General features: G+C 35.4%; 64 protein-coding genes, 1 pseudogene and 1 riboswitch (2 of these 66 only partly in view). Of the genes and pseudogenes, 41 read left to right on the top strand and 24 right to left on the bottom strand.

The genetic code is table 11. The features are described from left to right. The 3 genes from MY533_RS20765 to MY533_RS20755 form a co-directional block, all read left to right on the top strand. On the top strand, positions 1-239 hold the 3' end of the coding sequence (locus MY533_RS20765) for an NADPH-dependent FMN reductase (RefSeq protein ID WP_132361257.1). It extends 355 nt beyond the left edge of the window; only the last 239 of its 594 coding nucleotides appear in the window; the start codon falls outside the window, past its left edge; the stop codon is at positions 237-239. A 225-nt stretch (positions 240-464) separates the two neighbouring features. Next, the gene (locus MY533_RS20760) at positions 465-1,403 is read left to right on the top strand and encodes a ring-cleaving dioxygenase (RefSeq protein ID WP_248717425.1); all 939 of its coding nucleotides are present in this window, start codon (positions 465-467) and stop codon (positions 1,401-1,403) included. Positions 1,404-1,417: 14 nt separating this feature from the next. Further along, positions 1,418-2,026 (top strand): flavin reductase family protein, encoded by a 609-nt coding sequence (locus MY533_RS20755; RefSeq protein ID WP_248717424.1) that lies wholly within the window; start codon positions 1,418-1,420, stop codon positions 2,024-2,026. A gap of 45 nt (positions 2,027-2,071) precedes the next feature. On the opposite strand, the gene MY533_RS20750 is transcribed toward MY533_RS20755, so the two are convergent. Beyond that, complete coding sequence (locus tag MY533_RS20750) at positions 2,072-3,007, bottom strand: aldo/keto reductase (RefSeq protein ID WP_132361261.1); 936 nt, start codon at positions 3,005-3,007, stop codon at positions 2,072-2,074. Positions 3,008-3,322: 315 nt separating this feature from the next. Beyond that, entirely contained in the window at positions 3,323-4,075 is a 753-nt protein-coding gene (locus MY533_RS20745) for an IclR family transcriptional regulator (RefSeq protein ID WP_248717423.1), read from the bottom strand. Between the two features lie 477 nt (positions 4,076-4,552). On the opposite strand from MY533_RS20745, the gene MY533_RS20740 reads away from it, so the two are divergent. After that, on the top strand, positions 4,553-5,953 hold the full coding sequence (locus MY533_RS20740; protein ID WP_132361265.1) for an amino acid permease: 1,401 nt from the start codon (positions 4,553-4,555) through the stop codon (positions 5,951-5,953). 168 nt (positions 5,954-6,121) lie between these two features. Here MY533_RS20740 and MY533_RS20735 read toward each other — a convergent pair whose 3' ends face one another. After that, complete coding sequence (locus MY533_RS20735; protein WP_248717422.1) at positions 6,122-6,511, bottom strand: RidA family protein; 390 nt, start codon at positions 6,509-6,511, stop codon at positions 6,122-6,124. Between the two features lie 438 nt (positions 6,512-6,949). On the opposite strand from MY533_RS20735, the gene MY533_RS20730 reads away from it, so the two are divergent. Beyond that, on the top strand, positions 6,950-7,993 hold the full coding sequence (locus MY533_RS20730) for an AI-2E family transporter (RefSeq protein ID WP_132361269.1): 1,044 nt from the start codon (positions 6,950-6,952) through the stop codon (positions 7,991-7,993). Positions 7,994-8,146: 153 nt separating this feature from the next. Here MY533_RS20730 and MY533_RS20725 read toward each other — a convergent pair whose 3' ends face one another. Together MY533_RS20725 and MY533_RS20720 are read right to left on the bottom strand one after the other, a co-directional pair. Next, a complete protein-coding gene (locus MY533_RS20725) occupies positions 8,147-9,502 on the bottom strand; it encodes an MATE family efflux transporter (protein WP_248717421.1) in 1,356 nt (451 codons plus the stop codon). After that, positions 9,489-9,956, bottom strand: a complete 468-nt coding sequence (locus MY533_RS20720; RefSeq protein ID WP_248717420.1) for a GNAT family N-acetyltransferase — start codon at positions 9,954-9,956, stop codon at positions 9,489-9,491. The genes MY533_RS20725 and MY533_RS20720 overlap by 14 nt, the downstream gene beginning before the upstream one ends. A 128-nt stretch (positions 9,957-10,084) precedes the next feature. Here MY533_RS20720 and MY533_RS20715 point away from each other — a divergent pair, with 128 nt between their 5' ends. Both MY533_RS20715 and MY533_RS20710 read left to right on the top strand, forming a co-directional pair. After that, positions 10,085-10,915, top strand: a complete 831-nt coding sequence (locus MY533_RS20715; RefSeq protein ID WP_248717419.1) for a MerR family transcriptional regulator — start codon at positions 10,085-10,087, stop codon at positions 10,913-10,915. Then, a pseudogene (locus tag MY533_RS20710) lies at positions 10,914-11,276 on the top strand (DUF4272 domain-containing protein); the annotation flags it as partial. The gene MY533_RS20715 and the pseudogene MY533_RS20710, both read left to right, overlap by 2 nt. Before the next feature lie 55 nt (positions 11,277-11,331). On the opposite strand, the gene MY533_RS20705 reads toward MY533_RS20710, so the two are convergent. The 3 genes from MY533_RS20705 to MY533_RS20695 all read right to left on the bottom strand — a co-directional run bounded on the left by MY533_RS20705 (position 11,332) and on the right by MY533_RS20695 (position 14,011). Further along, positions 11,332-12,756, bottom strand: coding sequence for an erythromycin esterase family protein (locus MY533_RS20705; RefSeq protein ID WP_248717418.1), 1,425 nt, complete (start codon positions 12,754-12,756; stop codon positions 11,332-11,334). A gap of 181 nt (positions 12,757-12,937) precedes the next feature. After that, positions 12,938-13,291, bottom strand: coding sequence for a hypothetical protein (locus tag MY533_RS20700; protein ID WP_248717417.1), 354 nt, complete (start codon positions 13,289-13,291; stop codon positions 12,938-12,940). 24 nt (positions 13,292-13,315) lie between these two features. Beyond that, entirely contained in the window at positions 13,316-14,011 is a 696-nt protein-coding gene (locus MY533_RS20695) for a DUF2225 domain-containing protein (protein WP_248717416.1), read from the bottom strand. Between the two features lie 565 nt (positions 14,012-14,576). On the opposite strand from MY533_RS20695, the gene MY533_RS20690 reads away from it, so the two are divergent. Together MY533_RS20690 and MY533_RS20685 are read left to right on the top strand one after the other, a co-directional pair. Next, complete coding sequence (locus MY533_RS20690) at positions 14,577-15,350, top strand: Cof-type HAD-IIB family hydrolase (protein ID WP_248717415.1); 774 nt, start codon at positions 14,577-14,579, stop codon at positions 15,348-15,350. Positions 15,351-15,533: 183 nt separating this feature from the next. Further along, a complete protein-coding gene (locus MY533_RS20685) occupies positions 15,534-16,130 on the top strand; it encodes a DedA family protein (protein WP_248717414.1) in 597 nt (198 codons plus the stop codon). A 97-nt stretch (positions 16,131-16,227) separates the two neighbouring features. Here the strand turns inward: MY533_RS20685 and MY533_RS20680 are convergent, their stop codons facing one another. The 3 genes from MY533_RS20680 to MY533_RS20670 all read right to left on the bottom strand — a co-directional run bounded on the left by MY533_RS20680 (position 16,228) and on the right by MY533_RS20670 (position 19,127). Further along, a complete protein-coding gene (locus MY533_RS20680; protein WP_248717413.1) occupies positions 16,228-16,965 on the bottom strand; it encodes a cyclase family protein in 738 nt (245 codons plus the stop codon). 94 nt (positions 16,966-17,059) lie between these two features. Further along, positions 17,060-17,166: riboswitch (SAM riboswitch) on the bottom strand. A gap of 147 nt (positions 17,167-17,313) precedes the next feature. Further along, positions 17,314-17,724 carry a YuzC family spore coat inner layer protein gene (locus MY533_RS20675; RefSeq protein ID WP_248717412.1) on the bottom strand — a complete coding sequence of 137 codons (411 nt, stop codon included), beginning with the start codon at positions 17,722-17,724 and terminating at the stop codon, positions 17,314-17,316. A gap of 218 nt (positions 17,725-17,942) precedes the next feature. Continuing rightward, a complete protein-coding gene (locus MY533_RS20670) occupies positions 17,943-19,127 on the bottom strand; it encodes an MFS transporter (protein ID WP_248717411.1) in 1,185 nt (394 codons plus the stop codon). A gap of 110 nt (positions 19,128-19,237) precedes the next feature. Between MY533_RS20670 and MY533_RS20665 the strand changes: the two genes are divergently transcribed. Beyond that, positions 19,238-19,621, top strand: a complete 384-nt coding sequence (locus tag MY533_RS20665) for a winged helix-turn-helix transcriptional regulator (RefSeq protein WP_132361292.1) — start codon at positions 19,238-19,240, stop codon at positions 19,619-19,621. Between the two features lie 80 nt (positions 19,622-19,701). On the opposite strand, the gene MY533_RS20660 is transcribed toward MY533_RS20665, so the two are convergent. Beyond that, entirely contained in the window at positions 19,702-20,547 is an 846-nt protein-coding gene (locus tag MY533_RS20660) for an aldo/keto reductase (RefSeq protein WP_248717410.1), read from the bottom strand. Between the two features lie 277 nt (positions 20,548-20,824). On the opposite strand from MY533_RS20660, the gene MY533_RS20655 reads away from it, so the two are divergent. From MY533_RS20655 to MY533_RS20620, 8 genes are all read left to right on the top strand, one after another. Then, positions 20,825-21,271 (top strand): VOC family protein, encoded by a 447-nt coding sequence (locus MY533_RS20655; protein ID WP_248717409.1) that lies wholly within the window; start codon positions 20,825-20,827, stop codon positions 21,269-21,271. 243 nt (positions 21,272-21,514) lie between these two features. Further along, positions 21,515-22,183 (top strand): response regulator transcription factor, encoded by a 669-nt coding sequence (locus tag MY533_RS20650; protein WP_248717408.1) that lies wholly within the window; start codon positions 21,515-21,517, stop codon positions 22,181-22,183. Next, a complete protein-coding gene (locus tag MY533_RS20645) occupies positions 22,180-23,532 on the top strand; it encodes a sensor histidine kinase (RefSeq protein ID WP_248717407.1) in 1,353 nt (450 codons plus the stop codon). The genes MY533_RS20650 and MY533_RS20645 overlap by 4 nt, the downstream gene beginning before the upstream one ends. A 287-nt stretch (positions 23,533-23,819) precedes the next feature. Next, positions 23,820-24,731: an ABC transporter ATP-binding protein gene (locus tag MY533_RS20640; RefSeq protein ID WP_132361299.1), complete on the top strand. Its 912-nt coding sequence runs from the start codon at positions 23,820-23,822 to the stop codon at positions 24,729-24,731. Next, positions 24,728-25,438: an ABC transporter permease gene (locus MY533_RS20635; RefSeq protein WP_248717406.1), complete on the top strand. Its 711-nt coding sequence runs from the start codon at positions 24,728-24,730 to the stop codon at positions 25,436-25,438. The genes MY533_RS20640 and MY533_RS20635 overlap by 4 nt, the downstream gene beginning before the upstream one ends. After that, entirely contained in the window at positions 25,438-26,172 is a 735-nt protein-coding gene (locus MY533_RS20630) for an ABC transporter permease (protein ID WP_248717405.1), read from the top strand. The genes MY533_RS20635 and MY533_RS20630 overlap by 1 nt, the downstream gene beginning before the upstream one ends. Positions 26,173-26,252: 80 nt before the next feature. Next, positions 26,253-27,515 (top strand): erythromycin esterase family protein, encoded by a 1,263-nt coding sequence (locus MY533_RS20625; RefSeq protein ID WP_248717404.1) that lies wholly within the window; start codon positions 26,253-26,255, stop codon positions 27,513-27,515. 154 nt (positions 27,516-27,669) lie between these two features. After that, complete coding sequence (locus MY533_RS20620; RefSeq protein WP_132361307.1) at positions 27,670-27,828, top strand: DUF1540 domain-containing protein; 159 nt, start codon at positions 27,670-27,672, stop codon at positions 27,826-27,828. Between the two features lie 44 nt (positions 27,829-27,872). Here the strand turns inward: MY533_RS20620 and MY533_RS20615 are convergent, their stop codons facing one another. From MY533_RS20615 to MY533_RS20605, 3 genes are all read right to left on the bottom strand, one after another. Then, on the bottom strand, positions 27,873-28,118 hold the full coding sequence (locus tag MY533_RS20615) for a group-specific protein (RefSeq protein WP_132361309.1): 246 nt from the start codon (positions 28,116-28,118) through the stop codon (positions 27,873-27,875). A 159-nt stretch (positions 28,119-28,277) separates the two neighbouring features. Further along, positions 28,278-29,372: a sensor histidine kinase gene (locus MY533_RS20610; protein WP_248717403.1), complete on the bottom strand. Its 1,095-nt coding sequence runs from the start codon at positions 29,370-29,372 to the stop codon at positions 28,278-28,280. Continuing rightward, positions 29,363-30,088, bottom strand: a complete 726-nt coding sequence (locus tag MY533_RS20605) for a response regulator transcription factor (RefSeq protein WP_248717402.1) — start codon at positions 30,086-30,088, stop codon at positions 29,363-29,365. Before MY533_RS20605 ends, MY533_RS20610 begins: the two co-directional genes overlap by 10 nt. A gap of 158 nt (positions 30,089-30,246) precedes the next feature. Here MY533_RS20605 and MY533_RS20600 point away from each other — a divergent pair, with 158 nt between their 5' ends. From MY533_RS20600 to MY533_RS20580, 5 genes are all read left to right on the top strand, one after another. Continuing rightward, positions 30,247-31,170, top strand: a complete 924-nt coding sequence (locus MY533_RS20600; RefSeq protein WP_248717401.1) for an ATP-binding cassette domain-containing protein — start codon at positions 30,247-30,249, stop codon at positions 31,168-31,170. Continuing rightward, positions 31,163-31,861: an ABC transporter permease gene (locus MY533_RS20595; RefSeq protein WP_248717400.1), complete on the top strand. Its 699-nt coding sequence runs from the start codon at positions 31,163-31,165 to the stop codon at positions 31,859-31,861. Before MY533_RS20600 ends, MY533_RS20595 begins: the two co-directional genes overlap by 8 nt. Positions 31,862-31,883: 22 nt before the next feature. Beyond that, a complete protein-coding gene (locus tag MY533_RS20590) occupies positions 31,884-32,762 on the top strand; it encodes a DUF4097 family beta strand repeat-containing protein (protein ID WP_248717399.1) in 879 nt (292 codons plus the stop codon). A gap of 281 nt (positions 32,763-33,043) precedes the next feature. After that, positions 33,044-33,586 carry a histidine phosphatase family protein gene (locus MY533_RS20585; RefSeq protein ID WP_248717398.1) on the top strand — a complete coding sequence of 181 codons (543 nt, stop codon included), beginning with the start codon at positions 33,044-33,046 and terminating at the stop codon, positions 33,584-33,586. A 170-nt stretch (positions 33,587-33,756) separates the two neighbouring features. Next, positions 33,757-34,404 carry a uridine kinase family protein gene (locus MY533_RS20580; protein ID WP_132361313.1) on the top strand — a complete coding sequence of 216 codons (648 nt, stop codon included), beginning with the start codon at positions 33,757-33,759 and terminating at the stop codon, positions 34,402-34,404. Between the two features lie 156 nt (positions 34,405-34,560). Here MY533_RS20580 and MY533_RS20575 read toward each other — a convergent pair whose 3' ends face one another. From MY533_RS20575 to MY533_RS22215, 3 genes are all read right to left on the bottom strand, one after another. Then, positions 34,561-35,184 carry a DUF2238 domain-containing protein gene (locus MY533_RS20575; RefSeq protein ID WP_248717397.1) on the bottom strand — a complete coding sequence of 208 codons (624 nt, stop codon included), beginning with the start codon at positions 35,182-35,184 and terminating at the stop codon, positions 34,561-34,563. Between the two features lie 117 nt (positions 35,185-35,301). Further along, positions 35,302-35,604 carry a YunC family protein gene (locus MY533_RS20570; protein ID WP_132361317.1) on the bottom strand — a complete coding sequence of 101 codons (303 nt, stop codon included), beginning with the start codon at positions 35,602-35,604 and terminating at the stop codon, positions 35,302-35,304. Positions 35,605-35,905: 301 nt separating this feature from the next. Continuing rightward, the gene (locus tag MY533_RS22215; RefSeq protein WP_256469487.1) at positions 35,906-36,028 is read right to left on the bottom strand and encodes a hypothetical protein; all 123 of its coding nucleotides are present in this window, start codon (positions 36,026-36,028) and stop codon (positions 35,906-35,908) included. A 664-nt stretch (positions 36,029-36,692) separates the two neighbouring features. On the opposite strand from MY533_RS22215, the gene MY533_RS20565 reads away from it, so the two are divergent. The 5 genes from MY533_RS20565 to MY533_RS20545 all read left to right on the top strand — a co-directional run bounded on the left by MY533_RS20565 (position 36,693) and on the right by MY533_RS20545 (position 41,553). Then, positions 36,693-37,130, top strand: a complete 438-nt coding sequence (locus MY533_RS20565; protein WP_248717396.1) for a hypothetical protein — start codon at positions 36,693-36,695, stop codon at positions 37,128-37,130. A 140-nt stretch (positions 37,131-37,270) separates the two neighbouring features. Continuing rightward, positions 37,271-38,308, top strand: coding sequence for a hypothetical protein (locus MY533_RS20560; protein ID WP_248717395.1), 1,038 nt, complete (start codon positions 37,271-37,273; stop codon positions 38,306-38,308). Continuing rightward, the gene (locus MY533_RS20555; RefSeq protein ID WP_248717394.1) at positions 38,305-39,585 is read left to right on the top strand and encodes an ABC transporter permease family protein; all 1,281 of its coding nucleotides are present in this window, start codon (positions 38,305-38,307) and stop codon (positions 39,583-39,585) included. The genes MY533_RS20560 and MY533_RS20555 overlap by 4 nt, the downstream gene beginning before the upstream one ends. A 4-nt stretch (positions 39,586-39,589) precedes the next feature. Continuing rightward, a complete protein-coding gene (locus tag MY533_RS20550) occupies positions 39,590-40,261 on the top strand; it encodes an ABC transporter ATP-binding protein (RefSeq protein WP_248717393.1) in 672 nt (223 codons plus the stop codon). Between the two features lie 554 nt (positions 40,262-40,815). Further along, positions 40,816-41,553: a polysaccharide deacetylase family protein gene (locus tag MY533_RS20545; protein WP_248717392.1), complete on the top strand. Its 738-nt coding sequence runs from the start codon at positions 40,816-40,818 to the stop codon at positions 41,551-41,553. Positions 41,554-41,639: 86 nt separating this feature from the next. Here MY533_RS20545 and MY533_RS20540 read toward each other — a convergent pair whose 3' ends face one another. Continuing rightward, positions 41,640-41,897 (bottom strand): hypothetical protein, encoded by a 258-nt coding sequence (locus MY533_RS20540; RefSeq protein ID WP_132361321.1) that lies wholly within the window; start codon positions 41,895-41,897, stop codon positions 41,640-41,642. Positions 41,898-42,004: 107 nt separating this feature from the next. On the opposite strand from MY533_RS20540, the gene MY533_RS20535 reads away from it, so the two are divergent. Next, a complete protein-coding gene (locus MY533_RS20535) occupies positions 42,005-42,796 on the top strand; it encodes a DUF2268 domain-containing putative Zn-dependent protease (RefSeq protein WP_248717391.1) in 792 nt (263 codons plus the stop codon). Between the two features lie 220 nt (positions 42,797-43,016). Here MY533_RS20535 and MY533_RS20530 read toward each other — a convergent pair whose 3' ends face one another. The 3 genes from MY533_RS20530 to MY533_RS20520 form a co-directional block, all read right to left on the bottom strand. Next, on the bottom strand, positions 43,017-44,339 hold the full coding sequence (locus MY533_RS20530) for a CitMHS family transporter (protein WP_248717390.1): 1,323 nt from the start codon (positions 44,337-44,339) through the stop codon (positions 43,017-43,019). A gap of 104 nt (positions 44,340-44,443) precedes the next feature. Next, positions 44,444-45,160: a response regulator gene (locus tag MY533_RS20525; RefSeq protein ID WP_248717389.1), complete on the bottom strand. Its 717-nt coding sequence runs from the start codon at positions 45,158-45,160 to the stop codon at positions 44,444-44,446. Next, positions 45,129-46,667 carry an ATP-binding protein gene (locus tag MY533_RS20520; protein ID WP_248717388.1) on the bottom strand — a complete coding sequence of 513 codons (1,539 nt, stop codon included), beginning with the start codon at positions 46,665-46,667 and terminating at the stop codon, positions 45,129-45,131. Before MY533_RS20520 ends, MY533_RS20525 begins: the two co-directional genes overlap by 32 nt. A 327-nt stretch (positions 46,668-46,994) precedes the next feature. On the opposite strand from MY533_RS20520, the gene MY533_RS20515 reads away from it, so the two are divergent. After that, positions 46,995-47,507: a DNA-deoxyinosine glycosylase gene (locus tag MY533_RS20515; RefSeq protein ID WP_248717387.1), complete on the top strand. Its 513-nt coding sequence runs from the start codon at positions 46,995-46,997 to the stop codon at positions 47,505-47,507. A gap of 244 nt (positions 47,508-47,751) precedes the next feature. Next, complete coding sequence (locus MY533_RS20510; protein ID WP_248717386.1) at positions 47,752-48,195, top strand: hypothetical protein; 444 nt, start codon at positions 47,752-47,754, stop codon at positions 48,193-48,195. Positions 48,196-48,295: 100 nt separating this feature from the next. Here MY533_RS20510 and MY533_RS20505 read toward each other — a convergent pair whose 3' ends face one another. After that, positions 48,296-48,787, bottom strand: a complete 492-nt coding sequence (locus MY533_RS20505; protein WP_248717385.1) for an SRPBCC family protein — start codon at positions 48,785-48,787, stop codon at positions 48,296-48,298. Positions 48,788-48,915: 128 nt separating this feature from the next. On the opposite strand from MY533_RS20505, the gene MY533_RS20500 reads away from it, so the two are divergent. Next, entirely contained in the window at positions 48,916-49,275 is a 360-nt protein-coding gene (locus MY533_RS20500; protein WP_248717384.1) for a YybH family protein, read from the top strand. On the opposite strand, the gene MY533_RS20495 is transcribed toward MY533_RS20500, so the two are convergent. Continuing rightward, positions 49,272-50,024, bottom strand: coding sequence for a sulfite exporter TauE/SafE family protein (locus tag MY533_RS20495; protein WP_248719267.1), 753 nt, complete (start codon positions 50,022-50,024; stop codon positions 49,272-49,274). The two genes, MY533_RS20500 and MY533_RS20495, sit on opposite strands and share 4 nt — an antisense overlap. Before the next feature lie 399 nt (positions 50,025-50,423). Here MY533_RS20495 and MY533_RS20490 point away from each other — a divergent pair, with 399 nt between their 5' ends. From MY533_RS20490 to MY533_RS20450, 9 genes are all read left to right on the top strand, one after another. Next, on the top strand, positions 50,424-50,933 hold the full coding sequence (locus MY533_RS20490) for a nucleotidyltransferase family protein (protein ID WP_248717383.1): 510 nt from the start codon (positions 50,424-50,426) through the stop codon (positions 50,931-50,933). Positions 50,934-50,958: 25 nt separating this feature from the next. Then, positions 50,959-51,423, top strand: a complete 465-nt coding sequence (locus MY533_RS20485; RefSeq protein ID WP_248717382.1) for a DinB family protein — start codon at positions 50,959-50,961, stop codon at positions 51,421-51,423. A gap of 10 nt (positions 51,424-51,433) precedes the next feature. Next, positions 51,434-52,264: a helix-turn-helix domain-containing protein gene (locus MY533_RS20480; RefSeq protein ID WP_248717381.1), complete on the top strand. Its 831-nt coding sequence runs from the start codon at positions 51,434-51,436 to the stop codon at positions 52,262-52,264. A gap of 219 nt (positions 52,265-52,483) precedes the next feature. Beyond that, positions 52,484-53,461 carry an ABC transporter substrate-binding protein gene (locus MY533_RS20475; RefSeq protein ID WP_248717380.1) on the top strand — a complete coding sequence of 326 codons (978 nt, stop codon included), beginning with the start codon at positions 52,484-52,486 and terminating at the stop codon, positions 53,459-53,461. A 253-nt stretch (positions 53,462-53,714) separates the two neighbouring features. Continuing rightward, positions 53,715-54,722 carry a FecCD family ABC transporter permease gene (locus MY533_RS20470; RefSeq protein WP_248717379.1) on the top strand — a complete coding sequence of 336 codons (1,008 nt, stop codon included), beginning with the start codon at positions 53,715-53,717 and terminating at the stop codon, positions 54,720-54,722. Beyond that, complete coding sequence (locus tag MY533_RS20465) at positions 54,715-55,746, top strand: FecCD family ABC transporter permease (RefSeq protein ID WP_371873277.1); 1,032 nt, start codon at positions 54,715-54,717, stop codon at positions 55,744-55,746. The genes MY533_RS20470 and MY533_RS20465 overlap by 8 nt, the downstream gene beginning before the upstream one ends. An 11-nt stretch (positions 55,747-55,757) precedes the next feature. After that, complete coding sequence (locus MY533_RS20460; protein ID WP_142508619.1) at positions 55,758-56,558, top strand: ABC transporter ATP-binding protein; 801 nt, start codon at positions 55,758-55,760, stop codon at positions 56,556-56,558. Further along, positions 56,555-57,328: an alpha/beta hydrolase gene (locus tag MY533_RS20455; RefSeq protein ID WP_248717378.1), complete on the top strand. Its 774-nt coding sequence runs from the start codon at positions 56,555-56,557 to the stop codon at positions 57,326-57,328. Before MY533_RS20460 ends, MY533_RS20455 begins: the two co-directional genes overlap by 4 nt. 170 nt (positions 57,329-57,498) lie before the next feature. After that, positions 57,499-57,671 carry the 5' end (the start) of a hypothetical protein gene (locus MY533_RS20450; RefSeq protein ID WP_248717377.1) on the top strand. Its footprint extends 472 nt past the window's final position, so the window shows 173 of its 645 coding nt (coding positions 1-173); it begins with the start codon at positions 57,499-57,501; its stop codon lies beyond the right edge, outside the window.

The raw sequence follows: 57,671 nt of genomic DNA, 5'->3' as shown, positions 1-57,671 counted from the left end.
ACAAAGCTGCAGGTATTGTATCGTATGGTTCTGTAGGTGGTGCACGTGCGGCTGAACATTTACGTGGTATTATGGGTGAGCTTTTAATTGCAGATGTCCGTGTACATCCAGCATTGTCACTATTCACAGACTTTGAAAATGGTACTGATTTTAAACCAAAAGAAGTACAAACAGATTCAGTTAACCAAATGTTAGATCAATTAATTCCTTGGTCAAAAGCTTTATATACAATTCGTTAATCATGTTTAACTTATTTCAGCGGGTGTCAAAACACCCACTGAAATAGAGGAACTCAGCCTAAGAACGCCACGTCCTGTGGCAACGACTGAGTGACCAACTTCGTGCTGTTGCTGACGTTTTGCTTTCGGACGCAATTATGCCGAGGCATATTGATAGATTGAGGTAGAACGTTATTGGATAAAGTATAGGTGAACAATATATTTATCATGAAAGGGACTGTTAACATGAAAAAACATACTGCGGGTATTCACCATATCACAGCGATTGTAGGGCATCCACAAGAAAATATTGATTTTTATGCTGGTGTGTTAGGTTTACGTTTAGTTAAACAAACAGTAAATTTCGATGACCCAGGCACATATCATCTTTACTTCGGGAACAAAGGTGGTAAACCGGGGACAATTATTACATTCTTCCCGTGGGCAGATGCTTATCAAGGCCGCATTGGTGATGGCCAAGTTGGTGTAACTACTTATGTTGTACCAGAGGGAGCACTACCTTTTTGGATTAATCGTCTTGCGAAATTCGCTATTCCATTCCAAAAAGCTGAACGCTTTGGTGAACAAGTCATACAATTTGATGATCCACACGGACTTCATATTGAATTAGTGGCACGTGCGGAAGGTGAATTAAATGAATGGACATTTGGTGAAGTAACTCCTGAGGTTGCGATTAAAGGATTTGGCGGTGCAACATTGTATTCGAGTCACCCTGAGGAAACAGCAAAAGTCTTAACTGAAGTCATGGGTCTTGAGAAAGTAGCAACGGAAGGTGAGTATACTCGTTTCAAATCCAGTGCTGATATTGGCAATACAGTAGACTTAAAAGTAGTTCCTGGTATACGCGGCCAAATGGGAGTTGGAACAGTGCATCATATTGCTTGGAGAGCCCAAGATAATGCGGATCACCTAGAATGGCAAGAGTATGTAATGAATCATGGACAACATGTAACTGAAGTGAAGGATCGAAATTATTTTAATGCGATTTATTTCCGTGAACCTGGTGAGATTTTATTTGAAATTGCGACAGATCCACCTGGATTCGCTCATGATGAAACACCTGAAACAATGGGTAGTCAATTAATGTTACCAGCTCAATACGAACAGCATCGTGAACAATTAGAAAGAACATTAATTCCGATTGAAGTGCGTGTGCTTGATTAAGGAGGATGAGTTGTTTGATTTCGATTGATCCTACAAAAAATACTGAGCGTGAAAACTATAAATTATTAATTGGCAGTATTATTCCGAGACCAATTTCCTTTGTCACGACGAAATCAGAGCAAGGAGTCATCAACGGCGCACCTTTTAGTTTCTTTAACATTATATCATCAAATCCACCGATGATTTCTCTAGCCATTCAAAGACCACAAGGGCGCTTAAAAGATACCGCTCGACATATTCTTTATCAGCAACAATTTGTTGTGCATATTGTAGATGAGGATAATGTTAAGCAGGTGAATGAAACGGCAGCTTCATTACCCGTAAGTGAAAGTGAAATTGATAGAGCTCAATTTACATTAACCGATAGTGAGCTAATATCTGTACCAGGTATTCAAGAGGCAAAGGTTCGGATGGAATGTCGTTTAGTACAAACAATTCCTTTGATGAATGGCGACGAACAGACGGGTGATTTGTTCATTGGTCAGGTTGTTCAATTTCATATAGATGAGACTATTTATAATGAAGGGCGTATTGACCCAAGGAAATTAAAAGCAGTTAGCAGACTAGCTGGCTCGAATTATGCAAAAATTGGAGAAATATTTGCTTTAGAACGTCCTCAATAAAAAAATGCGAAAATGTTGATATAACAGCATTTTCGCATTTTTTCGTTATGCTAAAATTCTTTCTATATTCTCTAAATTTTCTTTAGTTAATAAGATATCGGTTGCTTTCACATTAGTAGCCACTTGGCTTTTATGTTTTCCACCTGGGATAACTGCATCAATACCATCTTGAGCTAATAACCAAGCTAGTGCTAGATTTGGTAAGGTCGTTTGCTTTTCCTCTGCAATTTCTTTTAACTCATCTATTTTTAGTAATGTTTGTTCAAATAATTCACCTTGGAATAAAGGATCCGAAATTCGCCAGTCTCCAGCGCCCAATTTAAAGTCTTTTGTATACTTACCACCAAGTAGGCCATATGCAAGTGGACCGTATGGAATAAAGGAAATATCATTTTTTACACAGTATGGCAATAATTTTTGTTCTGCAGATCGGTTTAACATATTGTACGGTGATTGTAACACTGAAATATCATTATGCACATTAGCTTCTTCAAGTTGATCTAATGTTACGTTTGAAATGCCTATTGCTCCGATTTTTCCTTCTTCTTTTAAGCGTGATAATTCCCCAATCGACTCCGCAAGAGGGGTCTCGTTGTCTGGGAAGTGTAAATAGTAGAGGTCAACATAGTCCATTTGTAGCCGGCTCAAGCTATTTTCAAGTGCACTTCGTAAATATTGTGGATGATTATTTGTTTTTACAGAGCCATCCTCAAACCAATGTCTGCCGCCTTTTGTCGCTAAAACAAAATCTTCCCTAGAATATTTTTTTAATACTTCGCCAACAAGTTCCTCTGAACGCCCTTTTCCATAGATATCTGCTGTATCAAAAAAAGTTATCCCTAGGTCAAGTGCAGCTGTGACTAGCTCCGTCCCGTCTTGTTCATTTAAGTTTTCATATAAGTTATGGCCACCTACAGCATTCGTCCCCAGACCAATTTCGGAAATCTTGATATTTGTTTTTTTTAATGTATGAAATTTCATATTCCTACCTCCTCTGTTTTCTGTAATTAGAATAGAGTAAAAAAAATATTTTACCAACATACATCGGTATAGTTTCATATATAGAAACAAAAGCATTTTAATTGCAAATAGAAGATCGAATCAATTATGCCTAGACATAATTGCGTTCGGAATCCGTGACATCCGCCGGAGGTTTTACTTCTTGCTGCGGATGTTTTTTGTACCGAAAGCGTAGCGACGGATACAGATGTTTGGACACCCGCTGAAAAGTAACGTAAACTGCATTCATCTCATCACCTATATAGGTGGGAGACCTTTTTAGCTTGAAATTTTCCTTTATGCTAACAGGTAATGGATTTCTTCCGTTAATTGCTGGCTTGCCTCTTCTAACTTTTTTGCAAATGACCGAATGGCCGTTTTCTTCATTTGATTTGTCGAACCGTGCAAAGCAATCGCACCGAAGACTTCTTCATTCACATAAATCGGAACTGCGATACAAATTTTACCTACATTTGTTTCTTCATTATCAACAGCATATCCCTGTGCTTTAATGACCTGTAAATGAGGAATTAACAGCCCATAATCATAGAAGGTTTTTGTTGTAAATGTATTAAGTTCAATACTATTTAATATTTCACGTTGTTTTTTAGCTGACAGATGAGCTAATACTACTTTTCCAAGTGCGCTTGAATGCATAGGTGTCCGAGTATCGATTGCTTGATAAGCAGGATGGTCAAAAGGCTCTCTAATCACATTTTTTATCACCATCTCACAATCTTCCAAAATACCAATGTAAGTAGTTATTTCTTCTTGGCGAGCTAATTGATATGGCGCCACGAGAGACGTCCATTGTATATCTTTGTGCCAATATAAGTGCTCATCCCTAAAGATATGCGGATTTAATTGATAGTATTTATTATATTTAATGACATAATTCATTTTTTCGAGCGTATAAAGCATGCGAAAAACGGATGTCTTATTCATTGATAATTCTTCCATAATTTCAGTTAATGTAAGAGAATGCTTTTGACGTAATACATCTAAAATCAAAAGGCCCTTTTTTAATGTCGATACTTCATAGGAATCCATTTTGCCCTCTCCTAACTTTAAATTTCTAGCTTGTACAATACCATCTTTACTATTGATTTACTAGTTTGGATAGTTTCTTATAGAAATAAGTCTCTACAGAGGATTATAATAGGCGGTGCAATTTCAATTTGAGATGCTTATGCTTTTCTTTATTGAAATCATATTTACAACGTCTAATGTATAGTGAAAGAATGGCAAGTGAAGTCATTGAGAAGGAAATAACCGAGCTTTTTATAGAGTCATTACAAGAAGAAAAAGTAAATTAGCCGCCGTTATGATTCTGGTGAAATGGGCATTTTAAGATTGTTAAAAGTTTCATATAAATAGACTCCTATTACCTCATTTTCAAGTAAAAAGATAAATTGTTATAATAATCTAATTGTTGACTCAATTCGAAAATGCGGATAATATACTGTTTATTGATAAAAATACATAAAAATGAAATTTATTTTCCTTTTTGAAAGTGGAGTGGTTATTATGGCGAATTTTTTACGAAAGAAATCAATCGAGCAAGCCAATAAAATAACTGAAGTCGAACGTTTTAAACTAAAGCGTGAACTAGGGTCGTTGCAATTATTGCTGTACGTACTAGGGGCTACAATAGGAGCTGGCATTTTTGTGTTGCCAGGAACTACAGCTGCTCTACATGCGGGTCCGGGTGTTGTTGTTTCATTCTTAATAGGTGGTCTTGTAACAATAGCAGTTGGATTAGCCTATGTTGAATTCGCAGCGATGGCTCCTGTTGCCGGCAGTGCTTACACCTATTCTTATATTGCGTTAGGTGAAATGATTGCTTGGATAATCGGTTGGGATTTATTATTGGAATTTATCGTTATTTCTAGTACAGTCGCAGTTGGCTGGAGTGGCTATGTCAATTCGTTTTTACAATCTGTGGGAATTCATTTGCCAGAAGTTTTAACAAAGGATATTGCTCACGGTGGGATTGTAAATCTACCAGCTGTGGCTGGTTGGCTTATTGTAGCTTGGATTTCAATGAGTGGAATTAAAAATGTAGGTCGATCAAATATGTTATTTACAGCTGCAAAGGTTGGCGCGATTATCTTATTCCTTGCTATTGGGGCTTTTCACGTTAACCCTATAAACTGGACACCGTTTACACCGTTTGGCTGGTCAGGTGTAATGGCGGGAGCGGCACTAGTGTTCTTTGCCTTTACCGGATTTGATGGTGTGACAACAGTTCTTGAGGAAGTAAAAAATCCACAAAAAACAATACCAAAAGCTTTAATTGGTGGTCTAAGTATACTAACGCTTATTTATGCAATTGTTGCACTAGTATTAACAGGTATTGTACCATCTCCTGAGTTGGATGTTCCAAATCCTACTGTATATGCACTAGAATCTGTTGGGATTCAATGGGGAGGCGCTATCATAGCAGTATCAGTTATTTTTGGATTGCTTGCTACGATGATAGCAAATACAACAAGTGCGACACGCGTGCTGTTTGCAATGAGCCGAGATGGACTTTTACCAGAACGTATTGCACAAACAAATAAAAAAACAGGCGTACCTGTATTATCAACGTTAATTGTTGTTGTAACAGGCATTCTCTTATCAGGATTTTTATCGATCGGAGAATTAGCGGAATTTGCTAACATCGGTGGTTTAACTGCTTTTGCTTTAACAACAGTTAGTGTTGTTGTTCTTCGCTATACACGACCAAATCAACCACGTGTATTTAAAGTACCTGCGCTATGGCTTGTAGCAACTGTAGGTGTTGGAGGATGTATTGTATTAATTTTCAGTCTGCCGCCATTTACTATAGTGCGCTTTTTGATTTGGTTAGCGATAGGTTTAGTTATTTATATAGCCTATGGATACAAGCATGCTAAAATAAGCTCTAAAAATGAAGATCTATAAATAAGATGAAGAGTGCGAGAAATCAATTATAGAAACGTTGATTTCTCGCACTTTTTTAATTATGAAACTTTACTTTAAAAATATACTTATGTCCCGGGCACCGTTTTTATCACAAAATTTAATACGAATCTAGACGCACAACCTTGTTAGTCTCAACATATAATAAGTTTACATTTCCTTACAAGCCCAGGCATCAATCTCTACCTTTAGGGAAGGGGCTGCAAGCGCAACTACATACATTAATGTCATACACGGAAGGTGATCACCGAGAAAGTCGTTCATTATTTTTTTCCTTTGATCTACATTCATTTCCCCAACCAAATAAAGGGTTATCTTCGTTAAATCTTGAATGTCCATATTCGCACTTTCAAGATTCTTTCTAATATTTTCGAATGCCAATTTCATTTGAGTTAATGGCTCTTCAGGTATTGTCCCGTCTTCTTCCATGCCTATTTGTCCAGATAGTGTTAACCATCTCTGTGGCCCTGTTACTTCTATTTGATGTACATAAGGAGCAACTGGTTGATGAATGTCCTTCGGGTTTCTAGCAATTTTCACATAATCAATCCTTTCTATATAATTTTAGTTTACAATTTTTATAAAAATATCATACTAAGTCTAAAGATAAAAAAATCTAATTTTAGTACTATCATAAAAGAACTTACATTGGCTATGATGGTGTTCAAAGGGTTATAATAGACTAATAAAATTAAGGCTTATAACGCTGATACAGCTTTCAAAAATATTGTTATTAATTTGATAAGGCATACTATTCTTTTCGCTCCTTGGATGCATTAATTTCTTATGAGACTTATAAAGCGCAAGTATTTAAGTCTTATTCTAAGTTTTAATGGAAATAATAATCCAATGAAGGGGGGCATTTACATAAGAATGATACGTAATGTTTTACATCAATTTATTAATTGTTTTTGTTCACTTGATAGCGAAATCCAGGCAGTAAAGGCCACGAAGCCGTTTTGTAGAAGGAGTGAATACATGAGTAATTTCTTTCGAAGTCATGGATTTAAACGTTTTTTAATCCTGGCTGGGATCGCTATTGCATTATATATGATGCGGAGTATGATCAATCTAATTCTTCTCACGTTCATTATTACTTACTTGATGAATCAACTTACCACGAAGACAACAAAAGAGGTTAGAAAGTACGTACGGATGAACGAGAAGGCTGTAACAGTTACCCTCTATCTTTTGCTCGTTGCAGGTATTGTTGCAATTATCTACAAGTATTTGCCAGTCGTAACCCAACAAATTACACAGCTCTTTGATCTTATTGCTAGCTTTAGTCTTAACCCAAATGATAACGAGATTGCAAGGTATTTAGCGCCAACCTTTGACAAAATTGAACTGGGTAAATATTTAGAGCAAGGTGTAGACCTCACGCTGAAAAACCTAACGAATATTGGTAAAATCATTTTGCATATATTCATTGCACTAATTTTGAGCTTGTTTATTTTACTTGAAAAGAAACGTATTACGGAATTTACAGCAAAATTTAAAGATAGCAAAATGAGCCATCTCTACGATGAATTACATTATTTCTCAAGGATATTCATTCGTTCTTTCGGTAAAGTTATTGAGGCGCAGTTCATTATTGCTGCTGTCAACTGTGTTTTATCTGTTATTGCTTTATACATTATGGGCTTCCCGCATTTAATTGCGCTGGGAATCATGCTCTTTATACTGGGGTTAGTGCCAGTTGCGGGCGTCATCATGTCCTTGATTCCTCTAACTATCATCGCATACAGTATTGGTGGTCCTATGTACATTGTCTATATCTTAGTTATTGTTATGGTACTACATGCTATGGAGGCATACTTCCTAAATCCAAAGCTAATGTCAGCTAAGACAAATCTTCCAATTTTCTATACATTCATGGTCATTCTCTTCTCTGAGCATTTTCTTGGTGTATGGGGATTAATTATTGGTATTCCATTATTCATGTTCCTTCTCGATATTCTCGGAGTTACGTCCTCAGAAGATGAACTGCAACGGGCAATGGAAATACAAGAAGACAAATAAGTGAATAAAGTTTCATTTAAAAAGGAATCAAGTATGTATGATTCCTTTTTTTCTTTGGCTAGTTTGGAAATTTCGAAGTCCATAGTTTGGCAGTATAGCGGATGGCCTAAACAGTTACCCCCCCTTTCGAATTGCATTGAAAGGGGGGTAACATTAATGTGCCTTTAAGGAACTTGCTTCTGAGAAAATAGTAGGTGTTTTTGTCTTCATGAATATAAAAATTAGTAATGCGGTAATACCCTCTGCGGCGGGAAATGTCCACCAAATAGCTTGTGGGCCAAGCAATTTAGGCAATAGTACGAGAGCAGGGATAAATAGTATAATACTGCGAAGTAACATTATAGTTGTTGCAAGACGTATTCTTTCAATTGATTGGAAGAATTCCGCAAAGACCATGTTCACGCCGAGGAATACATACCCAATTGCAAAGTGTACGAAGCCTTGCGCTGCCATATTACGAATTTCAAACGTACTATCACCGAATAATGCTATTAGCTGAGAAGGGAATAACGTAGCAATTATGACAGTAGTTAAACCGAGAATAAATGCAGTGGCTATACCGATTTTCAATAACGCTGTTAATCTCTCGATTAATCTCGCACCGTAGTGATAACTAACGAGGGGCTGTAGTGCCATGCCGATACCTAGGAATACTGTTAATAGTACGGTATGAATATAGTTAATCATCGCGTAGGCGGTCACTCCATCTGAGCCCAAATAGTGTAAAAATGTCACATTATATAAAATAACCATAATAGCGACGGAGGCTTCAACAATAAAGCTTGGTAACCCAATAGCGAATATTTTCTTTAAATCAGCTAGGTTGAAAAACTTGCGCACAAACTTTAATTCGGATTGCTTTCGGAAGAAATGTAGGCAGAGCACCGACATACCGATTATTGTGGAAAGTGCTGTAGCCAGGGCACAGCCAGTTACACCGTAGTGGAGCACGAAAATAAAAATGTAGTTTAAAATAATGTTTAACACAGATGTAGTGATTAAACCCATCATTGCAAGCTTTGGATTGCCATCATTTCGAATAAAAATGCTAAGTAAGTTTTCAATTGTGTAGAACACACCGAAAATCAAAATAACATGTAAGTACTCTTGTACATAAGGAAATGTAGCATCACTTGCGCCGAATATATAGGAGATTTCCTTTAAATTTAATAAAAGTATTAGAATCAGTGTCATTACGACAACGATCATAGTTGTAAATGCTAATGTAAAGAGCTGGTTCGCTCTTTTTTTATTGCCCTCACCGAGAGAAATTGAAAATAGTGTTGCCCCACCCATACCAATCCAAAGGGAAATAGATAGTAAAATCGAAAAAATAGGTACGGCGATATTTACCCCTGCTAAAGCGGTTGGTCCAACTCCGTGACTAACGAAAATACCATCCACTAAAATATTCACTGACATTAGTAACATACCAATCATAGCTGGAAATAAGTATGATAAAAACAAGGGCTTCAGCGGTCTTGTTTCAATTGGATTAATGGTAGTCATGAGCATGTACCTCCTTTACCATCACCTTTTCACCTTTGTCATCTAGCTCACCGTTAAAGACGAACCCAAACTTCTTATATAACTGAATAGCTACTATATTGTTGTCATAAACGCTTAAATATATATTTTGACAGCTGTATTTAGCTACTAAATAATTGATAAGCAGCTGTAAAAAGTATTTTCCTAATCCTTTGTGCTGATAACGTTCATCAATGAAAAAGCGATCTAACCAAACACGCTGTGTATTGTCCTTATGTGGAAACACACCATACATAGCGAAGCCAACTGCATTATTTTCCCTATACAATCCAACAGGAATAAAGCGTTTGTCTGTTTCTGCTTCCGCTAAACATTGCTTTGTACTTTCAATAAAATCTTGCTGATAATCAGCAATACGTAATGCTAATATTTTCTCTTTGTTTAAAGCCGTAATGTCACGAATTTCCGTGAACATAATGTCAAAACCTTTCTGTTTTTAATTTCTTTCAGCCATGCATTGTTTATTGTAGTGGCATAATTAATTGTGAATAGCTACAATTTAATGTATATAGTAACTATATAGTCAAGGAGGGAAATTTAAAAATGTTTAATAAAAATGTAAAATATTTTACAACTGGTGAGTTCGCTAAAATTTGTAAGGTTAATAAACAAACGTTAATTTACTACGATCAAATCGGTTTATTGTCACCCATTATGAAGGATAGTAAGGACTATCGTTATTATTCCATTGCACAATATGAATTTTTTAGTGTGATTGAGCTATTAAAGGCGGTTGGTATGTCTTTAAAGGATATTCAAAAATATATGGCAGAAAAATCACCTGAAAATTTCCTAAATTTAATGTATCAGCAAAAGGAAATTGTAGCGAAAAAACGTCGAGAGCTGGAGATGATTGAAAGCATTATTGATGTAAAAATTGATTTAACAGAAGAGGCCATACACCTTGATTTTGATAGTATTACGATTGAGCATTTGCCAGTGGCCACATTGTATTTAAGTAAAAATATCGAGGATTCGACGGAAGAACAGTTTACGAAGGCTGTATCAGATTTTATAGATGAGTTAGATCGTTCTCAATTAGACACGGGTTATCCCATTGGGGGGATTACAAGAAGAGAGCAAATATTAGCTGGAAACTATGATAATTATAGTTTCTTGTATATAGAGCAGCCACACCCACGAGAAGGTCATCCTTATTTTGAAGCGATTGAAGGGGATTTTATTGTAGGATATCATGTAGGAAATTCCACTACACTTGGTGAATCTTACGAGCGATTATTTAAGGTAATGAGAGAAAAAGGCTTTGAACTAGGGGAATACGTATATGAGGAATACATTTATGACGCCGTGATTAAAAATCGGGAAGAGGATTATGTAACGAAAATTATGATAGAAATTAAAAAAGGTAGTTGAAGCCATTAATATTTCATGGCAATACGAGGCTTATTGGACACTTATTTGGGCACTTGGATTTGTTGAGAAGCTCGTTTTTCCTGATGAAGTATGTGATTGCGAGTATGCCATTCAAGTTGTTTCTAACTGTGAAACGTTTGAACAATTTTTTCTTCAAACTGTTATGCGTAGTCAGGAAGAGATATTGGATGAAGCCGACAAGATTTACAGATACCATTGGGCTTGTGTAGATAGTCGGATAAAAGACCAAGCGGCTCCTGCCGGGATGAATGAAAGCATCGTCATGGAAAGGAGAAGAGGCTTGTTCTGGATGATAGGGCATCGAAGTGAAGAATGGGATAACATGTCGATGGATACTTAAATATAAAAGAAAAATAGCAAACTAGTTTTTCTGCTAGTTTGCTATTTTGATATGCTTATTTTATATAATGAGGTTTACTTACTTTATCAATCAGCAGAAGGCCATCATATTGATCTCGTGGAACAAGACTTTCCTGAATCATTCCCCAGCTATACGATAAACGTGGCTCAAACATCCATGAGTTTCCACGCTCATTTTGACGGTTTCGTAAATCGATAAATGTGTACGGTTTATTTGAAGATGAAGCAATATCCTCGATGGATCCTTTTATTGACGGTAAAACGGCCATAGGCTCACCTATATTGTTGGCTGTTTCCCCACCAGCCATATAAAGACCAAGCACATAACTATATTTCTTGTAAATATCTGGTAGACGTTCGCCCATCAATTTTACTGGATAAGGAGAACCCATTACTTCGGATTGTGCTTTACGAATATGGTCATTATGCGCCCAGACGATGAACTTTTCGGTTGGATAAATGTCCTCTGCTAACCAAAGAAGGTTTTCCATCATTGATTGGTCGCGCCATTCCATTGTCTTTAAAAAAGAATCATATTTATTTTGTCCAAGTTCAATATTTGCTTGAATCGATAGTTCTACATATTCGTCTGCTAAACGGATACGGTCAGCTAATGTACGTTCCATAAGCTTTACAATATGAGACTCTCCCGGATAAGCTGCTTTTAACTCGTTTTCTTTTAGCTGTACTTGTGATTTTACTTGTTTATACACGTCGATAATGCTTGTTTTCGCCTTTTGATAGCCTTTTAAATCCGTACCAGAACTCCAGTCAACAAGTTTCTCCTCTACTTCACTTAACTGTTTAGCAAGCTTGTTATTTTGTAGCCAGTTGCCGTTTGTGAATACACCTTGCTGTTGAATATCAAAGCCCGCTAATTTTAATGGTTTATCGGTATTCTGTGTTTTTTTAGCATACTCAAATAACGGTAGTGTTTCTTTTGACCACCATACACCAAAAATAGCATCCTTCATTGTTTGTTGCGCTGCTTGTTTATCAATTTGTCCTTGAGCATTCATAGCATTCCCCATACCGCTTTCAAAGGCGAGGACATTGTAGCCCATTTCTTGGTGTAAAAATTGAATTAAACGTGTTTTTGCTAAGCTGAATTCTGCTACGCCATGTGAACTTTCCCCTAAAAAAACAATGCGCTTATCATGCAATAAAGGCTTTAGCATCTCTAAATCTTCAAATTTAGTAGATGGGATGTTTTGTTGACCAATTGCTTCAGGTTGAATGGATGTTAAGCTGTAAGCATGATCGTTTGTCCATTTTTTCCAATCTTGAAGAGTTTCACTGGATGTGCGAGCTTGTTTCACTTCTATTTTGTTATCTAAAGCTACACGTTCTTCTACCGCCGGAATTGCTGCAGATGCATTTGAAACTCCGTTGAACGCTGCAAAGCTTGTTAACGCAATACTTAATGATAATAAAACCTTACGTTTCTTACCTTTTGTCACTTTCTATCAGTCCTCCGCTTTATAGTAAGACCAATTATAGGTAGTAAAGTTTAAAGTAAAGGGGGCATTTGTTTAAATTTTGTTTAAATTTGGTCAAATGTCATTATTTTGGATTATTTATGCGGATGCGGATAAAAAAACACCTCCATAGCGTAAGTACACTATAGAGATGTTAGCTATTTTATTTATAGTGATATGTGCTAGCTCTTGGGTGGTTCCGCTGTATTTGATTGAACCATGCACGATTCTTTTCCTCTTCTTTTAAAGTATGAACGATGGTTGATGAGCAGCTCACACAGATTTTTGCCTGAGTAATTTGTCCACAGCGTTCACAGGGGGCGCCTAAGTTAGGAAAAATTGATTTTTTTAATTTTCCTGCTTTTACCCATTTATAGAGTAACTCAGATGAAACCCCAGTTAATGCAACTACCTCATCATTCGTTAAATAGCGATTATTTTTTCTTAGTAAAAAATGATGTAGTTCTGAAAAAATATCTTCTTCTCTTACATCAATCCTTTTAGTAAATAGCTGCATAATTATGACTCTCCTCGTTGTACTTTAATTGATGACTTCTTCTATCATTTTATTCGCGTTGTTCGGTTGCTCATCATATTTATAGTTTTCCCAGCGATTACGTGCTAGTTTTCGATATTTATTGGAAATATTTCGATCTGCTATTAATCGAGAGAATCCTTTTTTCGCCTCGGCAATATCTCCAAGTCGGAGGCTTAATTCGGCATGTAAATATTGAATTCTCTCTCCGCCCTCTTGATTGGATGCAAAAGATTTGCTGTAAAAATCTCTGGCAGCAAAAAGGTAGCGCTTTTCAGATTCTTCATCATTTTTTAAGCGATATAGCCAGGCTATTTTTAAAGCGAAATTGGCCATAAGAAGTGACTCTTCCATTGATGCTCTTGATACAAGATAAGCTAATTTAAAGCTTACAATGGCATCATCAATCGTACGTTCCTTACGGATATCCATTGGTTTTTGTAGCTCTTTTATGTACAGTTCATCAATAAGAAGCATGAAAGGCCCGTATGTTCTCGTCATCGATTTGTGGAAAGCATAGCCACAATGTGGACAAACGGCAACTTCATACAATAACGGGTTTAAGCCTTCGTAAACTGGCATGAAGTCTGTTTGCTCTTCGATAACTTTATAACGATTAGGGCGTACTTTATATGTGGTAAAATGCTTTTTGCAAAACTTGCAATCCACACTACTTTCATAGTAGTAAATGTTAAATGCCATAAGAATCAACTCCTTTACATTCAGATGATTATTATTTCTTTTGTTCTATTTATATGGTGGATGGTATCGTTCAATGTATTTAATTTAGTTATCTTTATTTTAACAATTCTATGCTCTTTGGTATACTCCTTTAGAATTATTGAAATAAAAATGTTCATTACTTTCTCAGTTATTTGAAATTTCGATATGTACCCGTAATAGTGTTTATCGGTGTAGTTGGAGTAAGTTATACGGTTGGCTTAGCTTGTCATAAAACGTACAAATGTTTTATTAACTACTAATTTTTTTAAATCTAGTTGCTGTATAGATAATAATGCCTATTTGGATATTTCTTCATGTGAAATGACAAGTATATTGATTAGGGAAATATAGGATATTATTAAGTGACAAAGCGGAGTCACCTAGGCACTCGTCTGTAGTGGAAAATGACATTTAAATGAGGGTGATCGGAGTGGGGGTGGGCGATTTTTTGGAGATTATCGTCACAGGTATTACCTCAAATTGGGTCATGTTATGGTGAGGTTCCCTGATCGATATACTTAATAAAATCAGCAAGGAGAGAACGATGGATTATAAAATTGCATTCTTTGACGTAGATGGAACGCTTGTAAATTATGAAGATGGTCGTATTGAAGAAAGTACAATGATCGCTATTGAGCAATTAAAATACAATGGAATTCATATTGTTGCAGCTACAGGAAGACCTTTATCAATGTGCCAAGGTTTAAGAAGTATAGGTATAGATACGTTTATTACCGCTAATGGTGCCTATGTTAAGCAGCAAGACCAAGTAATACATAAAATTCCTATTGCCAAGGAAATTGTCCACGCAGTTAAGGCTTTTGCTGAAAACCATAAACAAAGTCTTTCGTTTTTTACAGAACAATTATCGATGAATAACGTCCAAGAACAAGAGACATTAAAAGCCATGCAAGAAACATTATCATTGCAAGATTTCCCCGTTATTAATGAAGATATTTTAACGCAAGAGGTTTACTTAATGTGTTTATATGGCAACGAGGATATTGAGAAAAGGTATACTTTAAAATTCCCGCACTTATTATTTAAGAGGTGGCACCCTTACATTACAAATGTTTTGCAACATGATGTTTCCAAATCAATTGCTGTGCAGGCTGTACTAGATTATTTTGACTTGAGCCCTGAGGAAGCACTTGCTTTTGGTGATGGAGATAATGATATCGACATGCTGGAGCAGGTTGGCTTTGGTATTGCAATGGGCAACGGTAGTGAAGCATTAAAAAGTGTCGCTAATTATGTAACGAAAAAATCAACAGAAGACGGTATTCATTATGCTCTACGTAAGCTGCAAATAATTTAATTATTTGAAAGTAAAATATGAATCAACCAGTCACTAAGAAAAGACTATATTTTTTTAACACACATGGATGGATGTTTTCATGGAGAAAATGTATTTAATCCAATAATACTCATAATGTTGTCTCCTTTGAGTTATTATAAAGCTAACTATTAAAAATTATTACGCTTTAGATGGGGTGGATTTATGGCGCATCACGTACAATCTCTTATTGAACATTATGGATATTTTGGCATTATTCTTATCCTAATTGGGGGAATTGTCGGTCTGCCACTTCCTGATGAAATATTTTTGACATATGTAGGGTATAGCGTATATCGTGAAACTCTTGCACATATTCCAGCTTTAATCAGCGCTATGATAGGCGCTGCAGGGGGAATTACCCTGAGCTACTATATAGGCTATAAATTCGGGCTACCTTTATTACGAAAATACGGTTCGAAAGTCCATATTACAGAACAGAAAATTGATTTTACTAAAAAATTATTTGAAAAAATTGGACCAATATTATTATTAATAGGGTATTTTATCCCTGGTGTACGTCATCTTACTGCATATATTGCAGCTATTAATAATTATCCTTATAAAAAATTTGCTTTCTTTGCTTATATGGGAGCAGCTTTATGGACATTTACTTTTATTACTTTAGGGAAGATACTTGGAGAGAAATGGCATTATGTTGAGTTATATTTATCCCGCTACAGTATTTATGTTATAGTACTGTTTATCATCATTATGTTCATCATTTATGTTGTTTTCAAAAGAAAGAATTTATCTAAATAAATTCAATAGCACAGAGCCGATTCCGGACGAAATTATGCCGATGCATAATAGATAAAAGGTCTAATTCAATATTTATTGAATCAGACCTTTTGCTATATTACGGTAATATTGCAAAGGAACGGACAGGGAATCCAGATGCTTTTTCAGGCTTTGGCACGATATTGAATATAGCAGCGCCCTTTGGAGGTAGCTTATCTAAATTTGTCATAAGCTCAATTTGATAAGTATCTTGCTCTAGCACAAAATATTCGCCGTCTAATTTTCCATTTCTACGGAAATCTGCTGCTGAATCCGTATCAAAAGTTTCGTGGCCAATAGCCCTTACTTGTCGTTCGTTGAATAAAAATTGTAATGCTTCTAATCCCCAGCCAGGAATATGATTATTGCCATCAGCGTCTTTGTTGCTGAAAGATTCTTTATCTGGCCAACGTTTACTCCAATCGGTACGGAACGCAACAAAGGTACCTGCTTCAATTTCCCCATTTTCAGCTTCAAAGTCAAGAATATCTTGAACACTTAACGTGTAGTCGTTATTTACTGCGGCTTCCTTCGATTTATCAATAACGATGAGTGGTAGTACTAGTTCTTTTAGCTCCAATTCCTCTAGATAGCGTGAATCTCGCACAAAATGGATAGGAGGGTCGATATGTGTTCCGTATTGCCCTGGGAAAGTGAATTGTTGTGCAAAGAAGCCATCCTCATGTGTAAATAATGTTTCAAATTTAGCATCAGCAAACATAAAGAAATGTGGAGAATTTGGACCAAATGTATGCGTTAAGTCTACCCATTTTTTTGATTTCAATAGTTGAATTACTTGTAAAAGTTCGTTTGTCATAATTGTTCCCTGCTTTCTTTTAATTAGAATGGAAAAATAAAAAAGAGCCCTCCTTGAAGAAGAGGACTCTCGTGCAAAGCAACTGAAGTAAGTCTTCTCATCTTTCAAGGCAGAATTTTGCCAATTGGAATTAGCACCATACCTATAGGGCTGGTTGCTGAGACTTCATAGGGCCAATCCCTCCGTCTCTCTTGATAAGAAAATGCGATATAAGAATTTTCAGAAATAATGTTTACAAACACTTTAGCATATTTTTTTATAGTTTACAAGTTTGATAGGGATACAAGGTTAAATTTCATAAAGATGCTAAAGGTAAAAGAAAGAGCCCCTCTTCAAGGGGCCAACTCTTCACCAACCTAAAATTAGTGTTAGCTTACAACAGCTACTTTCCGTAAATGTTATACGAAATCCATCTGGTGTATAGGTAGTATCGAATTTTACAGTAATGCCTGTTGAAGCAATTAACTTTTCAACTTCTGTTTTATTTGATTGTTGTGCTGCGTTCATAAGATCATGTGCAAATTGCTCGGATTCATCAATTTTATCCGTAAGTAATTGTGCTTGCTGCATAATAACCTTAATCCGATTCGCGGAAGTCTTTAATTTCTTTGTATTGACGATTGGAAATGGACTTCTATTCATTGGGGGTGTCGGCATTGCTAGATGGCTGGAAGGGTGTTGATTTGCTGGTTGATTTGCCATTACCCATGCCGGATAGTAATGAGGATAGACAAAAAACGGATAAGGATTGTAATACAACTAAATTCCTCCTATCCTATAGCTGATACAGTATCTTATGTACAATATAGACTTTCGGTGTTAACAGCTGATGCTTTCAAGCCCTTTTGGGAATCGGTTCTCGGCATTAGAATCTTTTAAGGCTTATTTCGACGATACTTTCCTTAAAATTGGCTAACAACAAAAAGGAAGCCTTGTATATGGTTAAGGCTTCCTTTCGTTATTGATTCTGGGGAAATCTATTGTTTATTTCTATCGAAGTGTAACGTTAGGAAGGTAGTAACTGCAGCAATCATCACCATTACGAATCCATATATAGGGGTATGAGCTAATGATTGGAGGTTAACGATCATTCCTCCAATGTATGATCCTAGAAAAATACCAATGTTAAAGGCCGAAATATTTAATGCTGAAGCCATTGAAATAGCCGAGGGTGTATATTTTTCTGAAAGCTGAACGGCATAAAGCTGTAATCCTGGTACATTCATAAACATAAATAGCCCCATCATAAAGACCATTATTAATCCTGTGATGGATGATTCTAAAAAGAAGTTGATGCCGAGTAGAGCTAATGCTAATCCTATAAAGATTATAAAGATAGAGCGTAAAGGGTTATTATTCGCAAAATGACCACCTAATGTATTACCAATGGCAACACAAATACCGTATACAACTAAGATCACGACAATTGCCTTTGGTGAGTAGCCCATATACTGCTCTAAAATAGGAGAAACATAGGTGTATACGACGAATGCGCCACCATACCCAATTGCAGTAATAAAGAGGATTAATAACATTCGAATATTCCCTAAAACTTTACCAATATCTAAAATGGATATTGGATTACCTTTCGATAAGTGACTTGGCACAAGCAGGGCATTACTAATTAATCCAATAATACCTATGATAACTATGAAAATAAACGACATTCGCCAATCAGTTACTTGTCCAATAAAAGTTCCTAGTGGGACACCAGTCACAGTTGCTAATGTTAGTCCTGTAAACATAAAAGCTATTGCACTTGCTCGTTTATTTGGTGCTACAACATCTGCAGCTATCACAGAGGCAATGGACATAAACACACCATGTGCCAATGCTGAAATAACACGCCCAGTTAGTAGTAATGAAAATGAGGGTGCTAAGGCTGCAAGTAAATTACCGATAATAAACAGCGCCATAACGAGCAGTAACACATTTTTGCGACTAAGGCGCGATGTTAATGCTGTTAAAAGCGGTGCACCAATCGTTACACCTAGTGCATATATGGATACGGTTAAACCTGCAGTACTTAATGTTATATTAAAATCTTTTGTAATTAATGGTAGCAGTCCGATGCTTATAAATTCTGTAGAGCCGATACCAAATGCACTGATGGCAAGTGCAAGCAATGTGAATTTAGCATTTGGCGCTTTTGTAGCTTTCATTCTATTACTATCTCCTTTGATTTTTTGTATAGTGTATAGTAATATTCATACATGCCAGAAAGTTACGTAGGGTACTTTTAGTTACTTTTGAATATTACAGGAGGTTTACAATGAAAAAAGTTTATAATATTGGTGTCGAAGCCACTCTTGAAGTAATTGGGGGTAAATGGAAACCTATTATTCTTTGTCATCTTAACCACCATGGTCAGATTCGTACGAATGAATTTCGCCGATTGATTCCAGGCATTTCTCAAAAAATGCTAACAAGCCAATTACGTGAGTTAGAGCAGTCTGGATTAATTAATCGTAAGGTTTTCAATCAAGTACCGCCAAAAGTTGAATATTCGTTAACACCTTATGGTCAAGAGATGGACCCTGTGCTGAACATCCTTTGCACTTGGGGTGAAAAACATATCGAAATGCTACAAGATAAAGGTGAAGATGTACTGTTAATGCAACGTGACGAAGATATCGCAATAAAGCATACATCTTAAATAGATTGGAAAGAGACTGTCTGAAAAGTTTTCTATACTAAGAAAATAAGACAGTCTCTTTTATGTTTACAAGCTATCGTTTACATGACAAAATCAAACTCATCTGGGTTTGGTCCAACACGTTGATCTAGATTCATAGCGTTAATGATTGCCATCTCTTCATTAGTTAAATGGAAATCAAAAATATCAGCGTTTTGAATCATACGTTCTTTGCGCACAGATTTTGGGATTGTGACGATACCATGTTGAATATCCCAGCGCAAAATAACTTGAGGATTTGATTTCCCGTATTTTTCTGCTATTTTTGAAATAGTCTCATTATCAAGAAGTCCACCTTGCATTAATGGTGCCCAAGCTTCCAGTTGTATATTGTGCTCTTCACAGAATGAACGTAGCTCCGTTTGTTGTAATCGTGGATGTAGTTCCACTTGGTTAATAACGGGTTTGATACGAGCTGTTTTCAGAAGATCTTGTAAGTGTGATACATGGAAATTACATACCCCAATAGCTTTTATTTTCCCTTGCCCGTATAAATCTTCGAGTGCTCTCCAAGCTTCTGCAAATTTATTTTTACCTGGCCAATGAATAAGATAAAGGTCTAAATAATCTAGCCCTAATTTTTCTAAGCTATCCTCGTAAGCTGCGATTGTCTCTTCATAGCTCAGGCCATCGTTCCAGACTTTAGATGTAATAAATAAATCTTCACGTTGTAAACCAGTAGATGCTAGCGCCTGTCTAATACCTTCACCAACCCCGATCTCATTGCCATAAATAGCAGCAGTATCGATACTACGGTAACCGATCTCGATAGCATTTTTCACCATTTCCGCTGTAGCTTCATTTTCTACTTTAAATACACCTAAACCCATTCCTGGCATTTGTAAGCCATTATTTAATGTGATTGTATCTTGTAAATGATTGATCATTTTTTTGTCCTCCGATTTTTGTTAGTGCTTTGGTTGCTTTCTTATTATGCTTTCATGCCTTAGCAAAAAAAAGTACGCACTTTTTGGTTTCATAGAAACGTGGAGGTAACTTTTGTGGAATATCAATGGTTCGCGGTAAGAAATTTTTATTAGTGCAAGAGGTACAGCTTCTGCATTATTTGCAAATAATGGTATATTACCGAATTACAGTTTGTGGAAGGGGATTCAATGCTTGAAATAGAATAAGTAATTAATACTTTGAAAAGGAGAGAGTGGGATGAATCGTTTAAATTTAATCACGTTGGGTGTAAAGGATATGATAGAGTCTCTTAGTTTTTATCGTGAGGGTCTGGGATTTGAAGTGATGGTTTATGGTGAGGAAACAAACCCGGATGTTATTTTCTTTAATAATGGGGGGACAAAAATTTCCCTGTTTCCGATTGATCGTTTAGTAAAAGATATTAACGAAGCAAGTCCACCTGTAATAGGAGATGGCTTTAACGGAATTACCCTCGCTTATAATGGAAAATCTAAAGAAGAGGTAGACCAAGTATTTGATTTAGCTAAAAAGGCAGGAGCTAAAATCGTCAAGGAGCCAGAAACAGTATTCTGGGGTGGCTATAGTGGCTATTTCCAAGATCCAAACGGCTATTATTGGGAAGTAGCCTATGGAGACATGTGGCAGTTTGATGATAATGATATGTTGATTATTACTAATAATTAAATTATAGACGTATTTGGGAAATCCAAATACGTTTTTTAATGTTAGCTTGTTTTATGCAAGGCATAATTGATAGTTATCGCTCAACTTTTTAATGTTATCGATCCTACCTAACCCTACGATGTTCGAGCTTTTATTAAATGAATCTCTCACTTTACGTACAACGATTGAGTACAAATCTATGAAATCGTATAATACAGAATAACATTTATTTCTAAAATCTAGCTTAGATTGGGAGGACTACCATTGTATCGCATATTGTACATAGAAGACGAAAAAGAGATTGGTCAATGGGTTACAAAGGATTTAACAGAAAGAGGATATGAGGTTACATGGCTTGAATCTGGTGAAGAGATCGATCAGCACATGGCATCTAAGGATATTGCTATATTGGATGTAATGCTACCAGGCTTAGATGGCTTTTCGATTGGCAAAAGAATTAAGCGAGAAAATAAAGAAATCCCGATTTTAATGCTGTCAGCACGAACTGCTGTAGAGGATAAAATAGAGGGACTAAACTTCGCTGATGATTATTTGACGAAGCCATTTCATCCAGATGAACTTATAGCTCGTGTTGAGGTTTTACTAAGAAGATATCAAAAGAATGATGATGTACTAGATCTTCAGCACCTAAAAATTTATACGAAAGATATGCGGATTATCAATAAGCAGACCGATGAAGAAATTCAATTAACAGGTAAGCAGTTCTATTTATTACAGTATTTTATTCGCCACTTAAATCAAATTTTAACGAAGGAACAGCTTTATGAAGGTATTTGGGGTGAAAGTTACATAGAAGGCGATAAAACATTGATGGTGCATATTCGATACTTAAGAGAAAAAATAGAAATTAATCCAGCCAAACCGACGATTATCGAAACTATTCGAGGTATTGGATATAGGGTGAAGCTATGAAATTTTTTCGATCATTATTAGCAAAGTATATGTTGATAATTTTTTTAGCCATCTCTATTGTTCAATTATCATACTTTGCTATTGCCGCTTTTATGTTTGGAATAGGAAAAACTGATTTTTCAAGTGTAGTTCTCAGAGAAAGCGAAGTTGAGGAAAAATGGCTTGTAGAAGCTAAAAATATAAAAAATGTCACTGAGGAAACCATTGCTCAACATTTTAAAAATTGGGAGGATCAGTACCCTAAATCATCCATGTTCTGGGTAAGTGAGGACGGTACATTACTTACAACATTAAATGTGACAGAGCAACTACCATTAAAATGGACGCCAGCATTTACGACAAAATTTATAAAAGAGCATTATGGGGAAGATCCGTTTACTGTTATAGCTTTTTTAGGACAGGACGAATCAAATGGGTTTATCGTTTTTGAGATTCCTAGAGAGGTTTTTAATCCACCTCTTAAAAATGTTTATGAACAGTATGGGAACCTTTTGATTATTGGCGTTTTTGTCATTATTTTATTTTTTATTGCTATATCCTTTTTATTCTTCAGAGGGATTCGAAAACGACTATTGCACCTTCAGGAAGCGATGGAAATTCGTGATGTAGACGGCTTACCTATTTCAACGAAGGTCAAGAAGAAGGACGAAATTGGTCAGCTTGAACAAAGTTTTAATCGCATGGTATGTGAGCTTAGGGAAAGTAAGAATCGTGAACAGAAGGAAGAACAGTTAAGACGTGAATTGATTGCTAATTTATCACATGATTTACGAACACCATTAACGAAAATACGGGCACAATCATATTCAGTTAGTAAAGAGGTAATATCAGAGAGTGGAAAACAAGCGATTAAGGCAATGGAGACATCTATTGTTAATATTGACGCGTTAATAGAAAACTTAATGTCTTATACATTGTTGACCGCTAGTAAATATAAATTTGAAGCGAAAGAAATCAACGTTATACGTTTTGTGCGTGAGCAAATGACTACATGGTATCCAGTGTTTGAAAAGGAAGGCTTTGAAATCAATATTGAGCTACAGCCATTTGAGAAAAATGAATGGCAAATTGACCCCATTTGGCTTGGGCGTATATTTGATAATTTATTTCAAAATATATTACGTCATGCGAGCAGCGGGAAATATATTGGCGTCGAAACCGAATCAACGGAGCGCTATGATGCATTTATTATAAAGGATCACGGAAATGGAATGAAAAATGAATCCAATGCGAAAGGTGCCGGTATCGGCTTATCAATTGTTGATATTATGGTGAAGGGCATGGATTTAGATTGGGCTATTGAGTCAAGCGAATCCGGCACACAGATTAAAATTAAACATTACAAATAGAGAAGCATGCTAAGACATGCTTCCAATTGTTCAAACAGTATGCCAGCAAAGCTTAGGGCATGCTGTTTTTTGTTTCCTGAGCTATTGCTAAATAGCGTATGTCATGCGAATTAGTTGATTGGAGAGTAGTTGGAGCGAGCAAAGCGAGTGATGCGGCTCATCGAACGCCCCCAGCCGGAACGGAAATCCCCACGTTACGATAAAGTATCTTTTTTAAACAAAATTTAACCTTGGACATTACCTGTTTTTAACCTTCATTTCTTATGATAATTACAGAGGTGAGGACAATGGAATATATCGTACAAACAGAAAACTTATCAAAAAGCTTTGCTAAAGAGCAAGCTGTATCAAATATTAATTTAAAAATACGTAAAGGTGAAATATATGGGTTTTTAGGACCGAATGGAGCAGGAAAAACTACAACGATTCGTATGCTTCTTGGTCTAATGAAGCCATCTTCTGGGACAATCAAAATCTTCCAAAAAGATTTAAAGAAGGAACGAATTAATATTTTAGCGAAGGTTGGTTCATTAGTAGAGAACCCTTCCTATTATCCACATTTAACGGCCTATGAAAATTTAGAAGCATTAAGAAAAATTTTAGGTGTACCGAAGTCACGCATCGATGAAGTATTAGAAATTGTTCGTTTGAAGGATGCTGCAAATAAAAAAGTAAAAGGCTTTTCTCTTGGGATGAAGCAACGTTTAGGTATTGCTGCATCATTGTTACATAATCCTGAATTACTTATTTTAGATGAACCAACGAATGGACTTGATCCATCTGGTATTATCGAAATTCGTAATTTGATTAAACGACTTCCTGAAGAATATGGCATGACGATTATTATTTCGAGCCATCTATTATCTGAAATAGATCAAATGGCAACGCAAGTGGGCATTGTGACAAAGGGGAAAATGATTTTCCAAGATTCAATTGAAGCAATGCGTAGATTTGCTCAGCCAAAGGTAGTCATTAAAGTGAGCGATAGTGAAAAGGGCTGGCGTTCACTAGTTGCAAATGGTATGAAAGCAGAACATAAGGATGACCTCATTTTATTCGATGAATGCTCAGATGAAAAAGTAGCACATATTGTACAAATCCTTGTACAAGAAGGTATTTCGGTTTATCGAGTAGAGGAAGAAAAACGATCTTTAGAGGAGATTTTCCTTCAAATGACAACAGGAGAGCAAGCGCTATGATAGGAAAACTATTAACTTCTGACTTTTTGAAAATTAAACGCAAAGGATTATGGTTTTTAACAGTTTTAGGACCAATCGGAGTTGTTGCCATGCAAATGGTGAATTACGGTATAAGAAAGGACTATTTGTTAGAGCAAAGCGAGGACGATTGGGGCTACTACTTATCAAATGTTCATGCATTTACCCCACTTGCTATCGTTTTAGGGATTGCTATTTTAACTTCATTTATAGCGAGCATTGAAAATGAAACGAATGCGTGGAAGCAATTAATTGCACTGCCTGTGTCTAAATTAACAGTGTATTTATCAAAATTCACTGTTCTAGCCATTTTATTGTTTATGTCTTCTACGATTTTAATGCTATTGTCAATGGCTTATGGAGTGTTTTTAGATTTAGGTGACAGCATACCATATGTTGAAATTGCTAAATTTGCTTATTATCCATTTTTTGCTTCGTTGCCAATATTGGCACTTCAGCTTTGGATTGCAAGCATTTGTCATAATCAGGGGATACCCATTACAGTAGGTATTTTCGGTGTGATTTTTGCTTATTCGTCATTTGTATTGCCTGACTGGATGATTTGGAAATGGCCATCGTTAATGAATCAATGGGATGAGCCTATTATTAATGTCATGCTTGGAGTGGGCATAGGTATTTTACTGTATATTATCGGAATGATAGATTTTGCTAGAAGGGATGTAAAGTAATGGGGTCTATACTGAGCGCTGAATGGTTTAAATTACGCAAATCTAAAATGGTGCCATTAATTTTTGCGGGGCCTATAATCGGACTTTTTATCGGATTAACATCAAATTTTAGTGACATGTCAAATTCTGGGGTTAATGAATGGTATAGCTCATTAATTTCTATGAATTTATTGTATGCATTATTATTTCTACCTTTAATTTCAGGAGTATTTGCGAGTCTTATTTGTCGATATGAACATCAATCTGGTGGCTGGAAACAACTTTTAGCATTACCTGTGACAAGAGGGAAAGTGTTTGTTGCAAAGTATGTATTAATTATGCTTCTTGTGATGGCGATGCAAATACTATATTTATGTTCTATATATATAGTGGGTAATATGAAAGGCTACTCAGATCCTTTCCCAATGGAAATTGTGTGGAAAAGTATTCTTGGCGGATGGCTAGCGACAATGCCATTAGTAGCATTGCAGCTATGGACGTCCATCATGTTTAAAAGTTTTGCTGCTCCATTTGCAGTAAACGTTACTTTTACTTTACCGTCTATATTAGCAGTCAATTCTGCACGTTTTGGCCCTTACTATCCATGGGGACAGCCCTTCTTGATGATGAATGTAGGTGGCAATACAGGTGATGTATTCTTCGTGCCTTGGGATCAATTATTAACAGTTGTAGGAGGAGGATTCGTACTGTTTTTCCTTGGAGGATATTTATATTTCCAACGAAAAGCTGTATAAAATGAATGGGGATTTACTTGGGATCCCCATTTATTATTATTCCTCACCATTCTGGAAACTTTTAAGGGAGATTTTTAAAAATGGTATTTGTTAAAAAGAGTTTTTTATTCATTTCAGCATTATTTCTTTTGGTATCTCTAGCGGGCTGTGGAAAGGGAGAAGCTATTAAGGATGCTGCAAAATATACATCAGCGATTGAAGATATCGATATTCCAAATGACGTGAAAGTAATAGGTTTTGGAGAAGCAACACATGGAAATGTTGAATTCCAAACATTAAAGAAGGATGTATTTCAGGCTCTTATTAAAAATGAAAATGTTCGTGTTTTTGTATTAGAAGGTGACTTCGGTGGTGCTCAGCAAATTAATCAATTTATTTTAAATGGTACTGGCACAGCTGAGGAAGCGGTAAAAGCGTTGGATTATGGTATTTATAAAACAGAGCAAATGATTGAGTTTGTTCAGTGGATGCATGATTATAACATGGCTGCAGATGAGAAGGATAAAATTTATTTTTACGGAAACGATATGCAACGCTATGACGATAGTAAAAAAGGATTATTAAACTATTACGAAGTGGTTAATAGCGAAGGTGCTAAGAAATATAAGGCACAGTTAAAAGATGTGACGAATAAAACAATGAGAGATTTATCAGCTAGTGAGCTACAGGAGCTCGATAAAAATATGGATGCAATTATAAAAAATTTACACTCTAATAAAGATTCTTATGAAAAGCAATCATCGAAAGAAGCTTATTTATTTGCTGTTCAATATGCACAAATCATCAAGCAACGCACGCAATTATTTTTAAATGACAGCAATTATATGAGTCTTCGTGATGAGTATTTAGCGAAAAACTTGCAATGGATCGTTGATTTTGAAGCGGCTCAAGGTCATGATAAAGTACTAATGTCTGCTCATAATGGGCATATAGAGAAAACTTCAGCGAATACGGCAGGATACAAATCTATGGGTCAACATTTAGACGAAGTGTATAACGATGCGTACTTTGCTATTGGAACTGACTTTGTAAACAATACGTTTCAGGCACAAAATGGGTCTGGCGAAAGAAAAGATCATACAATTGAGCATCATAATGCATTACTAGATGCTTTCAGCGAAGTGAAGGAAAATATATTCTATGTAGACTTTAAAAAAGCTAATGAATCTCAGGATTTAGCTGACATCTTAGCAAAAAAACAAAGAATGGGTAATATCGGAGATGACTTTAGCTTTTGGTACAAGTTCACACAGATGCTTTATACAATTAAAATGACACCAATTGAGGCATATGATGGCATTATAATTGTTCAAGAAGCAACGCCAACAAAGGTTATTGAATAACGTGGAGAAAAACTATTGTGACAATGAAATTAAAGTATGATCTATGGCAAAATGAGGTTTAGATAATGTATATTTCCGTTTCCTGACACCTTCTATAACTAAGTATTGAATACCTCAATTATGTTAATGATAAAAAAGAGGAGGTGTGGAAACGATGGCACAAGAAATTCTTTGTGAAGTCAATAACTGTACATTTTGGAACTCTGGAAACAGATGTGGTGCAGAAAAAATCTATGTTGTAAGTCAAAAGGGACAGCAGGCGTCCAACAGTGAAGAAACAGATTGTAAGACATTTAATCCTGAAAAGCATTAAATCTAAAGGGTAACCATATTAATGGTTACCCTTTTCCCATAACTTTATAAATAGACCTCATTTTTTTCCTTGTTAAATAAGAGCGCATGAGCGTTTTTTACTTTTTCCTCTACATAATCTAAGGAATACTGTCCATAGGAATCGGTTAAATCGCCAATTGCACGTGATAAATTATCAATAACAGGAATCATCGTTTCTGAGTGAGTAAGTTTTTCACCTTTATTCATTTTATCAGTAATTTCATGAGCAAGATGTTGAATCTTTCTTAGTCGCAATTTTTCAGATTGCATGGAATCCTCCTTATTGAACAAAATAATGATGCTTAAATATATGTCAAACAGTATGATTTCATGAATGGCTCTGGCAGGCGTTTAAATTGCTTAGATCCGACTCAAAAGTGTTCGGGTCCCCATTAAAACTACTAAAGCGGAGTCCAAAAATGTCTCCTATTATTTTTTAGGTAATGTAATAATAAACGTTGTCCCATTAGATGGTTCGCTCAGTACTGAGATCGTGCCATTATGAGCTTGAACGAGTTTATAAACAATCGCCATGCCCAGTCCAGTACCTTCGGAAGAAGATTCTGTAGTAGTTCCACGATAATATTGTTGGAATATATTTTCCACCATGTGTTGAGACATACCTACGCCATTATCTACAATGTGGATTTCTACATGCTCTGTCCTATTAAAAATCTGTGTATAAATATTTGTATTAGGTGGATTGTGGATAACGGCATTCATCAGAATGTTTTGTAAAATGCGTTGCATGAATTTCGTATCAAAGTCAATGTTTATAACAGATGTATCAGTTTTAAAATGCAATATATAGTCATTGGACGGTGGATTATTGCTTATATTAGCAACAATTCTTTTGGTGAAATCCACAATATCCTGCTTGGTTTTATGCAAGGGTAACTGACCATCTGTATTATTAAACTGAATGACGAGACTTAAATCTTGAATAAGTTCCTCTATATGCTTGCCTTTATCTGCAATCTCTTGAATAAAGGAACGAGCTTCCTCCTTGGACCAATCGTACTGATCGTTTAATAATAGGGTAGAGTAGCCGGTAATATACGTTAATGGCGTTTTTAAATCATGTGATATACCGGCAATCCATTCCTGTTTTGCTTGTTCAACCTTTTCACGTTCTGTTTCAGCAGCTCTTAGTTTTCCTGATAAGGATTGTAGATGTTGAAGTACCTCTTGATATAACATATAACGCATACGGAGCTTTCCTTTGCGTGTGTAGATTTTGGATAGTCCGACAGGCTGTTTGTAGTTTTCCTGTGATAGCTGATAGATCCAAGCCATTATAAAACCAAGAGGACCCCCAAAATACCAACCAAATACAGCAATACAACCGATAGTGCTAAATCCGAAAATCCATGCGACTAGTAGACTCTGATAAGCTTCACTAACAGATTTTTTAAAGAGTGGGAGAATACCTTCGAGCCCGATCACAATACAAATTCCACTCAATAGCATCCACAGTATAATCCCCAGTGCAAGATGCAACGTAAATCGAGTGTTTATTCGCATAGTGAATCCTCTTTCGGTGGAATAAATTTATAGCCAATGCCCCTTAAATTCACAATTATTCTAGGCTTACGTGTATCATCCCCAAGCTTTTTCCTTAGCTTTGAAATATGAATCGTGACGGTTTTCTCCTCACCATATACATCATTTCCCCACACGAATTCATAAAGCTGTGAAGTTGTGAAAATACGATTCGGATTTTTACAAAAGAAATGCAGAAGCTCTAGCTCTTTAGCTGTACATTCGACGGGCTGATTGTTAACGATTAATGTAGCAGATTCAGGATTAAGAGCAAAATAACCGAAATCAAATTTTGTAGTTTGCTGTTGTTGAGAACTTTCATACATTTTTTGACGTCGAAGGATGACCTTTATTCGGGCAACGACCTCTAAAGGATTAAAAGGCTTTGTAATATAATCATCTCCGCCGATACCCAATCCCGTTAGTTTATCAAAATCAGTAGAGCGAGCACTAACAAATATAATGGGTGTAGTTGTCTGCTTGCGTATTTCTGTGCAAAGTTCAAAACCACTTATATCTGGTAGCATGATATCGAGCAAAATAATAGCGTAATGATTATCTTTGACAAGCTGTAGTGTACTTTTGCCTGTTGAAGCAGTATCTATATTGATAAAGTTTTCTTTCCGTAACGTAATTTCTAATAATTTTAATATACCAATCTCATCATCTACGATTAAGATTTTTTCAGCAGTTTCCATTTTTATCCCTCATTTCAATTTCATCATAACAGCTTCTGCTTTTTATATCCTTACTCTCTTGAAAAAATTACTGTCATTTTCCATCGAGTTTACTTTGATTTTACTTTCGTTTATTAAGCTGAATGTAACGAATTCAACATAGTAGGGAGTTAAATAACATGGAAACCGTTATTCAAATACAGCAATTAAGTAAAAGCTTTAAAGGAGTCGAGACCGTCTCGAATGTCAATATGAATGTTAAGAAGGGGGAGATTTATGGGTTTTTAGGTCCGAATGGGGCTGGAAAAACAACGATTATGAAGATGATTTTAAACTTAGTAAAACCAACTTCAGGTGATATTAAAATATTGAATCAAGCCATTTCTACTACTTCCTATCAATACTTGAGCAAAATAGGCAGTATTATCGAGTACCCGGAATTTTACGACAGGCTAACAGCGAAGGAGAATTTAGAGCTTCACTGTGAGTATATTGGAGTTTATGAAAAAGGAGCTACCGAAGAGGCATTAGAAATAGTAGGCCTTAATGGTGTTGAACATAAAAAAATACATGAATTTTCTTTGGGGATGAAGCAAAGATTAGGCATCGCACGTGCCATTGTTGCTAAACCGGAAATTCTTATTTTGGATGAGCCGATTAATGGTCTTGATCCAATCGGTATTAAAGATATTCGAGAGCTCTTGCTATATCTAAAGGAGAAGCTAGGAATCACCATTTTAATATCAAGTCATATCGTATCAGAGATTGAATCAATAGCAGATACAATAGGCATCCTTCATCATGGAAAATTATTAAAGGAAGTAAAAATGGACGATATTCGAAAAGAGAACATGGAATATTTGGAGATTAAAATAGACGATGTGGAAAAAGCGATTCATGTGCTAGAGAACAAGTTAGGTATTCGAAAATATGAAATTGTGGATCGACATTGTATACGGATTTTTGAACATAACATTTCTCAATCACGAATTAATAAGGAACTTATATTCAATGACATTGCTGTCAATGGCATTGAAAAACAGCAACAGCATTTAGAAGAGTATTTCTTAAACCTTATTAATGGAGGGAATCAAATTGCTTAAACTATTAAGACTTGAATGGAAAAATAATAGTATGTCTAGCTATTTTAAAGGCTTAACCATTTGTATTATTGGAATTTTTGCGGCAGTTGCACTTATGGCAGTTGGTTCTGCAGATGAAAAGATGTTTCAAGATTATACAGATTTTATGTCTTTGACAAATATATTAATTCGTATTGTTTTTATCATTTTTTCGAGTGTAATTTTATCTCGTTTAGTCATTGACGAATATAAAAATAAGACGGTTCAATTACTGTTTACGTATCCGTTAAAAAGGAAAAAAATTATTTTAGCTAAGCTATCTTTAGTTTGCGGATTTTGTTTCTTTAGCATTATCATCGCAACCTTAATGATGAATATCGCTGTTTATTTTTTAAATCCAATGATGATCTTCTTTGAATCTCCCGTTGAGATACAGGAGATGGTAGCTACTATACCTTCTACCTTGATCATTGCTTTTATGATGGCTGGGGTAAGTCTAATTCCTTTGTACTTTGGTATGCGAAAAAAATCAACAGCTGCGACAATTACATCCGCTGTTTTAATTGGATTTTTGATTAATGCAACGGTCTCAAATGGAGATACATCTACAAGTTTATCTCAATTTATCATTGTCCCAACAATAATGTGTCTATTAGGGCTTATTATCGGCTATCTGTCCTATTATAAAGTCAACAAAGTAGATTTAACCTAAAAATGAGAAATGAGGATGTAATGTGAAAAAAGCAATCATAGCATTGATATTCGTTATTGTGGTAGGAGGAATATTCTTCACGCTTAAAATAAATGGAGAAAAGAGCATCACTGAAGAACAGTCCTTTGATGTTGAGCAAATTAAAGAACTAGAACTAGAACTAAACATAGAGTCCTGGGATATAGCATTAGAAAATACAGAATCTGATCAACTAACAATTGAATTTGATAGTAAGCAACAACAAAAGCAGCACAGCAATCCTGTTAAAATTAAGAAGGATGGAAATAAAGTAAAAGTAATTCAACAAGACAATGAAGAAGGGGTTATGAAAAACTTTAGCTTTGGAAAGAAAGATACTATTCACATTTCGATCCCTAAAAAAGCGGTGAGTAAGATTGCATTAAAAAATAGTTATGGTGATATCAAAATTAACAACATTAAAACAGAAGAACTTTCAATTTCAACGGACTCTGGCACTAAAATCATTAAAGGGCTATCGGCAGATAAAGGTACAATTACATCAAAAGATGGTGAATTGAGTATCGTAGATAGTTCTTTAAATGAATTAACGATTGCTGCTACAAATGGTGATAGCTACATTACTAGAGTTAACAGTCCGAAAACGAAAATTACTTCGACTAGCGGTGAAGTCTTAATGAAAGAAATTAGTGAAGGAAAAGCACTATTTGTAGAAACAGCTTCTGGAGATATTACGATTTCATACAAAGAGGCACCGAAATCATTAGAGCTTATAGCGAACAGTGATTCATCTGACATAAGCGTGAATTTAGAAGGTTACCAGAAAGAAGAACATACGGATCATTTAAAGAAAGGTAAGATTGGTGATGCGTCAAACAAATTGGGGCTAATTAGCAATGGAGGTACAATTACTGTAAAATAAAAACTTATAATCGGTGAGGTAAATGTTAAGACGAGAACTTATTCAAAAGTAGCGGATATTATCTAGGTTTGCATATGAAATTTTTGTACAGACAGATTATGAGCTAGCTAGAAAAAGGGGAGCAAAGCGGGAGACGATTGCATTCGGAAGTTATGAAAAAGCAGAGGAAATGTTTTTGAACAGGTATCACGCAGCATCTAAAGGTACTAATCTTTAAGAAAATGCAGATATTGTGAATACTAAATGATGTAGGTTCTCCATATTTTCTCTAGGAGGTTTATATGGTTAAACATATTTATGTCATTAGACATTGCGAAGCTAAGGGACAGTCACCGGATGCTTCTTTAACAGAACAGGGCTTTCTTCAGGCCGAAGTTTTAGCCGAGTTTTTCGCTGACAAAAAAATTGATCGAATTATTACTAGTCCCTTTTTACGAGCAATTCAAACTATAGAACCACTGAGTAAGAGGGGAAATATAACTGTTGAAATTGACGAACGCCTTTCAGAACGTATATTAAGCTCGAGTGATTTGCTCGATTGGTATGAGAAACTTCGAGCAACTTTTAGCGATATGGAGTTAAAGTTTGAGGGTGGAGAGTCAAGTAATGAAGCGATGGAGCGTATCGTTAACGCTGTTGAGGAAACTTTCAAAAGTGAGTCCGAACGTACAATTATCGTTAGTCATGGAAATATCATTACCTTACTATTAAAAAATTATCATAATGATGTAGACTTTCAGTTTTGGACTCAATTAAGAAATCCAGATGTTTTTAGGTTAAGTATTAAGGATTATGAAATGACTTTAGAACGTATATGGGAATGACGAAAATTTATGTGAATATCCTTCCTATTTAATAAAAGTTGGATGTCATTAGTTAAAACGTATTCGTGTGCTAAGTTGATTGCCGTTCCAACTGGACGCCCCACATTATGAAGATGAGCTAAATCTTTAGTTGTAAATATATTTTGTGATAAAGGAAGCGAGGAAGAAAGATGGATAGGTTATTGCAAGATATCGTTACTTGGATTAAAAAGGAAGATAGATCAATTGTTATTGGTATTTCAGGACATGGTGCAGCAGGAAAAACAACATTTGCTAATAAACTTATCAACTGTTTAAACCAAAGTGAAGTGAATTATATGAATACAGACCCGTATATTGTTAGTTCGGATATACGCAAGCATTCAATTATCAACTATAATTTTCGAAACGAACAGCATCATTTTAAAATGACCGCTTGCCATCCAGCGGCACATCATTTACCTTCTTTGGAAAGGGATATTCAGATGGTTAGAGAAGGTCTGGATTTATTGACAATTGATACGCATTATATGAAAAGTGCATTAATTTCTTCAAAAACTAACATAACCATTGTTGAGGGAATGAGTGTAGCATTTATTAATCCGAAATTATTTGATTTAAAAATTTACTTCTATACAGATGGTGAGACGGAATTAAAAAGAAGGTCGAGTCGTGATGTAATGGAAAGGGGAGCTGATATTAATTATTTAAAGCACTCCCATGAAGAACGTCGAATTCAATATGAATTGTTTATGCATTCGTATAGTGAGCATTTTGATATCATTTTTAAAACTTTTGATGAAACAGTACGTCTAGAAAAAAATACATTTAAATTTTAACTATAGTTAAAGCCTTCATGTTATCCAGGCAGAAGACTCAATATTGAATTTCATGTTCAGAAGATTCTTTTTAGGACAGGCGAACTTTCATGTTCCTCAATAATTCCGATGTGAGATAGGATTGGTAAATGTATCGTCTCAAAAGGCTTATGTTTTTTACTTTTTGAGTTTTTTTAATAATCTATCATGTAATTTTGTAAATAGCAGTAAAGTCAAAATTGTTCCAAGGAATGCCGAAAGCATGTCCCATTGTGCATCCCAGCGATCGCCCTGCATACCTAAAAAATCTTTGGCCCCTTTACTTCCTTTTGAAATTCTTGTACTGAGCCATTCAATAATTTCATAGAGAGCAGCAACAGCAAGCATAATGCTTATTGTTATGCCCGTTAGCCAAGCACCTTTTACTAGTGGTGTTTTTCGTATTAATATTTCTCTTATGACAATGGCCATCAAACCTTTTAAGAAATGCCCAAATCGGTCGTAGTCATTGCGTTTTAAGTAAAACTCTTCTTTAATCCAGTTGAAAAGTGGAACCTCCGAATAAGTATAGTGCCCACCAATAAATGTTAGAATAGACAAAAGGGCAATGATAAAATAAGAAAACGTTGTAAAGCGAAACTTGTTATAAATAGCGATTACAATAATAATGGCAACGACAGCAGGACTTACTTCTGCGACCCAGTCCAAATAGGATGCTGGTTTTATGACAGACCACACGAAAATGATAAGTACTATTAACAACAAGATTACATGTATTTTCCGATGCTTATCTTTTTCCAAAACGAACACTCCTTTTGTCTAAAGTATAGGGATATAGTAAATAGCTTATACACCTACACATAAGACAGGAGTAAAAAAGCGCCTAGTCATATTGCACTGACGCTTTGTAAAAAATCTTTATACCATTTTTAATAACGCCTCTACCCCAGACATTCCTTCCGTAATACCAAGCTGATGCGCTTCATATGTCACGGATTCTAATGGAGCCGTCAATAGCTCATCAATTGTTTTCACACCAACTGCTCGACCAGCAATAATCTTGCGGTCTGCTAAACGATCATTTAATAGTCCAACATCTAAAGCTCCACACATAATGTAGCCCGTATCATTTGAAATTGTCAGCAGGGTTGTTTTTGGTAGTTGAACAATTATCGCAGTGAAAAAATTGCCTTTAATCATAATAGGCTCAATTGTTACCATCCGAAATCACTCCTTTTCTCTATATACATATGGCAATAGATAAAAAGGTGTTCGACATTTTCACTAAAAATTATTTGTTACTAAAATAAAACGAACGGCGAATGTGTTATGCGAGAAGATACATTCTTATTAAGTTTGTTGATTTCCGCTTCGACTACTCTTAGGGATTACGTCATAGACTGGAGTTTTTTGTACGAAAGCGACAAGATTGGAACAAGAATCAATAACTCGATTGACACATAGTTTTTTCAACAAATGAAGAAAAAAATCAACCCGTTTCATAAGAGTTGATTCTTTAAAATTATTTAGTATAAGAAAGCATAGCAGTTTGCTTGAAATTTTTTAATGCAACCGTTGCCTCGTTTTTAGTTTTATACTCGAACATACGGTAAGTATTTTGTTCAAAAACTGTAATAATCCACATAACGAAAGATCCCCTTTGGTGTTTTTTGTGCTATAACAGATAGTAAAAAAGTTGATTTTATCTCTTGTTGTTATATATCAGTTATGTCTTTTATTTTACATCAATTAGTGAAAAAAGAAAGTACTTTGTGAGTGTTTCAAAATATGACTGAGAATTTATTGAATTTTTATGTATGAATAGATTTTCTTGAAATAGTTAAGAGAGGAAAACTGGATACACAATAAAAGCAAAACAGTAACGAAGCTAAGCATCATCTATAATACCGAATCAACTGGATACTTCTAGCATAGATTTATTACTATTTTTGAAAAAATCGAGTAACTTATCTGTATACAATACTTTTTCTATTGCTGTATTTTTTATTAACAATCGGGATTCCTATCAGCTTGATTAGCTCATGGAGGGTTTTTAATTTATGCTCAAAGACTGTCCTAAGCATCCGTATCCATTATATTCTGTAAATATAAAACCTTGCAGTTAGTGAAATCGTGCATATATGAAATTTATTTTGATAATATTACCAAATTGTGTACATATAAGAAAATATATAGATAAATATTCCAAATAAAAATTGTTATTATATAGTTTTAATGTTAATATTTTACTAATATTAGTATTTTTGAATAATGCTAATTATTTTATAATAATTTTGGAGGGATGAATTATGAATTTTACAAAAGGAATTAAAGGATTAGCATTAACTACTGCTCTTATTGGTGGAATAAGCTTTTTACCTAATAGTGCAGGAGCTGAAACATTAGGTTGGAGTGAAGATACAGGTTATGTTAATGGTGTGAATGAGAATGAGAATGAGAATACTATGAATTCTCCAAGTTTCTATGCTGCTGCAAGTAGTACACCAGACTCTCATACTGCAACGAAAGAATATCGTAGTCAGTCTAGTCCAGATACCGAAAGGGTAAAAGCTACAACAAAGTGGAAAGGTGTGGAACATTATTCTCGTGCAAGATATGAAAACGCATTTGGAACTGTAACGGCAGACAGTGGCAGAAGCTATGGTGTTGGTATAAGTACAGCAACATCTGGATGGATTGATAAAAGTCTATCAACATACGTTGCTAAAACTTATTGGGGTATATAAGCTACTATAATTTTAAAAACTAATGTGAGTATTAAAATTATGCTTACATTAGTTTTATTTATACTGTAATTTTCTGCATAAAGATTATAGTATAAATAAATGATTTATAAATACATTGTTTCTAAGAGTGGAATGAATATATGAATACAAAAAGGAAAATTAATATTGATGATTTATTGTTAAGTGTTTTTATTGTTATTACAACATTTATGTTAATGATGGTTAGTTCTTATTTTGTAAAAAAAAATGATATAGATAAATTAACAAATGAACTTTACAGTTCAACAAGTATTCATTTCAGTATTAAAGATTCTAAGGCAGATCAGCATTTAAATAGTTTTATTAAAGAAACTAAAAATAGTAATTATACTCTCTTTAAAGAAAACGTTGGTGAAAAACATATAAGAGGGGTTTATTCAAGTCAATCTATAAATAATATTCCTATGAAAAGCGGACGTTTTTTTCAAAAAGAGGATTTTTTTCACAATAAAAAAATAGCAGTAGTTGGTAAAGATTTTAAAGATATAAAAAATATAAACGAAAAAAAATGTTTTAATTATCAAGGGTATTGTTTCGAAATTATAGGTGTGATTGGCACTGAAGTAAAATCTAATGTTGATAATATGGTCTATTTAAATTTAGACGCTCTTTTTGATTTGAATTTTAGTTCTACAGGAATATACGTTTTGGATAGTGGAAAAAACGCTCAAATTTCATATGAAAAATTAAAGACATTCTTTATGAATGATGATTCGATTTTTCAAATAGAGAATAAAGTAAAAGGAACAGAGAGACTGTTTAAAAGTGACGAGATTAATAATAAGATTTTAACTTTTCTTTCTATAATTGTATTAACTATGAATATATTATTTTCAAGTTATTGGATTTATAAAAAGAGAATATTAATTGCTATGCAATATTTAATTGGACATCGATCTTTTGTAATTTATAGTTCAGTATGTAAAAAATATATGTTTATATCTTTAGGATCTTATGTTGCGGGGATTTTATTGTTTTTAATATTTAATATTGATATATATATGATTCATTCGGGTATATATCATAAAATCTTTATCATAGGATTATTATATATGATCATATTTACTTTAGGATTATTTTTATTATCTAGCCTTATTTATTCTTCGAAAAATTGTATGAAGGTGTTGAAATCGAATTGAAACAAATTTTTATGGAAGTAAAAGAGAGTTTATTAAAGAAGAAATTATTTTCTATATTGCTCTTTATACAAGCAACGGTATTATTTGTGTTACTATCGGTTTTGTTTTTGCATTTTAATAATGTAGATTCAAGGACAAAGAGTTTTTACGCACAATATGAAGGGAAAAACATTTATCAATTATCAGATAATTTATTTGGTGAAAAAGAGGAACAATTTGTAAGGAATGAAAATAGTCTAAGGATTTTGAAGGATTTTTATAATCACCTCGGAAAAAGTAAAGATTTCATTTATTTAAACACTGCATTACAGCCAATAGGAGTTCGTGATTTTAATGGAAATAATACATATTTGGAAGGATACGGGGAAGGAGATGGGGTACTTCCTCCTTATGATTTTAATGGAAAACAATACCAAAGGGTTAAATCTTTACAAATAAATGAGCAGGTACTTAATACATTTGATGTTGAATTAGAACAAGGAAGGAAATTTCAAACTGAAGACTTTTTGTATACAGATAATAAAGTAATTCCGATAATTTTAGGATCTGACTACAAATCTTTGTATAAAATAGGTGATAAACTCAAAATAGAGTATATATTTAAAGAAATGGAAGCTGAAGTTGTAGGGATATTGAAATCAGATACAATATTACCTGTAAGAGAAAATATAGAATTTTATACAGATAAACATATAATAATGCCAAGCTTAATTTTAGAACAAGAACCATTAAATGAAGATGATAAAACCTTCCAGAGAAGACAATATTTGCAACTTATTAATGGTCAAGTTTTTACAGAAAAAGATACTTTACAAGTAAGAAAAATAATAAATGATATTTCACAATCTACTAATTTTTACGATTTAACAGTAATAGGTGCTAATGGTGTAGGAATAGATTTAATGATGTCAATGTATAATCAAAATATGAATTTACTGATTATGTTAGTAGTCATATTATTTTGTTTCTGTATATTTAGTATTTTCTTATCATTCATTATGAAATGGAACATAAATATAAAAAAGTACTCCATTCATTTTATTTCAGGAGCAACATTATATAATATTTTAAGTTATATGTTTGTAGAAGTACTTTTTATTATGTTTTTAAGTATTAGTTTTGCTTTTATAGGTATTACATTTGTGGGGATTATGCCAATGTCTTATTACTTTTTATTAATTAGTATAGGATTAGTGATTACAATATTGGGGATGTTGCCTTTATATATTAGAATTAAAAATTTAGATATATCTAATTTATTAAAGAAAAAGGTGTAGAATATTGATTACGCTAACTAAATTGAAAAAATCTTATAGTATTGGAAAGAGAAATCAAGATGTATTAAAAGAAATTAATTTAACAGTAAAAAAAGGTGAAATGCTTGCAATAAAAGGGCGTAGTGGTACAGGAAAATCAACTTTGTTACATATACTAGGGGGATTAGAACAGGCGACAAGTGGAAATTATTATTTTTATGATACAGACATTACAGAACTTAGCTACAAAGAAACTACTTCATGGAGAAAAGAAAATATTGGTTTTATTTTGCAAAATTACGCTTTAATAGAGGAAAAAAATATATTTGATAATGTATCTCTGCCTTTATTATATTCCAAAAAAAGTAAAGAGGAAGTAAAATCTAAGGTGTTTTCTTTACTAAAGCAGTTGGGATTAGAAGACAAAGCTTTTCAATATCCACGAGAATTATCTGGTGGTCAAGCTCAGAGAGTAGCAATTGCAAGAGCATTAATTAACGAACCAGAACTTATTTTAGCTGATGAACCAACAGGCTCATTAGACGAAGAGACGGAAAAGGTTATTTTAAATATTTTTAAGAAAATAAATCAAGAAGGAAAAACATTTATTTTAGTAACACATGACGAAACAGTTTCTGCTATATGTGATCGAATTGTTAAAATAAAAGATGGGTACATTGAGGAAGATCTTCAGTGATCTGTTAGGGTTGTTTGAATGAATTGTTTTTTTGTGTGCAATATTGGTTTAAAGAGATTAATCTATCCTATAATGTAGCATACAATAAAAAAGAAAGAAAATTCAAAAAACCGTTATGATTTTTTGTTCCCCAGAGTAAACTTTTATTTAAAAGTTTACTTTTCAAATCTTAAATGATTAACTAGCATTCACACTCAAAAACAGAGGGGATATACATTATTACATATCCTTGTTTGATATGTCCCGAAATGCGGATTTACAACGTTAAGCTGTTTTTAGTGTTAAAAATGAAGAGTAGTTTAACAAGGTAAACCCTATTGATACAAGGATTTCTATCTTAGCGTTGTAAATCTGCAAAATCCTGATGCTACCCCTATGTAAAAAATCGCTTTGCGAGTATGAATCACCAACGATTGTGAAAATGCTTGCGTGATGTAAAATACAATCTAAAATCGCATTAGCTAACAGCCAAACCTTCACAAGTATAATTCAATGTAATTCGTAAATAGTAAGTTGACGGAGTTATGTGAATTTGAACTTGGGAGGTGATGCTTATGACACGTAAATATGTATTGGTTTTATCCCTTTGTTTTTTAATCATATCGGTATTTATTACAGAGCTGACAACTTATGCGGATAAAGGTCGACCTTATTATGAGGAGACAGGGGAGGTTGTCTGGGATATTAACACAAAAGACAAAATCATTGCTCTTACCTTTGACGATGGACCTCATCCTAAATATACAGCAGCTATTTTAGATTTATTGGCAAAGTATGATGCAAAGGCTACGTTTTTTATTATTGGAAAAAATGCAGAAAAATATCCAGACCTTGTTTTACGATCTTATTCTGAAGGGCATGAGCTGGCCAATCATACGTATTCACATCCGTTTAAAGCTTCCGTAGCTGAATTACAGGCACAACTACGTAAGACAAAGGAAATAATTTATGGTATTACTGGATTTGCACCAGTTTTGTTTCGTCCTGTAGGCGGTTACTATAATGATCAAATGATCAATTCCGCTGTTAAGGATGGATATAAAGTAGTTATGTGGTCTTGGCATCAGGATACTCAAGATTGGAAACAGCCAGGGGTTAACAAAATTGTCCAAAAAGTGATGAAGGGGTCGAAGCCTGGAGATGTTATTTTGTTTCATGATGGAGGCGGCGATCGAACGCAGACCATTAAGGCACTGGAAGAAATCTTACCAGAACTTAAAAAACAAGGTTATACTTTTGTCACAATATCCGAGTTGATTAAAAGCAAACAGCAACAAGAGCAAGTGCAATAAGAAAAATAAGCCATCTCAGAGATTGAAATGGCTTATTTTTTTCTTCTGTCATACGCAGCGGATAGGTATTATTTACAATTTCGATATTACCAAAATAATAGTGGTGCTAGTGCAATCCCGGCAACCGCTCCAAGTGCGATTCCAACGCCAAAACCTGCTCCTCCAAAACCCCAACCCCAATAACCTAAACCATAACCGCCAAATCGTCTATCAGGTAGAATCCATACCTGTCTTCTATCCACCCTAGTTATTTCTCCGTAATGTACTCTGCCACATGTTTCTGTAATTCTTACACGTTTGCCATGATATTGACGACAAAGATTATAAGTATCAGCTGGATTCACAAACTATCCCTCCTTTCTACTTCCTTACAAGCTAATATATGCGGTTGCAATCATTATCACTAGCCGATTGTCTACTTCGAACATAAGCTATAGTAAGGAGGGAATGTATGTCAGTAATACCAACAGATGAGTGGCTCAATGAATTCATAGTAAGTAAAAGACTTAATGACAGTAAAAATCCTGAGAATATACAACGCTCTATTTTTTGCGATCGTTTGGTAGAGATTTTTATTGGTGGATCTCCAGATGAAATACAATTTGAACTACAGCAACAGGGGCTTTTTAAATCCTATGAAAAAATAGACATTAACAAGTTGAAAAAACAAAACGTTTGGGAAGTAGTACAGAAGGAATTTAAATATTTGAAAGAGAGATGGAGCGGACCAACTATACCAATCTATATCTTTCCAATCACACAGGAGCAAACGATTACGAATAAAAACGGCGTTGCCTATCCAAACGCTTTGTTTTTATATATTGGAGAGCTTGAAAAGCAGGAGCTTAAAGCGTTATTTGCGCATGAGTATAATCACGTTTGCCGTCTGCAATATTTAGATAAATCTCTAGATGAGGTGACGTTATTAGATTCTTTAATTTTAGAGGGATTAGCAGAATGTGCAGTGGAGGAGATTTACGGTGATAGTTGGTTAGCGCCATGGTTGAGGTCCTACTCATTAGATAAAATGCTAGAAATTTGGAAGGAACATTTTTTACCTCAAATCAATATACAAGGGTTAAACAACCATGCTGAATTTTTATATGGCGGAAAGCTTCCTCAATGGATAGGGTATTGCATTGGTTATGAAATAGTAAAGTCATATATTAGAAATCATTCAGCCAATAACCTACATGTAAAAAGCTCAAAAGAACTACTTGCTGGATCTGATTTTCCATTATAAGACGATATCTATATAAAAATAGCCAGTTGCCGATTCACCACTCGACAACTGGTCTTTATTTTCATTTATAGAATTATCACCATAACAGGTGGTTGATTTCCGTTCAGGCTGGGCGTTTTGTAGCTGCCGCTTCGCTGCAGGGTTTCCAATCCCCAAGGAGTCGCTTCAACCACACATAGCATACGTTTTAAAAACATCATCTCCAACAATCGATGATGAGTTAGATAGCAATAATTCCTATTGCTACAGCAATGAATAGTAAAGTAATGCTCAATCCCCACATCCAGAAGAAAGAGTATTTTAAGTGTTTCCCCATTTCTAAGCCTGATAAGCCTAAAGCTAACCAAACAGCAGGGGCAAGTGGCGATACAAATGTACCTACAATATTACCAATAATCATTGCATAGGCAGTTGAAAGAGAATCAATATCGAAAGATAAGCCAATCTGTTCAACTACAGGGAATAACGCGAAGTAATATGCATCCGTACTTAATAATAAATCAAATGGTACCCCTAAAACCCCGATAATGATATGTAAATAAGATGATAGGGCTGATGGTAGAATGTGTACGGCGTTGTTGGCAATTGCAGTTAACATCCCAGTACCATTCAGGATGCCTAAAAATAATCCGGCGGCAATAATGATAGACGCCATCGTTAAGGCATTCGGTGCATGTGCTCGTACACGTTCCATCTGTTCTTTAGGAGAACGATAGTTGATTGGTAAGGCGATGGCCACGCCAATTAAAAAGGCTAATCCTGCTGGTAAAATACCTGCAACTAAAATTCCGATAACAAGAACCGTAACAATAGCATTAATCCACAATAGTTTTGGTCGTTGTAAGCTTGTGTCTACTTCTGATGAAACAACACCTTGTGTAATAGCATGATCATCATTTGTAAAGTCAAGGGTACCGTATTGTTTTAGAATACGGCGCTTTTCTCTAAAACCAAGGAACACCGCTAAAGCTATCATTAATACGACACCAATGATTTGAATAGTGATTAAAGGATACCAAAGTTCAGTTACATCTGTCTTTAAAACTGAAGCAACACGTCCTAATGGACCACCCCAAGGAATCATATTTATAACTGCTGCCGCTCCCCCAACTAATAACAGCAATAAATATGGATTCATGCGTAAACGTAAATATAAAGGCAATAATGCTGGGATTGTAATTAAAAATGTTGAAGCACCAGAGCCATCTAGTTGCGCTACTACAGCAATTATTACTGTTATTACTGCAACAACAATAATGTTTCCTTTTGAAAGCGCAATCATTTTATTGATCAATGGTTCGAATAATCCTACATCCTGCATAATACCAAAGAAAATAATCGCAAAGATAAACATAACAGCTACGTTCATCACAGAGCTTAATCCAGAACTAAAGAATTCCCCTAGTTCATCAAAATTAAAGCCGGCTATAAATGCTGCCACGATAGGTGGTATTACCATTGCGACAAGCGGTGATACACGACCACTAATAAGTAGAGCGACAATAATAATAATGGTTAAAAATCCGATTATACTTAAACTCAAAATATTTCCTCCCTTTGTGACCAATCATTCAGATTATTTAAAAAATATCATAGTGTCAAAGAGAGGAAAACAATATAGTCATATGTTAAATAAAGAATATAATATTAGTTTTGTTCATAAGTTCCATGATGATATACATATTTTCGTTCAGGTCTTCCGACGGTGCCGTAAATCAATTTTGTCTGTAAAAACTGTTCGCTAACTAAGTATTCTAAATAACGGCGGGCTGTTGAACGACTTGAACCGATGAGTTCACTTAATTGTGAGGCTGTAAGCTCCTGGGTTTTGAGATCTTCGAAAATACTTTTAACAATTTGTAATGTGTGCAAATCTATCCCTTTTACAAACGTTTCTTCAACTATTATTTTATTGCTAGATTCCCTATAAAATAATGAATCAAGATCCTTTTGAGTGACATTTTTGCTATTTTGAAATAAATGATGTTCCTGTATATATTTCTGAAAGGCTTTTTGAAGTCGTTGCTCTTCAAAGGGTTTTATTAAGTAATCTGAAATTCCTAAGTCTACTATATCCTTTATTAAACTTATTTCAGTCGCTGCTGAGATTACGATAATTTTTATAGATGGATAAAAATGGCGTATATGGCTTACTAATGAGCTACCTTCAACATCTGGAATATACAAATCGGTTAATACAATTTCCGGTAAACTAGAGGTCGTCTTTAGCTTTTCAATCGTTTCTTTTCCTGTACGTAAATTTTCAGTAACGATAAATCCATGTATATTATGTACATAATCTGCGTGAATTTTTGCTACTCTAAAGTCATCTTCAATAATCCATACACTTTTTAGTATTGTCATTCTCCACGTCTCCTTTAGGAACTATTATTAAAAAACATGCTCCTGATAAATCACCAGAATCCAATAAAATGTCTCCATTTATCTCCTGAAGGGCTTTTTTGCTTATAGCTAGTCCATGTCCACGATCTAACCCTTCTTTAGTGGATACACCTTTTGTAAAAATTTTATCGTAAATAGTATTATCAATACCTGGGCCATTATCTTGAATCTCAAATAAGTAATGGTTTTTATAATTGTTGATAGATAGTTGAATTACTTTATTTGAGGATTCCCAGCTTTTTAAAGTTTCAATTGCATTTTGAAGTACATTACCAAGAGCTGTTAAAATAGCGTTTTCTTGCTGTTTGGATAATTCGATTGAGGAAGAAATGTCATTAAGCTCGAGTTTGATGCCTAGTTCTGCGGCTTCTGCAATTTTCCCTTGTATTAATGCAAGTAGAAGAGGGGTTGTTACATTACTATTTAAAAAAGCCTGATTTTTAAGTTGTATGTTTCGTTCTTCTTTAATAAATTCAATCGCTTCGTTGTAATGCTTATGAACAAGCAAACCTAAAATGATATGGAGCTTATTAGCAAATTCATGAGTATATGCTCGTTGAACATTTGCATATTGCTTCATCTGTTTTAATTCATCAATGATTTTTTGAATATCTACTTTCTTTCTAAAGGTGTATAATGAACCAATTTTCCTTTTCTTTTCAACTAAAGGCGTTTTATTTAAAATGATAATATGCTCATCAAGTGGTAGCTCTAAATTATAAATGTTTTTCTCTGCAACAATTTTAGGCGTAAAAATATGTTCAATTTTTGCACCCATCCAATCTGATAGAGACTTATTATGAGCGGAATCTAACATTTCGTAAGCACTGCTATTAATAGTCGTAATTTGATTAAACTGATCGACAGCTATTATACCCTCGGCTGTTGTTTCTAAAATGACCTTGTTTTGTTGATATAATTTAGCGATTTGAATAGGTTCCATATTAAACAATAATTTTTTAATATAAATGGAAATGGCTATTGCACCTAATATGCCTATTAAAAGAATAATTAAGGTGTATTTAATCCATTTGTGCATATAGCCTTCGATGATCGTGTCGATATTTTCTGTTAAAAAACCGACAGATACAACACCAATAATTTTATTGTCTATTATGATGGGAGCTTTACCACGAATAGATTCGCCTAATGACCCCATAGTTTTAGAAATATAAGCTTGGCTATCTAGCAATGCGGCATCATTGTCTCCACCAACCATTTTCTCTCCAATTTTATCTTTTATAGGATGTGAATAACGAATTCCTTGAGAATTTCCAACGACAATAAATGCTGCGTCAGTTTCCTTTCTTAAAGGCTCGACAATTGGTTGAATAATTGCACTTGGATTTTCTTTATCAAATGCTGCTGTGATTTCTTCCATAGATGCGAGAGTTTTAGCAATATTTAATGCTTCCGCTCCCATCTGTTTTTCTGTCGTATCCCGGATATGCTCTTGCAATAGATACATGAACATTCCACATATTAAAAGGATTAGGATACTTATTAAAAAAATCATTCTAACTGTAAGAGATCGGAACCAATTTCTCATATTTCACCTCTATGTAGTTTGATACTCGTAACTGCTACCTTTACGGAAAAATAAAAATATCTCAAAAATAGCGGGATTTGTCTGATGATTAGTCTATCATAAATAGCCAATAAATAGAGGAGGACCCTCAAGCTTGATCTACTGTAGGATAGTGGGAAAACAAGATGATTTGGGCTCATCAACAAAAGATGTGGATGACATTTGTTAAAACGTATCTGTGTAAATAAGTTGATTGGAGTGACAGTAATGTCGAATGAACTTAAAAATGTATTACCACCAATTATTGATTTATCAACGAAGGTGTTAATCGTTGGCTCAATGCCAGGAAAGCAATCATTAGAGAAGCAACAATATTATGGAAACCCACGTAATCACTTTTGGCCGATTATTGGGGGAATAATAGGGATGGATGTACCTCAGGAGTATGGACAAAGATTAAAATGGCTAAAGGATCATCATATTGGTCTCTGGGATACAATAGAATCGTGTGAGCGTAAAGGGAGCTTAGATGCGGCCATTCGTAATGAAAAACCGAATGATTTTAAAACCCTTTTCGAGCACTATCCTAATGTTGAGTTAGTGCTCTTTAATGGCGCAAAATCATTCGAAGTTTTTAAAAAGCATATTGGCCTTGAAGTTTTAGATGGTCGAGCATATCAAAAAATGCCTTCGACTAGTCCAATACCAGGTAAAAATATTAAATCCTTTGAAGAAAAGCTTGAGGATTGGCGAGTGATGGATTCTTATTTGCCTAGATAATGACATGACAAAAAATCCCCGCTGATTTTGACGGAGAGGTTTATAATAGGGCATTACTGCCAAAGTTAGTAAGATTCTGCGGCGCAATAATAGAATTTAAAATGAAGGTACGACTTTTTTGGAAAACATACCTTGTAAATACGAATACGGTTTAGAACGATTGAATACAAAGCTAATGGGCAATTTGCTCAACGGTTATTAGCCCTTTTACATATATTGAATTATGTAAAGGGAGGGGTTTATCATGTACAATCCATATGAAGAAATTGTGCCACTGCCAGAACCCGGTTTCGAACCATCATTTGGACTTCCTGGTTTTAGACCACCACCATCGTTTGGCCCGCCTAGTTTTGGTCCATCGCCGCCGTTTGGCCCGCCTGGTTTCGGCCCGCCGCCATCATTTGGCCCACCTAGTTTTGGCCCGCCACCAGCAGGTCAAATGCCTCTTGGTCCACCGCCTAGCTTTGTGCCATCACTGCCACCTTTTGGAATAGGTACAAGTGGTATTCAAGCTTGCTTATTTAGAAATACGTATATATGGATGTTTAATGGAGCAGGCTTTTGGTTCTTCCTAACTGCTGTAGGAAGAGAGTTTATTGCAGGGTTCCGTTGGAGTAACAGAAGTGGTTGGCGCTTCCAAACTATTGCAAGAAGAAATATTCGCTCGTATGAATGTTCGAGATGGTAATTAGGCGTATTAAGTAGCAATGTATATGTTTGTTTTTCAACAATAATAAACCTCCTAATGCATGTGTTTCTCTGCTTAGGAGGTTTATTCGTAATTCTGTTTACATTTTCTTTACGTCATCCACAAGCTGTGTATACGCTGCAAACCTATTGTGCCATTCTTCCATTGGAAATTCGTCATGTACAGTTCCGTTTAATAAATCTGAGAGCATATCTAAGCATATATGCCAGCCGGCTAAATCTTTAGGTGTATGCTCAGTTAGCTCGCTAATCGATTCAAGTAATATTAATATGGACCCGCTGCTAGTAGGGGAGAGCTCAAACCTTACTGTATCTTTGCCCCAATCAAACTCGAGTACATTCTTCTCGGTATAGTCAGTAATGGCTATTTCCTTATAAGCGTTTGTTCCATCATTCATATTAAAATGAATTGTGCCGTTCTTTCGAAGATCAATGATTTCTAAATTGTTCATCCATTTTTGAAGCTTTTCATTCTCCGTTAATACTGCCCAAACAGCATCAACTGAATATGACAGTGGTCGCTTAAATTTTACGATATAGTTATGTTGTTGTTGTTGAATAGTAGCGAGCATGGATATCCTCCTTGTTTATTTTATTTCATCATAAACTGTTTGAAATAGTCTTGTCATGTCTTCTTCAATTTTATTCTCGTTAAGTAGTAGAATTTCAATTAATATTAGTTAAGAAAGGAGGAATTACCATGCCATATCAACAAGCTTTAGACAACTATATTGCAGCGACAAATTCCCATGATTTTAATAACGTAAAGGCAATTTTGCATCCACAAGCGGTGTATTGGTTTTCGGATAAAACATGCATAACACAAGAAGAAATAGGAGCTTATTTCAATAATGCATGGGATGTGATAAAGGAAGAAGTTTATTCGGCCGCCGATGTTCAGTGGCTTACGGTTGATGAACAATCAGCTACCTGTATTTATACATACCATTATGAAGGCTATCATAACGGGAAATTTGTATCAGGTAGCGGTAGAGCAACGAATATTTTTACGGTCTTAAACAATGAATGGAAGTTAATTCATGAACATTTAAGCAGTTAAATTATTTTTATTGCTACTTGAATAAGTAGTAATGAAATGATGATTATTAAGAGGATTCTAGCTATTTTTATCGGAATTTTCGGTAGAATGAAAAGTCCGAGCTGAGAGCCGATAATGGAGCCTATTGCCATCGCCATTGCATAATGCCATTGAATAAAGCCTGTTTGGTAAAAAACGATAAATGCCCCTGTGCAGCTCCCGAAAATAAGGACGCGTGTGAGCTGTACAGCCTTTATATAGGAGTAATGGTTACGTAAAAAGTGCAGTATGCTGAAGGTTGAAGAGCCAGGTCCAAAGCCGCCATCATAAACCGCTATTAAAAATGGCTGCCATAATTTATTGCTGTGTTTAGTGTCATTTTCTTCTGAGATAACAGTCCATTTTTTATTTTTCAGCGTTATAAATAAGGCGAAGATAAGGAGTATACATGCAATAATATTCATTGTTTTTTCTGAGATGGATACGGTTAGGAGTGCCCCACAAACGCCTCCAGCAATAGCTACAGCAACATATTTCATAATAGATACTAGACGAAGCTCTTTATGATAAAGGAGATAACAGATGCTCGACAATGCTGCAACGCCCGATGAAAATTTATTCGTAGCAATGCCTGTTTGAATAGGTATACCAACAAGCATCATAGCAGGGATCGTAATTAGCCCAGCCCCTCCAGCAAGTGTACCGATAAAAGCAGCAATAATTCCAATACCGACGAGCGTCAGTGAAAGCTTTGTATAAAAAAGATTCATTACAATGGCAAACATCACAATCAAAATAAAAGTTTTTTTCATAAGCGTCTCCTTTAGCGTTATTAGTTAAAGGGTACTGATAAATAATTTATAAATCTAATATATTATTTTTTATTTTATATAAATGTAATTTATACAAAATAATACTTCTTCTTGAAATACAGTCCCCTTAAAGCGCCGATTTCTTCTCATTGGCCCTGCTTAGCCCTATGAAATTGAGTTATAAATAGTTTGGGTCAATCGCTGATGCAGGTCATGATATTTTCGTGAAGCATCTAAGGGTATTGCCCCCCAAATATGAACATGGGTTGAGAATCATAATAATTATGAATTCAGAGGTGAAAGAAACTGATAAAAACAGAAGAGGAGCTAAAAAGCTTAATTGCCGCAGACAAATGGATGATGAACATTTTAAAAACTGTGGAAAAGTTACAATTACCTGATTCATGGGTATGTGCAGGATTTATTCGAGCCAAGGTGTGGGATTATTTACATGAAAAAGAAGAGAGAACACCATTAGCCGATATTGATGTGATATATTTTGATAAAGTAAATCTTTCCGAGAACTATGAAAAGCAGCATGAACAAGAATTGACAAAGTATTTACAGAATGAGCCTTGGTCTGTAAAAAATCAAGCAAGGATGCATGTAGTAAATAATTGTACACCTTATCAGTCATCTTTAGATGGCATGGCACATTTTCCAGAAACCCCGACAGCTATTGGTGTGAGACTTACGAATGGAATACTTGAGATAGCTGCACCACACGGTATCAAACACTTAGTTTCTGGAACTGTCGCTCCTACACAATATTTTCAAAAAGACTCTCCGATGCATGACGTTTATAAAAGCAGAATTCATAACAAACAGTGGAAATCAATTTGGCCGAAACTACAGATTTTCTACTAAAATGAAGCGAAGGAGCTAAGGGAATTTGTATCACGATAAACATCAAATAATCTCGCATTATGAAAAAGCTATTGTGTTTGTCGAAAGTTTAGCAAGCATAACAGAAGAACAATGGCGCACGTCTATAGCTCCTGGAAAATGGACGGTGGCAGAGGTAATTGGACATCTTACTCCATGGGATGAATTCGTGGTAAAACAACGTCTACCGTTTCTTTTTACAGGAGAAAGCTTACCAAAAGGACCGACTGTAGAAGAGATGAATACTAGTGCAGCAAAAGATAGTCGTGCACAAAGTAAAGAAGAAACGATAGCCAAATTTATTAAACAGAGACAGCAGCTAATTGACGAGCTTTATCAAATAGTTGATGAGCAATGGCGACAGCCTTTTACAATAGGTAATTCAGAATTAACACTTTCCGGTTATTTTGCAAGTTTAGTAGATCATGATTTGCATCATTTTTCACAAGTTCGAAAGTTCTTAAGAATGTAGAGGGTATAAAGTGGATATCAAATATTTAATCGATTATTATGCGCATGCATCTGTAAGTTTTACGGATGTTTTTACAAATAAAATGGAGCCGGGCCAAATAGATATTGGTCGTACAACAGCCCCTGGGAAGTGTGGATTGGTTGTGCCACTTGCAGGTAGCGCTATATTTAGCTTTAACGGTGTCCCTTATGCAATGGAGCCGGGAATGGTCGTACATGCAGGACCACAAATGCCAATCGAAATTAAAGCTTCAGATGATAAAGGATGGGAGTATGCGGTTGTTCATTACCATATCCCTTCAGAAGAAATACCGCTATATCCATTATCAGCTCAGCACTTTTTAATTAATACAGGCTATCATACAAAAATTATTGACTATGTACAGCAGTTAATAGAAAGCCAAGCAATGCCAGATAATATGTCAATATTCAAAGCAAAAACTCTATTTATGAATCTTTTGGAAGCCATTCTTATATCGGCAAAAGTGAAGATACTCGATACGGCAAGTGACCAGATGGAGCAAGCTTTACAGTATATACATGAGAATTATGCTACTCAACTTTCTGTTTCAAAAATTGCTGAAGAATTTGGTGTGGAGCGTCGTAGATTTGCTTATCTGTTTGAACAGCACACAGGGATGACGCCTAGCGTCTACTTAACGGAATATCGTATCCGACGGTCGAAGGAATTACTGAAATATGACGATTCTCCAGTAGCAGAGATAGCAGAATGTGTAGGTTATGTAGATTGCTTTTATTTCAGTCGAGTATTTAAAAAATGTACTGGAATGTCTCCGACATCATATCGAAAAACAATGCTGGGGGAAGCTAAATACGTCTAAAAAGTTGTTTCTTAAACAAGAAGCGGCTTTTTTTGTGGTCGCAAATCGGCAAAAGTCCATGTGCTTCGCGAATTCGTCCATTCACAACTAGTTTTCTCTTTGTTAGGATAGTATCCGTAAATGATAATGAATATCAATTAAAACGATCAATACTATTGACTTATAAATGAAAATGATTATCATTATCAATATAATTATGTTCGTTAGGAGAGAAAATCTATGAATAAATATTTTAAAATGTGTGCACCTGCTCTATTAGCTCTATCCTTGGCTGCGTGTGGAACGGATAAAGCAGAAGAATCTACATCTACAAATAATGTAGCACAAACTAGTGCATCAGAAACACAAGATCAAGCGAAAACACAAACGATTACATACTTAGGTGAAAAATACGAAATTGCCGCAGATGTCAAAAACATAGTAGCTGCAAGCTTAGAGTCTATGGAAGATGCGGCAATGCTCGGTATCAAGCCTGTTGGCGTGCTTGATATCGCTGGGAAAATTCCAGCATATCTTGCTTCTGATTTAGAAGGTGCTGAGCTTGTTGGAGATAAAATGACACCGAATACAGAAGCCATTCTTAAACTTGATCCAGATGTTATTTTAGGTTCTACAAAATATCCTAAGGAAATGGCTGAAAAGCTCAATAAAATTCAAACGATGATTCCATATTCACATGTCTCTACAAATTGGAAAGAGAACTTAACATTACTTGCACAGCTTACAGGTAAAGAAGACGAGGCTAAAAAAATTATTGCTGATTATGAAGCGAAGGTTGCTGATTCTCAAGTGAAATCTAAAGAGCAATTAGCGGACAAGCAAGTACTAGTTATTCGAGTACGTGGTGGCATCATGTATATCTATCCTGCGGGCGTTTATTTAAACCCTGTGCTATATGAAGATTTAGGGGCTCCAATACCAGAGGTTTTAAAAACTGCAAAGGCACAGGCTGAACTATCTCTTGAAACATTAGCAGAGGTTAATCCAGATGCTATTTTCCTTCAATTTGAGGAATCAGAAAATGCTGACGCACCAAAAGCATTAGAAGAGTTACAAAAGAATCCAATCTTTGCAAGCTTAAAGGCATCACAAAATAATCAAGTATTCGTAAATGCCATTGAACCTTTAGCGCAAGGTGGTACTGCATGGTCTAAGGTGAAATTCTTAGATATCGCAGCTGAAAAATTACTTAAATAGTATAAAGAGGCTGGTAGTAGATTTGGTGGCATCACCAGGCTATTACCAGCCTTTTATAAGATAGAGTTCAACTTCTTTTAGCGGATGTCCAAACATCCGCTGTAAAGAGGAACTCAGGCTAAAACTTCACATCCTGTGAAAATGCCTGAGTGACCAACATCGTGTTGGGCCAAAGCCTCCGGACGCATTGTTTATCTGTAGCGACAGCTACAATTATGCCGAGGAATAATTGATATAGAAAAAGGTGTGGAAGTTGAAAAAAACAAACATTGTGGCATTTTCAATATTAGCAGCTGCTCCAATCCTAATTGCAATTGTGGCATTAGTATCCATTATGTACGGCACAAAAGACATTAGTGCAATTACGGTGTGGCAGGCGATTACTGCATTTGATCCTTCGAATGTTGATCACCAAATTATACGAACAGGACGTATTCCTAGAATTGTCGCGGTATTACTAGTTGGGTCATTTTTAGCGGTGGCTGGGGCAGTAATGCAAGGTATTACACGAAATTATTTAGCATCCCCTTCACTAATGGGAGTGAATGATGGTTCTGCATTTATGATTACGTTAGCAATAGTATTTTTCCCAGGGCTTCCTAATTACCAAATGATATTACTTTCAATGTTCGGTTCAGCATTAGGAGCAGGGATTGTATTTGGTTTTGGCTCTTTAATTCGAAATGGTTTATCACCAGTAAGACTCGCTATTATTGGAACGGTCATTGGTACGTTTTTGAGCAGTATTGCTACAGCCATTGCGATGTATTTCCAAGTATCACAAACGGTAAGTGTTTGGTATAACACAAAGGTACATATGGTGGATATGGATATGCTCATGCTAGCTATTCCATTTGGGCTAGTCGGTTTAGTTTTTGCATTAGTATCAGCTAAGGCCATTACGATAACTTCATTAGGAGAAGATATAGCTATTGGGCTTGGGCAAAAAACAAAAGCCGTGAAAATTATTAGTATGCTAGCCGTTGTCTGTTTAACAGGTACGGCTGTTGCACTTGTAGGAAAGATTGCCTTTGTAGGATTAGTCATTCCTCATATTACACGTTTCCTTGTTGGAGTGGATTACCGTTTTATCATTCCGTGTGCAGCTGCAGTAGGAGCATTTTTCTTAGCGCTTTGTGATGTACTCAGTCGCTTTGTTAATTATCCATTCGAAACGCCAATCGGTGTATTAACGGCATTTGTTGGTGTCCCGTTCTTCTTATATTTAGTACGTAAACACGGAGGTGAAAAACGTGCGTAAAAAAACCTCGAGTGTATTCGTTATGATTGTTTCGATACTCATGTTATTTATTTTTGGTGCTAGCTATCTCCACCTTACAAACGGTGTCTTTGATATGACGGTGATGGATATCTTAAAAACATTACTACGCATTGAACCAAATCCAAAATTTGATCTTGTCATTTTTGAATTTCGTTTACCACGAATTGTCATTGCAGCGCTAGTAGGGGTTGGTTTAGGGATGGCAGGGGTTGTACTACAAGGTATTACGCGTAATGGCCTAGCAGACCCTGGGATTTTAGGGATCAATGCTGGTGCTGGTGCAGCGGTAGTTATCTTTATGTTTTTCTTTCAATTACATCTTACATCTGCAGATATGAGTAGCTGGCTGTCCATTTTGATGATGCCGATCTTTGGATTCGTTGGTGGTGCGATGGCTGCTGTGTTAATTTACACGTTTGCCCTGAAAAACGGTCATTTAGATATGCAACGGCTAATTTTAACAGGGATTGCGATTAATAGTGGATTCGGGGCATTGTCACTGTTTTTATCATTGAAAATGAATGCTCAAGATTATGAAGCTGCTGCAGTTTGGATGGCTGGTTCTATTTATAATGCAAACTGGATTTTTGTTGTGACTATGCTACCTTGGCTTATTTTAATAGGCTTTTATGTTTATCGGAAATCCTATTTGCTCGATTATTTTCAATTAGAAGAGGACAGTATTACTAGCTTAGGAATAGCGGTAGAAAAAGAGAAGATGAAGCTGTTATTGGCAAGCGTCGGCTTAGTCAGTGCCTGCGTATCGGTGTCAGGTAGTATCGGTTTTATTGGATTAATGGCACCACATATTGCTAAACAGCTTGTTGGGATACAACATCGTTATGTCATGCCAGTAAGTGCATTAATAGGTGCGGGATTGCTTATTTTTGCTGACTTTATAGGGAAAACAGTGTTTGCGCCGTCTGAGCTGGCAGTTGGTATTGTTGTTTCGATTATCGGGATTCCATATTTCTTATATTTACTAGTGAAATCGAAGGCATAGGGGGAAATAGTATGCAAACTGCATTTAGAATGGAAAATTTGGCTTCTGGCTATGAGCAGGTTCGGGTGTTTGAAGGCTTAAATTTAACAATAGAAGAAGGAAAGGTTACGACTATTATTGGCCCAAATGGATGTGGAAAATCAACATTATTAAAAACAATTGGTCGTATATTAAAGAAGCAGCAAGGAACGGTCTATTTACAGGACCAAAATATGCAAAATTTATCGACGAAGGATATTGCGAAAAAGCTAGCAATCTTGTCCCAGACGCCTATTGCCCCAGGTCAGTTAAAGGTTGAGGAGCTTATTGCTTACGGTCGTTATCCTCATCGTAACAATGTTAATCGCCTAACAAACAAGGATGAGGAAATGATTGAATGGGCTTTAAATGTGACAAATACGATGGAGTATCGAAATCGAGAGCTTGCTCAGCTTTCTGGAGGGCAACGCCAGCGTGTATGGCTTGCAATGGCCTTAGCCCAAGAAACGAATATTTTGTTATTAGATGAACCGACAACTTATTTAGATATGGCGCATCAGTTAGAAGTGCTAGAAATTGTCAAAGACTTAAACGAACAGCATCGTTGTACGATTGTGATGGTATTGCACGATATTAACCATGCGGCACGATATTCCGATCATTTAATCGCAATGCGACAGGGAGCTGTAATGAAAACTGGCACGCCTGAGGAAATTTTATGTGCAGATGTTATGCGGAACGTATTCAATATTAATGCACGTATTATGCAAGATCCAGTTACGAAAACACCAGTATGTTATGGCTATGATGTTATGAAGGAGACCGATAAATGATGGAGGAAAAGAAAGTACTTGATTATGAGACGCAGCAAATTGTATCGAAATTTACGAATTATACTTATACAGTAAATATCTATGTACCGAATGGAGAAGTACCACAAGGAGGTTTTCCAGTTTTATACGTATTAGATGGGTCGTCCTATTTCCATCTTGTAAAGGAAGCGATCCGTCTACAAAGTCGTAATGCACCTAAAACGGGTGTTTTTCCAACTATTGTTGTAGGGATTGGGCATGGTGCGGATATGCATGAACGGAGATTTTATGATTTTACAGGACAAGCTGAAACGTATACGTATCCTGCAAGATTTAAAGGTAATGGCTATGAGAAACATGGTGGAGCAGCGAACTTTAGTAGATTTTTAGAGGAGGAATTAAAGCCAAATATTCAGGCTGAATTCCCAGTAAATACGCAGCATGAAGCACTGTTTGGGCATTCATTAGCGGGTTACTATGTACTTTGGCAATTATTCCATCATCAAGCAAGCTTCCAACGTTATATAGCGATTAGCCCTTCTATTTGGTGGAATGAGCATGAACTATTCAATTTTGCCTCAACATTTATAAAAGAGCGTCCATTTGCTTATGAAAAATTATTCATTGGCGTGGGGGAACTTGAAACCTTTATGGTGGATGATGCACAACAAATCGCGAGTGAATTACAGAAAATCATGGATATCTCTTTCTATGAAGCGTTGGAGGAAAATCATGCTTCCATCGTCCCAACTGTTATGAGTAGAGCAATACGTTTTATGAACAAAAAATAAATAGTAATGACCGCATTATTTTATGGTAATGCGGTTTGTTTTTGTTTAAAATTTTATTATTCATTGGGATATATTGTTACAAAAGAAACCAAGGAGGAAAATCGTAACGGTTTTTCCCTTTCTGTAGTGACAATGGAAAAGTAGCTTACTGATTAAGGGGGGGGCTAGCCTTGAAGAAGATGCTTGGCTGTTTACATGCACATTATTCAAATATCGAGTATATAGAACAGGCATTTCAAAGCATTGAGAAAGTAGAATTAGTACATTTTGTGGATCCAGGTCTTATACAGCAAGTATCAAAAAGGACTGAAGGGTTAGCTTTTAAGGTGAAAGAGCAACTTGA

This window comes from Lysinibacillus sp. Ag94 (genome assembly GCF_023242215.1).
Lineage (GTDB): Bacteria > Bacillota > Bacilli > Bacillales_A > Planococcaceae > Lysinibacillus.
This window is presented reverse-complemented; position numbering and strand designations above follow the sequence as displayed.

Coding starts and splice junctions, on each gene's coding strand:
- MY533_RS20760 (WP_248717425.1), top strand. CDS start 465: ATGAAAAAACATACTGCGGGTATTCACCATATCACAGCGATTGTAGGG.
- MY533_RS20750 (WP_132361261.1), bottom strand. CDS start 3,007: ATGAAATTTCATACATTAAAAAAAACAAATATCAAGATTTCCGAAATT.
- MY533_RS20745 (WP_248717423.1), bottom strand. CDS start 4,075: ATGGATTCCTATGAAGTATCGACATTAAAAAAGGGCCTTTTGATTTTA.
- MY533_RS20740 (WP_132361265.1), top strand. CDS start 4,553: ATGGCGAATTTTTTACGAAAGAAATCAATCGAGCAAGCCAATAAAATA.
- MY533_RS20730 (WP_132361269.1), top strand. CDS start 6,950: ATGAGTAATTTCTTTCGAAGTCATGGATTTAAACGTTTTTTAATCCTG.
- MY533_RS20725 (WP_248717421.1), bottom strand. CDS start 9,502: ATGACTACCATTAATCCAATTGAAACAAGACCGCTGAAGCCCTTGTTT.
- MY533_RS20720 (WP_248717420.1), bottom strand. CDS start 9,956: ATGTTCACGGAAATTCGTGACATTACGGCTTTAAACAAAGAGAAAATA.
- MY533_RS20715 (WP_248717419.1), top strand. CDS start 10,085: ATGTTTAATAAAAATGTAAAATATTTTACAACTGGTGAGTTCGCTAAA.
- MY533_RS20700 (WP_248717417.1), bottom strand. CDS start 13,291: ATGCAGCTATTTACTAAAAGGATTGATGTAAGAGAAGAAGATATTTTT.
- MY533_RS20695 (WP_248717416.1), bottom strand. CDS start 14,011: ATGGCATTTAACATTTACTACTATGAAAGTAGTGTGGATTGCAAGTTT.
- MY533_RS20690 (WP_248717415.1), top strand. CDS start 14,577: ATGGATTATAAAATTGCATTCTTTGACGTAGATGGAACGCTTGTAAAT.
- MY533_RS20685 (WP_248717414.1), top strand. CDS start 15,534: ATGGCGCATCACGTACAATCTCTTATTGAACATTATGGATATTTTGGC.
- MY533_RS20680 (WP_248717413.1), bottom strand. CDS start 16,965: ATGACAAACGAACTTTTACAAGTAATTCAACTATTGAAATCAAAAAAA.
- MY533_RS20670 (WP_248717411.1), bottom strand. CDS start 19,127: ATGAAAGCTACAAAAGCGCCAAATGCTAAATTCACATTGCTTGCACTT.
- MY533_RS20665 (WP_132361292.1), top strand. CDS start 19,238: ATGAAAAAAGTTTATAATATTGGTGTCGAAGCCACTCTTGAAGTAATT.
- MY533_RS20660 (WP_248717410.1), bottom strand. CDS start 20,547: ATGATCAATCATTTACAAGATACAATCACATTAAATAATGGCTTACAA.
- MY533_RS20655 (WP_248717409.1), top strand. CDS start 20,825: ATGAATCGTTTAAATTTAATCACGTTGGGTGTAAAGGATATGATAGAG.
- MY533_RS20645 (WP_248717407.1), top strand. CDS start 22,180: ATGAAATTTTTTCGATCATTATTAGCAAAGTATATGTTGATAATTTTT.
- MY533_RS20640 (WP_132361299.1), top strand. CDS start 23,820: ATGGAATATATCGTACAAACAGAAAACTTATCAAAAAGCTTTGCTAAA.
- MY533_RS20635 (WP_248717406.1), top strand. CDS start 24,728: ATGATAGGAAAACTATTAACTTCTGACTTTTTGAAAATTAAACGCAAA.
- MY533_RS20630 (WP_248717405.1), top strand. CDS start 25,438: ATGGGGTCTATACTGAGCGCTGAATGGTTTAAATTACGCAAATCTAAA.
- MY533_RS20625 (WP_248717404.1), top strand. CDS start 26,253: ATGGTATTTGTTAAAAAGAGTTTTTTATTCATTTCAGCATTATTTCTT.
- MY533_RS20620 (WP_132361307.1), top strand. CDS start 27,670: ATGGCACAAGAAATTCTTTGTGAAGTCAATAACTGTACATTTTGGAAC.
- MY533_RS20615 (WP_132361309.1), bottom strand. CDS start 28,118: ATGCAATCTGAAAAATTGCGACTAAGAAAGATTCAACATCTTGCTCAT.
- MY533_RS20610 (WP_248717403.1), bottom strand. CDS start 29,372: ATGCGAATAAACACTCGATTTACGTTGCATCTTGCACTGGGGATTATA.
- MY533_RS20605 (WP_248717402.1), bottom strand. CDS start 30,088: ATGGAAACTGCTGAAAAAATCTTAATCGTAGATGATGAGATTGGTATA.
- MY533_RS20600 (WP_248717401.1), top strand. CDS start 30,247: ATGGAAACCGTTATTCAAATACAGCAATTAAGTAAAAGCTTTAAAGGA.
- MY533_RS20585 (WP_248717398.1), top strand. CDS start 33,044: ATGGTTAAACATATTTATGTCATTAGACATTGCGAAGCTAAGGGACAG.
- MY533_RS20580 (WP_132361313.1), top strand. CDS start 33,757: ATGGATAGGTTATTGCAAGATATCGTTACTTGGATTAAAAAGGAAGAT.
- MY533_RS20570 (WP_132361317.1), bottom strand. CDS start 35,604: ATGGTAACAATTGAGCCTATTATGATTAAAGGCAATTTTTTCACTGCG.
- MY533_RS22215 (WP_256469487.1), bottom strand. CDS start 36,028: ATGTGGATTATTACAGTTTTTGAACAAAATACTTACCGTATGTTCGAG.
- MY533_RS20565 (WP_248717396.1), top strand. CDS start 36,693: ATGAATTTTACAAAAGGAATTAAAGGATTAGCATTAACTACTGCTCTT.
- MY533_RS20560 (WP_248717395.1), top strand. CDS start 37,271: ATGAATACAAAAAGGAAAATTAATATTGATGATTTATTGTTAAGTGTT.
- MY533_RS20545 (WP_248717392.1), top strand. CDS start 40,816: ATGACACGTAAATATGTATTGGTTTTATCCCTTTGTTTTTTAATCATA.
- MY533_RS20535 (WP_248717391.1), top strand. CDS start 42,005: ATGTCAGTAATACCAACAGATGAGTGGCTCAATGAATTCATAGTAAGT.
- MY533_RS20525 (WP_248717389.1), bottom strand. CDS start 45,160: ATGACAATACTAAAAAGTGTATGGATTATTGAAGATGACTTTAGAGTA.
- MY533_RS20520 (WP_248717388.1), bottom strand. CDS start 46,667: ATGTATCTATTGCAAGAGCATATCCGGGATACGACAGAAAAACAGATG.
- MY533_RS20515 (WP_248717387.1), top strand. CDS start 46,995: ATGTCGAATGAACTTAAAAATGTATTACCACCAATTATTGATTTATCA.
- MY533_RS20510 (WP_248717386.1), top strand. CDS start 47,752: ATGTACAATCCATATGAAGAAATTGTGCCACTGCCAGAACCCGGTTTC.
- MY533_RS20505 (WP_248717385.1), bottom strand. CDS start 48,787: ATGCTCGCTACTATTCAACAACAACAACATAACTATATCGTAAAATTT.
- MY533_RS20500 (WP_248717384.1), top strand. CDS start 48,916: ATGCCATATCAACAAGCTTTAGACAACTATATTGCAGCGACAAATTCC.
- MY533_RS20495 (WP_248719267.1), bottom strand. CDS start 50,024: ATGAATCTTTTTTATACAAAGCTTTCACTGACGCTCGTCGGTATTGGA.
- MY533_RS20490 (WP_248717383.1), top strand. CDS start 50,424: ATGATGAACATTTTAAAAACTGTGGAAAAGTTACAATTACCTGATTCA.
- MY533_RS20475 (WP_248717380.1), top strand. CDS start 52,484: ATGAATAAATATTTTAAAATGTGTGCACCTGCTCTATTAGCTCTATCC.
- MY533_RS20460 (WP_142508619.1), top strand. CDS start 55,758: ATGCAAACTGCATTTAGAATGGAAAATTTGGCTTCTGGCTATGAGCAG.
- MY533_RS20455 (WP_248717378.1), top strand. CDS start 56,555: ATGATGGAGGAAAAGAAAGTACTTGATTATGAGACGCAGCAAATTGTA.